The sequence below is a fragment of the Pseudomonas sp. 3MA1 genome (assembly GCF_029237275.1).
Taxonomy (GTDB): Bacteria; Pseudomonadota; Gammaproteobacteria; order Pseudomonadales; family Pseudomonadaceae; genus Aquipseudomonas; species Aquipseudomonas fluorescens_AP.
This window is the reverse complement of the sequence record NZ_JAACFX010000003.1, coordinates 506,133-561,193: the sequence shown is the minus strand read 5'-3', so window position 1 is coordinate 561,193 and position 55,061 is coordinate 506,133. Positions and strand designations below refer to the sequence as shown.

At 61.9% G+C, this 55,061-nt stretch carries 55 protein-coding genes (2 of these 55 cut by a window edge); 29 read left to right on the top strand and 26 right to left on the bottom strand.

Translation table 11 applies throughout. From position 1 onward, the window contains the following. From GWQ44_RS11550 to cysG, 6 genes are all read left to right on the top strand, one after another. Positions 1–1,675 carry the 3' portion of a DNA translocase FtsK gene (locus GWQ44_RS11550; protein WP_060840121.1) on the top strand. It extends 734 nt beyond the left edge of the window, so only the last 1,675 of its 2,409 coding nucleotides appear in the window; its start codon lies off the left edge, out of view; it ends in the stop codon at positions 1,673–1,675. A 68-nt stretch (positions 1,676–1,743) separates the two neighbouring features. Then, complete coding sequence (gene lolA / locus GWQ44_RS11545) at positions 1,744–2,367, top strand: outer membrane lipoprotein chaperone LolA (protein WP_011062167.1); 624 nt, start codon at positions 1,744–1,746, stop codon at positions 2,365–2,367. A gap of 33 nt (positions 2,368–2,400) precedes the next feature. Further along, the gene (locus GWQ44_RS11540; RefSeq protein WP_047305310.1) at positions 2,401–3,726 is read left to right on the top strand and encodes a replication-associated recombination protein A; all 1,326 of its coding nucleotides are present in this window, start codon (positions 2,401–2,403) and stop codon (positions 3,724–3,726) included. Then, positions 3,723–4,097 carry a fluoride efflux transporter CrcB gene (gene crcB / locus GWQ44_RS11535; RefSeq protein ID WP_041119048.1) on the top strand — a complete coding sequence of 125 codons (375 nt, stop codon included), beginning with the start codon at positions 3,723–3,725 and terminating at the stop codon, positions 4,095–4,097. The genes GWQ44_RS11540 and crcB overlap by 4 nt, the downstream gene beginning before the upstream one ends. Positions 4,098–4,113: 16 nt before the next feature. Beyond that, a complete protein-coding gene (serS, locus tag GWQ44_RS11530; protein ID WP_016966952.1) occupies positions 4,114–5,394 on the top strand; it encodes a serine--tRNA ligase in 1,281 nt (426 codons plus the stop codon). Continuing rightward, the gene (gene cysG / locus GWQ44_RS11525; RefSeq protein ID WP_275927378.1) at positions 5,395–6,789 is read left to right on the top strand and encodes a siroheme synthase CysG; all 1,395 of its coding nucleotides are present in this window, start codon (positions 5,395–5,397) and stop codon (positions 6,787–6,789) included. A 67-nt stretch (positions 6,790–6,856) separates the two neighbouring features. Here the strand turns inward: cysG and GWQ44_RS11520 are convergent, their stop codons facing one another. The 6 genes from GWQ44_RS11520 to tusD form a co-directional block, all read right to left on the bottom strand. Then, the gene (locus GWQ44_RS11520; RefSeq protein ID WP_275927377.1) at positions 6,857–7,858 is read right to left on the bottom strand and encodes a glutathione S-transferase family protein; all 1,002 of its coding nucleotides are present in this window, start codon (positions 7,856–7,858) and stop codon (positions 6,857–6,859) included. Between the two features lie 88 nt (positions 7,859–7,946). After that, on the bottom strand, positions 7,947–8,948 hold the full coding sequence (locus GWQ44_RS11515) for a glycosyl transferase family protein (protein WP_275927376.1): 1,002 nt from the start codon (positions 8,946–8,948) through the stop codon (positions 7,947–7,949). Next, positions 8,945–9,280, bottom strand: a complete 336-nt coding sequence (locus GWQ44_RS11510) for a TusE/DsrC/DsvC family sulfur relay protein (RefSeq protein WP_016966956.1) — start codon at positions 9,278–9,280, stop codon at positions 8,945–8,947. The genes GWQ44_RS11515 and GWQ44_RS11510 overlap by 4 nt, the downstream gene beginning before the upstream one ends. Beyond that, complete coding sequence (gene tusB, locus GWQ44_RS11505) at positions 9,277–9,573, bottom strand: sulfurtransferase complex subunit TusB (RefSeq protein WP_275927375.1); 297 nt, start codon at positions 9,571–9,573, stop codon at positions 9,277–9,279. The genes GWQ44_RS11510 and tusB overlap by 4 nt, the downstream gene beginning before the upstream one ends. Continuing rightward, complete coding sequence (gene tusC, locus GWQ44_RS11500; RefSeq protein WP_199010638.1) at positions 9,573–9,935, bottom strand: sulfurtransferase complex subunit TusC; 363 nt, start codon at positions 9,933–9,935, stop codon at positions 9,573–9,575. The genes tusB and tusC overlap by 1 nt, the downstream gene beginning before the upstream one ends. Before the next feature lies 1 nt (position 9,936). Next, positions 9,937–10,329 (bottom strand): sulfurtransferase complex subunit TusD, encoded by a 393-nt coding sequence (gene tusD, locus GWQ44_RS11495; RefSeq protein ID WP_275927374.1) that lies wholly within the window; start codon positions 10,327–10,329, stop codon positions 9,937–9,939. A 186-nt stretch (positions 10,330–10,515) separates the two neighbouring features. Here tusD and GWQ44_RS11490 point away from each other — a divergent pair, with 186 nt between their 5' ends. Next, the gene (locus GWQ44_RS11490) at positions 10,516–11,265 is read left to right on the top strand and encodes an SDR family NAD(P)-dependent oxidoreductase (RefSeq protein WP_016966959.1); all 750 of its coding nucleotides are present in this window, start codon (positions 10,516–10,518) and stop codon (positions 11,263–11,265) included. Positions 11,266–11,277: 12 nt separating this feature from the next. Here GWQ44_RS11490 and GWQ44_RS11485 read toward each other — a convergent pair whose 3' ends face one another. The 4 genes from GWQ44_RS11485 to GWQ44_RS11470 all read right to left on the bottom strand — a co-directional run bounded on the left by GWQ44_RS11485 (position 11,278) and on the right by GWQ44_RS11470 (position 13,908). Further along, the gene (locus tag GWQ44_RS11485) at positions 11,278–11,982 is read right to left on the bottom strand and encodes a YoaK family protein (RefSeq protein ID WP_275927373.1); all 705 of its coding nucleotides are present in this window, start codon (positions 11,980–11,982) and stop codon (positions 11,278–11,280) included. Positions 11,983–12,024: 42 nt separating this feature from the next. Next, a complete protein-coding gene (locus tag GWQ44_RS11480) occupies positions 12,025–12,360 on the bottom strand; it encodes a DUF6388 family protein (RefSeq protein WP_047305301.1) in 336 nt (111 codons plus the stop codon). A gap of 36 nt (positions 12,361–12,396) precedes the next feature. After that, positions 12,397–12,897: an RDD family protein gene (locus GWQ44_RS11475; protein WP_103739757.1), complete on the bottom strand. Its 501-nt coding sequence runs from the start codon at positions 12,895–12,897 to the stop codon at positions 12,397–12,399. A 102-nt stretch (positions 12,898–12,999) separates the two neighbouring features. Then, positions 13,000–13,908: a LysR family transcriptional regulator gene (locus GWQ44_RS11470; RefSeq protein WP_275927372.1), complete on the bottom strand. Its 909-nt coding sequence runs from the start codon at positions 13,906–13,908 to the stop codon at positions 13,000–13,002. Positions 13,909–14,033: 125 nt separating this feature from the next. Here GWQ44_RS11470 and GWQ44_RS11465 point away from each other — a divergent pair, with 125 nt between their 5' ends. From GWQ44_RS11465 to GWQ44_RS11430, 8 genes are all read left to right on the top strand, one after another. Then, the gene (locus tag GWQ44_RS11465) at positions 14,034–15,182 is read left to right on the top strand and encodes a muconate cycloisomerase family protein (RefSeq protein WP_275927371.1); all 1,149 of its coding nucleotides are present in this window, start codon (positions 14,034–14,036) and stop codon (positions 15,180–15,182) included. 10 nt (positions 15,183–15,192) lie between these two features. Further along, positions 15,193–15,483 (top strand): muconolactone Delta-isomerase, encoded by a 291-nt coding sequence (gene catC / locus GWQ44_RS11460; protein WP_016966965.1) that lies wholly within the window; start codon positions 15,193–15,195, stop codon positions 15,481–15,483. Between the two features lie 51 nt (positions 15,484–15,534). Next, positions 15,535–16,464 (top strand): catechol 1,2-dioxygenase, encoded by a 930-nt coding sequence (catA, locus tag GWQ44_RS11455; RefSeq protein WP_275927370.1) that lies wholly within the window; start codon positions 15,535–15,537, stop codon positions 16,462–16,464. 155 nt (positions 16,465–16,619) lie between these two features. After that, positions 16,620–17,576 (top strand): AraC family transcriptional regulator, encoded by a 957-nt coding sequence (locus GWQ44_RS11450; protein ID WP_275927369.1) that lies wholly within the window; start codon positions 16,620–16,622, stop codon positions 17,574–17,576. A 491-nt stretch (positions 17,577–18,067) separates the two neighbouring features. Continuing rightward, entirely contained in the window at positions 18,068–19,432 is a 1,365-nt protein-coding gene (gene benA / locus GWQ44_RS11445) for a benzoate 1,2-dioxygenase large subunit (protein WP_275927368.1), read from the top strand. Continuing rightward, the gene (benB, locus tag GWQ44_RS11440) at positions 19,429–19,917 is read left to right on the top strand and encodes a benzoate 1,2-dioxygenase small subunit (protein ID WP_016966973.1); all 489 of its coding nucleotides are present in this window, start codon (positions 19,429–19,431) and stop codon (positions 19,915–19,917) included. Before benA ends, benB begins: the two co-directional genes overlap by 4 nt. Before the next feature lie 10 nt (positions 19,918–19,927). Continuing rightward, on the top strand, positions 19,928–20,941 hold the full coding sequence (gene benC / locus GWQ44_RS11435; RefSeq protein WP_275927367.1) for a benzoate 1,2-dioxygenase electron transfer component BenC: 1,014 nt from the start codon (positions 19,928–19,930) through the stop codon (positions 20,939–20,941). Positions 20,942–21,083: 142 nt separating this feature from the next. Then, positions 21,084–21,857 carry a 1,6-dihydroxycyclohexa-2,4-diene-1-carboxylate dehydrogenase gene (locus GWQ44_RS11430; protein WP_275927366.1) on the top strand — a complete coding sequence of 258 codons (774 nt, stop codon included), beginning with the start codon at positions 21,084–21,086 and terminating at the stop codon, positions 21,855–21,857. A gap of 34 nt (positions 21,858–21,891) precedes the next feature. Here the strand turns inward: GWQ44_RS11430 and GWQ44_RS11425 are convergent, their stop codons facing one another. Beyond that, complete coding sequence (locus tag GWQ44_RS11425) at positions 21,892–23,274, bottom strand: PLP-dependent aminotransferase family protein (protein ID WP_275927365.1); 1,383 nt, start codon at positions 23,272–23,274, stop codon at positions 21,892–21,894. A gap of 420 nt (positions 23,275–23,694) precedes the next feature. Between GWQ44_RS11425 and GWQ44_RS11420 the strand changes: the two genes are divergently transcribed. Genes GWQ44_RS11420 through GWQ44_RS11410 form a run of 3 tightly spaced genes read left to right on the top strand, consistent with a single transcriptional unit; the run spans position 23,695 to position 26,308 of the window. Further along, positions 23,695–24,720, top strand: coding sequence for a TauD/TfdA family dioxygenase (locus GWQ44_RS11420; RefSeq protein ID WP_179600795.1), 1,026 nt, complete (start codon positions 23,695–23,697; stop codon positions 24,718–24,720). 27 nt (positions 24,721–24,747) lie between these two features. Next, the gene (locus GWQ44_RS11415) at positions 24,748–25,533 is read left to right on the top strand and encodes a TSUP family transporter (RefSeq protein WP_103739747.1); all 786 of its coding nucleotides are present in this window, start codon (positions 24,748–24,750) and stop codon (positions 25,531–25,533) included. 22 nt (positions 25,534–25,555) lie between these two features. Continuing rightward, on the top strand, positions 25,556–26,308 hold the full coding sequence (locus tag GWQ44_RS11410) for an SDR family NAD(P)-dependent oxidoreductase (RefSeq protein ID WP_275927364.1): 753 nt from the start codon (positions 25,556–25,558) through the stop codon (positions 26,306–26,308). Positions 26,309–26,487: 179 nt separating this feature from the next. On the opposite strand, the gene GWQ44_RS11405 is transcribed toward GWQ44_RS11410, so the two are convergent. The 3 genes from GWQ44_RS11405 to GWQ44_RS11395 all read right to left on the bottom strand — a co-directional run bounded on the left by GWQ44_RS11405 (position 26,488) and on the right by GWQ44_RS11395 (position 29,257). After that, a complete protein-coding gene (locus GWQ44_RS11405) occupies positions 26,488–27,030 on the bottom strand; it encodes a hypothetical protein (RefSeq protein WP_275927363.1) in 543 nt (180 codons plus the stop codon). Positions 27,031–27,215: 185 nt separating this feature from the next. Further along, positions 27,216–28,598, bottom strand: coding sequence for an ATP-binding protein (locus GWQ44_RS11400; protein ID WP_275927362.1), 1,383 nt, complete (start codon positions 28,596–28,598; stop codon positions 27,216–27,218). After that, positions 28,595–29,257, bottom strand: coding sequence for a response regulator (locus GWQ44_RS11395; RefSeq protein WP_275927361.1), 663 nt, complete (start codon positions 29,255–29,257; stop codon positions 28,595–28,597). The genes GWQ44_RS11400 and GWQ44_RS11395 overlap by 4 nt, the downstream gene beginning before the upstream one ends. Positions 29,258–29,427: 170 nt before the next feature. Here GWQ44_RS11395 and GWQ44_RS11390 point away from each other — a divergent pair, with 170 nt between their 5' ends. Genes GWQ44_RS11390 through GWQ44_RS11370 form a run of 5 tightly spaced genes read left to right on the top strand, consistent with a single transcriptional unit; the run spans position 29,428 to position 34,272 of the window. Continuing rightward, entirely contained in the window at positions 29,428–29,694 is a 267-nt protein-coding gene (locus GWQ44_RS11390; RefSeq protein ID WP_275927360.1) for a PepSY domain-containing protein, read from the top strand. After that, positions 29,694–30,239 (top strand): cytochrome b/b6 domain-containing protein, encoded by a 546-nt coding sequence (locus GWQ44_RS11385; RefSeq protein WP_275927359.1) that lies wholly within the window; start codon positions 29,694–29,696, stop codon positions 30,237–30,239. Before GWQ44_RS11390 ends, GWQ44_RS11385 begins: the two co-directional genes overlap by 1 nt. A gap of 43 nt (positions 30,240–30,282) precedes the next feature. Further along, positions 30,283–31,578: a sialidase family protein gene (locus GWQ44_RS11380; protein ID WP_275927358.1), complete on the top strand. Its 1,296-nt coding sequence runs from the start codon at positions 30,283–30,285 to the stop codon at positions 31,576–31,578. Further along, positions 31,578–32,189 (top strand): hypothetical protein, encoded by a 612-nt coding sequence (locus GWQ44_RS11375; protein ID WP_248764880.1) that lies wholly within the window; start codon positions 31,578–31,580, stop codon positions 32,187–32,189. Before GWQ44_RS11380 ends, GWQ44_RS11375 begins: the two co-directional genes overlap by 1 nt. Before the next feature lie 49 nt (positions 32,190–32,238). Further along, entirely contained in the window at positions 32,239–34,272 is a 2,034-nt protein-coding gene (locus GWQ44_RS11370; protein WP_275927357.1) for an LTA synthase family protein, read from the top strand. An 83-nt stretch (positions 34,273–34,355) separates the two neighbouring features. Here GWQ44_RS11370 and GWQ44_RS11365 read toward each other — a convergent pair whose 3' ends face one another. From GWQ44_RS11365 to GWQ44_RS11355, 3 genes are read right to left on the bottom strand one after another with little or no spacing between them, the layout of a single operon-like run. Then, positions 34,356–35,444, bottom strand: a complete 1,089-nt coding sequence (locus GWQ44_RS11365; protein WP_275927356.1) for a macro domain-containing protein — start codon at positions 35,442–35,444, stop codon at positions 34,356–34,358. Continuing rightward, complete coding sequence (locus tag GWQ44_RS11360) at positions 35,441–36,085, bottom strand: DUF4433 domain-containing protein (RefSeq protein WP_275927355.1); 645 nt, start codon at positions 36,083–36,085, stop codon at positions 35,441–35,443. Before GWQ44_RS11360 ends, GWQ44_RS11365 begins: the two co-directional genes overlap by 4 nt. Beyond that, positions 36,082–36,654, bottom strand: a complete 573-nt coding sequence (locus GWQ44_RS11355; RefSeq protein WP_275927354.1) for a DarT ssDNA thymidine ADP-ribosyltransferase family protein — start codon at positions 36,652–36,654, stop codon at positions 36,082–36,084. Before GWQ44_RS11355 ends, GWQ44_RS11360 begins: the two co-directional genes overlap by 4 nt. A gap of 378 nt (positions 36,655–37,032) precedes the next feature. Here GWQ44_RS11355 and GWQ44_RS11350 point away from each other — a divergent pair, with 378 nt between their 5' ends. Then, entirely contained in the window at positions 37,033–37,935 is a 903-nt protein-coding gene (locus GWQ44_RS11350; RefSeq protein ID WP_275927353.1) for a helix-turn-helix transcriptional regulator, read from the top strand. Positions 37,936–38,217: 282 nt separating this feature from the next. On the opposite strand, the gene GWQ44_RS11345 is transcribed toward GWQ44_RS11350, so the two are convergent. The 6 genes from GWQ44_RS11345 to GWQ44_RS11320 form a co-directional block, all read right to left on the bottom strand. Next, positions 38,218–38,349, bottom strand: a complete 132-nt coding sequence (locus GWQ44_RS11345) for a hypothetical protein (protein WP_275927352.1) — start codon at positions 38,347–38,349, stop codon at positions 38,218–38,220. Next, the gene (locus GWQ44_RS11340) at positions 38,328–39,128 is read right to left on the bottom strand and encodes a winged helix-turn-helix domain-containing protein (protein ID WP_275927351.1); all 801 of its coding nucleotides are present in this window, start codon (positions 39,126–39,128) and stop codon (positions 38,328–38,330) included. Before GWQ44_RS11340 ends, GWQ44_RS11345 begins: the two co-directional genes overlap by 22 nt. Before the next feature lie 9 nt (positions 39,129–39,137). Then, a complete protein-coding gene (locus GWQ44_RS11335; RefSeq protein WP_275927350.1) occupies positions 39,138–42,335 on the bottom strand; it encodes a DEAD/DEAH box helicase family protein in 3,198 nt (1,065 codons plus the stop codon). After that, positions 42,335–43,693, bottom strand: coding sequence for a restriction endonuclease subunit S (locus tag GWQ44_RS11330; RefSeq protein ID WP_275927349.1), 1,359 nt, complete (start codon positions 43,691–43,693; stop codon positions 42,335–42,337). The genes GWQ44_RS11335 and GWQ44_RS11330 overlap by 1 nt, the downstream gene beginning before the upstream one ends. Then, positions 43,690–45,666, bottom strand: a complete 1,977-nt coding sequence (locus GWQ44_RS11325) for a class I SAM-dependent DNA methyltransferase (protein ID WP_275927348.1) — start codon at positions 45,664–45,666, stop codon at positions 43,690–43,692. The genes GWQ44_RS11330 and GWQ44_RS11325 overlap by 4 nt, the downstream gene beginning before the upstream one ends. Before the next feature lie 316 nt (positions 45,667–45,982). Beyond that, on the bottom strand, positions 45,983–46,264 hold the full coding sequence (locus GWQ44_RS11320) for a hypothetical protein (protein WP_016966805.1): 282 nt from the start codon (positions 46,262–46,264) through the stop codon (positions 45,983–45,985). 311 nt (positions 46,265–46,575) lie between these two features. On the opposite strand from GWQ44_RS11320, the gene GWQ44_RS11315 reads away from it, so the two are divergent. From GWQ44_RS11315 to GWQ44_RS11305, 3 genes are all read left to right on the top strand, one after another. Then, positions 46,576–47,544, top strand: a complete 969-nt coding sequence (locus GWQ44_RS11315; protein WP_275927347.1) for a hypothetical protein — start codon at positions 46,576–46,578, stop codon at positions 47,542–47,544. Beyond that, positions 47,544–48,230: a hypothetical protein gene (locus tag GWQ44_RS11310; RefSeq protein WP_275927346.1), complete on the top strand. Its 687-nt coding sequence runs from the start codon at positions 47,544–47,546 to the stop codon at positions 48,228–48,230. The genes GWQ44_RS11315 and GWQ44_RS11310 overlap by 1 nt, the downstream gene beginning before the upstream one ends. 70 nt (positions 48,231–48,300) lie before the next feature. Further along, positions 48,301–48,783: a DUF4265 domain-containing protein gene (locus GWQ44_RS11305; RefSeq protein WP_275927345.1), complete on the top strand. Its 483-nt coding sequence runs from the start codon at positions 48,301–48,303 to the stop codon at positions 48,781–48,783. A 690-nt stretch (positions 48,784–49,473) separates the two neighbouring features. Here GWQ44_RS11305 and GWQ44_RS11300 read toward each other — a convergent pair. The 3 genes from GWQ44_RS11300 to GWQ44_RS11290 form a co-directional block, all read right to left on the bottom strand. After that, positions 49,474–51,666, bottom strand: a complete 2,193-nt coding sequence (locus GWQ44_RS11300) for a TonB-dependent siderophore receptor (RefSeq protein ID WP_275927344.1) — start codon at positions 51,664–51,666, stop codon at positions 49,474–49,476. A 235-nt stretch (positions 51,667–51,901) separates the two neighbouring features. After that, positions 51,902–52,150, bottom strand: a complete 249-nt coding sequence (locus GWQ44_RS11295; RefSeq protein WP_016966794.1) for an Arc family DNA-binding protein — start codon at positions 52,148–52,150, stop codon at positions 51,902–51,904. Between the two features lie 264 nt (positions 52,151–52,414). After that, on the bottom strand, positions 52,415–53,806 hold the full coding sequence (locus GWQ44_RS11290; protein ID WP_275927343.1) for an aldehyde dehydrogenase family protein: 1,392 nt from the start codon (positions 53,804–53,806) through the stop codon (positions 52,415–52,417). A 101-nt stretch (positions 53,807–53,907) separates the two neighbouring features. Between GWQ44_RS11290 and GWQ44_RS11285 the strand changes: the two genes are divergently transcribed. After that, entirely contained in the window at positions 53,908–54,786 is an 879-nt protein-coding gene (locus GWQ44_RS11285) for a LysR family transcriptional regulator (RefSeq protein ID WP_110652865.1), read from the top strand. Between the two features lie 87 nt (positions 54,787–54,873). Then, on the top strand, positions 54,874–55,061 hold the 5' portion of the coding sequence (locus GWQ44_RS11280) for a hypothetical protein (RefSeq protein WP_103739724.1). Its footprint extends 55 nt past the window's final position; 188 of the gene's 243 nt are visible here — the first part of the coding sequence; it begins with the start codon at positions 54,874–54,876; its stop codon lies beyond the right edge, outside the window.

The following is a 55,061-nucleotide window of genomic DNA, read 5'->3' as shown; positions in this document are numbered from 1 at the left end:
GCAGGCCAAGGTCAAGGAGCGCCTGATCGAGCGCGAGCAGGCTTTGAGCAAGCACATGTCCGAGCGTGAGAAGCAGGTGCCGCCGGTCATCACTCCAGTGGCCGTCAAGCCGCCCGAGCCCAGCAAGCGCGTGCAGAAAGAGAAGCAGGCGCCGCTGTTCGTCGACAGCGCGGTGGAAGGCACTTTGCCGCCGATCTCGATTCTCGATCCGGCAGAAAAGAAACAGCTCAATTATTCGCCGGAATCCCTGGCTGCCGTCGGTCACCTGCTGGAAATCAAGCTCAAGGAATTCGGCGTCGAGGTCGCGGTGGACTCGATCCACCCGGGCCCGGTGATTACCCGTTACGAAATCCAGCCGGCGGCGGGGGTCAAGGTCAGTCGTATCGCCAACCTGGCCAAGGACCTGGCCCGCTCCCTGGCCGTGACCAGCGTGCGGGTGGTGGAAGTGATTCCCGGCAAGACCACCGTGGGCATCGAGATCCCCAACGAAGACCGGCAGATCGTGCGCTTCTCCGAAGTGCTCTCGACCCCGGAATACGACAACTTCAAATCCCCGGTCACCCTGGCCCTGGGTCACGATATCGGCGGCAAGCCGATCATCACCGACCTGGCGAAAATGCCTCACCTGCTGGTGGCCGGTACCACCGGTTCCGGTAAGTCGGTGGGGGTCAACGCGATGATCCTGTCGATCCTGTTCAAGTCCGGCCCGGAAGACGCCAAGCTGATCATGATCGACCCGAAGATGCTCGAACTGTCGATCTACGAAGGCATTCCGCACTTGCTGTGCCCTGTGGTCACCGACATGAAGGACGCGGCCAACGCCCTGCGCTGGAGCGTGGCGGAGATGGAGCGGCGCTACAAGCTCATGGCCAAGATGGGCGTGCGCAACCTTTCGGGCTTCAATGCCAAGGTCAAGGAAGCGATTGACGCCGGTACCCCGCTGGCGGACCCGCTGTACAACCGCGAAAGCATCCACGACGAAGCGCCGCTGCTGACCAAGCTGCCGACCATCGTGGTGGTGGTGGACGAATTCGCCGACATGATGATGATCGTCGGCAAGAAGGTCGAAGAGCTGATCGCGCGTATCGCCCAGAAGGCCCGGGCCGCCGGTATCCACCTGATTCTCGCCACCCAGCGGCCGTCGGTGGACGTGATCACCGGCCTGATCAAGGCCAACATCCCGACCCGCATGGCGTTCCAGGTGTCGAGCAAGATCGACTCGCGGACCATCATCGACCAGGGCGGCGCCGAACAACTGCTGGGCCACGGTGACATGCTCTACATGCCGCCGGGCACCAGCCTGCCGATCCGCGTCCACGGCGCCTTCGTCTCCGACGATGAAGTGCATCGCGTGGTGGAAGCCTGGAAGCTGCGCGGTGCGCCGGAATACAACGACGACATCCTCAACGGTGTCGAAGAGGCGGGTAGCGGTTTCGAAGGCAGCAGCGGCGGTGGCGACGGCGATGATCCGGAAGCCGACGCGCTCTACGACGAAGCCGTGCAGTTCGTCCTGGAAAGCCGCCGGGCCTCGATCTCGGCGGTACAGCGCAAGCTGAAGATTGGCTACAACCGTGCCGCCCGGATGATCGAGGCCATGGAAATGGCCGGGGTGGTGACGGCGATGAACACCAACGGCTCCCGCGAAGTGCTGGCGCCGGGCCCGATGCGCGACTGATCCCTGTTTCGCTTGCAGCGGCGTGATGCTACGCCGCTCGTATACCCATCCAATTAATGAGGAATTCCATGCGCCTGATTCGCATGTTGCTGCTGCCGGTATTGGCTGTGACCACCTTGTCGGCCCACGCCGACCCCAAAGACGTGGCGCGCCTGACCCAGTTGCTGGAAAAGTCCCAGACCCTGACCGCACGTTTCTCCCAGCTGACCCTCGACGGCAGCGGCACCCAGTTGCAGGAAACCGCCGGCGAGATGTCCCTGCAGCGCCCAGGCCTGTTCTACTGGCACACCGATGCGCCGCAAGAGCAATTGATGGTTTCCGACGGCCAGAAAGTCTCCCTGTGGGACCCGGACCTGGAGCAAGTGACCATCAAGAAGCTCGATCAGCGCCTGACCCAGACCCCGGCCCTGTTGCTCTCCGGTGACGTGTCGAAGATCAGCGAAAGCTTCGACATCACCTCCAAGGAGGCCGGTGGCGTGATGGATTTCACCCTCAAGCCGAAAACCCGCGACACCCTGTTCGACAGCCTGCGCCTGTCGTTTCGCAACGGCATGATCAACGACATGCAGTTGATCGACAGCGTCGGCCAGCGCACCAATATCTTGTTCACCGGGGTCAAGGCCAACGAAGCGATCCCGGCGTCCAAGTTCAAGTTCGACATCCCCAAGGGTGCCGATGTGATCCAAGAGTAAGCAGCCGCAACCGCAAGGTTTCGAAGGTAGTCCATGGACCTGTTTCGTAGTGCCCCGATCGCCCAGCCACTGGCCGCCCGCTTGCGTGCCACCAACCTGGACGAATACGTCGGTCAGCAGCACCTGCTGGCACGGGGCAAGCCGCTGCGCGAGGCTCTGGAGCAGGGCGCCCTGCATTCGATGATCTTTTGGGGCCCACCGGGAGTGGGCAAGACCACCCTGGCGCGGCTGCTGGCGGAAGTCTCCGATGCTCACTTTGAAACCGTCTCGGCGGTGCTGGCCGGGGTCAAGGAGATCCGCCAGGCGGTGGAAATCGCCAAGCAGCAGGCTGGGCAATACGGGCGGCGGACCATCCTTTTCGTCGACGAAGTGCACCGCTTCAACAAGTCCCAGCAGGATGCCTTCCTGCCTTATGTGGAAGACGGCACGCTGATCTTTATCGGCGCCACCACGGAAAACCCGTCCTTCGAACTCAACAATGCGCTGCTGTCCCGGGCCCGGGTCTATGTGCTCAAGAGCCTGGATGAAACGGCCCTGGGCACTCTGGTCCAGCGCGCCCTGACTGAAGAGCGTGGGCTGGGCAAGCGCCAGTTGCGCCTGAGCGATGAAGGCTTCCAGATGCTGCTGTCGGCGGCCGATGGCGATGGCCGGCGCATGCTCAACCTGCTGGAAAACGCCTCGGACCTGGCCGAAGACGGCGGCGAGATTGGCGTCGATCTGCTGCAAAGCCTGCTGGGCGACACCCGTCGGCGTTTCGACAAGGGCGGCGAGGCGTTCTATGACCAGATTTCCGCCTTGCACAAGTCGGTGCGCGGCTCCAACCCCGACGGCGCCCTGTACTGGTTTGCACGCATGCTTGATGGCGGTTGCGACCCGCTGTATCTGGCCCGGCGCGTGGTGCGCATGGCCAGCGAAGACATCGGCAACGCCGACCCGCGGGCTTTGAGCCTGTGTCTGGCGGCCTGGGATGTGCAGGAGCGCCTGGGCAGCCCCGAAGGCGAGCTGGCAGTGGCCCAGGCCATCACCTATCTGGCCTGTGCGCCGAAGAGCAACGCGGTGTACATGGGCTTCAAGGCCGCCATGCGCGCCGCTGCCGAGCACGGCTCGCTGGAAGTGCCGATCCACCTGCGCAATGCCCCGACCAAGCTGATGAAGCAACTGGGCTACGGCGACGAATACCGCTACGCCCACGACGAGCCGGATGCCTACGCCGCCGGTGAAGACTATTTCCCCGAAGAACTGGAGCCCTTGCCGCTCTACCAGCCGGTGCCCCGTGGCCTGGAGCTGAAGATCGGCGAGAAGCTCAAGCACCTGGCCGCCCTGGACCGGGCCAGCCCCCTGCAGCGGAGAAAACCTTGATCCCCCTGATCCTTGCAGTCTCCGCCGGCGGCGTGGCCGGCACCCTGTTGCGCTTCACCACCGGCAACTGGATCAACGCCAATTGGCCGCGGCACTTCTATACCGCGACGCTGGCCGTTAATATCGTGGGCTGCCTGCTGATCGGCGTGTTGTACGGACTGTTCCTGGTCCGTCCGGAAGTGCCGATCGAAGTGCGTGCCGGTTTGATAGTGGGCTTCCTCGGTGGCCTGACGACTTTTTCATCCTTTTCACTGGATACCGTGCGTCTGCTGGAAAGCGGACAAGTGGCGCTGGCCCTGGGCTATGCGGCACTGAGCGTATTCGGCGGGCTGCTTGCTACCTGGGCCGGCCTGTCCTTGACCAAACTTTGATAAACGAGAGAACGACATGCTCGATTCCAAACTGTTACGTAGCAACCTTCAGGACGTAGCGGATCGTCTGGCATCCCGCGGCTTTGCCCTGGATGTGGCACGCATCGAAGCGCTGGAAGAACAGCGCAAGACCGTGCAGACCCGCACCGAGCAACTGCAGGCTGAACGTAACGCGCGCTCCAAGTCCATCGGCCAGGCCAAGCAGCGCGGCGAAGACATCGCCCCGCTGATGGCCGACGTTGAGCGCATGGGGAACGAGCTGAGCACCGGCAAGGCCGAGCTGGAAAGCATCCAGAGCGAACTGGATTCGATCCTGTTCGGTATTCCAAACCTGCCTCACGAGTCGGTGCCGGTGGGTGAAGACGAAGACGGCAACGTTGAAGTGCGTCGTTGGGGCACCCCGACCACCTTCGACTTCCCGATCAAGGACCACGTGGCCCTGGGCGAAACCCACGGCTGGCTGGACTTTGAAACCGCCGCCAAGCTCTCCGGCGCGCGCTTTGCCCTGCTGCGCGGCCCGATCGCCCGCCTGCACCGCGCCCTGGCGCAGTTCATGATCAACCTGCACACCAGCGAGCACGGTTACGAAGAAGCCTACACCCCATACCTGGTGCAGGCTCCGGCGCTGATGGGCACCGGCCAGTTGCCGAAGTTCGAGGAAGACCTGTTCAAGATCACTCGCGAAGGCGAGGCCGATCTGTACCTGATCCCGACCGCTGAAGTGTCGCTGACCAACATCGTGGCTGGCGAGATCCTCGATCCGAAGCAGCTGCCGCTGAAGTTCGTCGCTCACACCCCGTGCTTCCGCAGTGAAGCCGGTGCTTCGGGCCGCGACACCCGCGGCATGATCCGCCAGCACCAGTTCGACAAGGTCGAGATGGTCCAGGTGGTCGAGCCGTCGACTTCCATGGAAGCCCTGGAAAGCCTGACCGCCAACGCCGAAAAGGTCCTGCAACTGCTGCAACTGCCGTACCGCGTACTGGCCCTGTGCACCGGCGACATGGGCTTTGGCGCGATCAAGACCTACGACCTGGAGGTCTGGGTGCCGAGCCAGGACAAATACCGCGAGATCTCCTCGTGCTCCAACTGCGGCGACTTCCAGGCCCGGCGCATGCAGGCGCGTTTCCGTAACCCGGAAACCGGCAAGCCGGAGCTGGTGCACACCCTCAACGGTTCCGGCCTGGCCGTGGGCCGTACCCTGGTGGCGGTGCTGGAGAACTACCAGCAGGCCGACGGTTCGATCCGCGTGCCGGACGTGCTGAAGCCTTACATGGGCGGCCTTGAGGTCATCGGCTAAATGGAATATCTGCCGCTGTTTCACAACCTTCGCGGCAGTCGTGTGTTGGTGGTCGGTGGAGGGGAGATTGCCTTGCGCAAATCCCGTCTGCTGGCCGATGCCGGTGCGCAGCTGCGAGTGGTCGCACCTGAAATAGAAGCGCAATTGCAGGAACTGATCGTCGCCAGCGGCGGCGAGTCCCGGCTGCGCGGGTATGTCGAGGCCGATCTCGACGGCTGTACCCTGATCATCGCCGCCACCGACGACGAATCCCTCAATGCCCAGGTTTCCGCCGATGCCCATCGGCGTTGCGTCCCGGTCAACGTGGTGGACGCGCCGGCCCTGTGCAGCGTGATCTTCCCGGCCATCGTCGACCGTTCGCCGCTGGTCATCGCGGTGTCCAGCGGCGGCGATGCGCCGGTGCTGGCGCGGTTGATCCGGGCCAAGCTGGAAACCTGGATTCCTTCCAGCTACGGCCAGTTGGCCGGCTTGGCGGCGCGATTCCGCGCTCAGGTCAAAGGCCTGTTTCCGGATGTGCAGCAGCGCCGGGCGTTTTGGGAAGACGTGTTTCAGGGCCCTATCGCCGATCGCCAACTGGCGGGGCAGGGCGCGGAAGCCGAGCGTCTGTTGCAGGCCAAGATTGCCGGCAAGGCGCCTCAAGCGGCGGGCGAGGTGTATCTGGTGGGCGCGGGCCCGGGTGATCCGGACCTGTTGACCTTCCGCGCCCTGCGCCTGATGCAACAGGCCGACGTGGTGCTCTACGACCGTCTGGTGGCACCGGCGATTCTCGACCTGTGCCGCCGCGATGCCGAGCGCATCTACGTTGGCAAGCGCCGCGCCAATCACGCCGTGCCGCAGGAGCAGATCAACCAGCAACTGGTGAACCTGGCCCGGCAAGGCAAGCGCGTGGTGCGGCTCAAGGGTGGCGATCCGTTCATCTTTGGCCGGGGCGGCGAAGAGATCGAAGAACTGGCGGCCCACGGCATTCCATTCCAGGTGGTGCCGGGGATTACCGCGGCCAGTGGTTGCTCGGCCTATGCCGGGATTCCCCTGACTCACCGCGACTACGCGCAGTCGGTGCGCTTTGTCACCGGGCATCTCAAGGACGGCACCAGCAACCTGCCCTGGAGTGACCTGGTAGCGCCGGCCCAGACCCTGGTGTTCTACATGGGCCTGGTGGGCTTGCCGACCATCTGCGAGCAACTGATCAAGCACGGTCGCAGCGCCGACACGCCGGCGGCGCTGGTTCAGCAGGGCACCACCAGCAACCAGCGAGTCTTCACTGGCACCCTGGCCAACCTGCCGACGCTGGTGGCCGAGCACGAAGTGCACGCGCCGACCCTGGTGATCGTTGGCGAAGTGGTTCAGCTGCGCGAGAAGCTGGCCTGGTTCGAAGGCGCTCAGTCCAAGGTCTGAAAAGCTTCGCCGGCAAGCCGACTCCTACACGATCTGCGTAGGAGCTGGCTTGCCAGCGAAAGCGTCTTCAATCCCTGCACCAAACCCCTTGCCCACTCAACCGCTGCCGGTCATGTGCGCGGCTGAAGTCCTGCTGCGGTCCCTTCGGCACGATCCCGGTCGGATTGATGGTGCTGTGGCTGGCGTAGTAGTGCCCCTTGATATGGGCGAAATCCACCGTCTCGGCAATCCCCGGCCACTGGTACAGCTCCCGCAGCCAGTTCGACAGGTTCGGGTAATCGGCAATCCGCCGCAGGTTGCACTTGAAGTGGCCGTGGTACACCGCATCGAAACGGATCAGCGTGGTGAACAGCCGCACATCGGCTTCGGTCAGGTACTCGCCGGCCAGGTAGCGCTGCTTGTCCAGCAACGCCTCCAGGGCGTCCAGCTCGGCGAAGACATCATCGAACGCCGTCTCATAGGCCTGTTGTGAAGTGGCAAACCCGGCGCGGTACACGCCATTGTTCAGCGCGGGGTAGATGCGTGCGTTGAGTTCATCGATGCGTGCGCGCAATGGCTGCGGATAAAAATCCAGGTCATTGCCGGTCAGGCCGTCAAAGGCGCTGTTGAACATGCGGATGATCTCCGCCGACTCGTTGCTGACGATGCGCTGTTGCTGCTTGTCCCACAGCACCGGCACGGTGACGCGACCGGTGTAGTCGGCGCTGTCGGCGGTATAACGCTGGTGCATGAAATCAAAGTGATCCAGCGCATCACCGCTGGAGCCGAAGGCGCTGTCGAAGGTCCAGCCGTGCTCGCGCATCAGCCAACTGACCACCGAGACGTCGATCAGCGGTTCCAGGCCCTTGAGCTTGCGCAGGATCAGCGTGCGGTGGGCCCAGGGGCAGGCCAGGGAGACATACAGGTGATAGCGCCCGGCCGCGGCGGCAAAGCCGCCTTCGCCACTGGGGCCGGGACTGCCATCGGCGGTGACCCAGTGGCGGCGTTGCGCCTGTTCCCGTTGGAAGGCGCCGTCCTTGCCGCTTTCGTACCACTGGTCATGCCAGCGCCCATCGATCAGCAGTCCCATGGAATGCTCCTCAGCTATTTCGCGTTGGAGTGCAGTCTATGCCCCTGGGTTCGAACAAAAAGCGCAAAGCGTGGGCGGTTTTGATCGATTAAATCGATCTGTCCCTGGCATCCCAGTACTGCTGGGCCAGCGCGAAGGCCTGCTCCCGCGGCGTGCCCAAACCGCGCAAGGCCAGGGCCATGGTCGCCAGCAGGGCCAGTTGCGGGTAACTGTCCTCAACATCACCGCGCCACAGTGCCTTGAGGTGCTCGGGTTCCAGGCTGGCCGGTTTCACATGGCGCTGGGCCGACAGTGCCGGCCACTCTTCATCCCAACTGACGCCGCCGGTGCTGCCGTACAGATGGCTGGTGGTGTCCGGGTTGATCTCGATCTCGCCGCCATCGCCCTTGATCACGATGACGTTGTCCCCCAGCAGGCCGCTGGCATCGCGGTGCACTGCCTGGTAACCGGGGTGGAAGATGCTCTGCAGGCCGCAACGGGCGCCCAGGGGATTGAGCAGGCGCGCCAGGGAGTGGATCGGCGAGCGCAGGCCGAGGATGTTGCGCAAATCGATCATGCGCTGCAGTTGCGGCGCCCAGTCGCCCAGGGGCATGAAGGCCAGGTTGCCCTGGTCCAGGGCATGGCTCACCGCGTGCCAGTCACGGCACAGGGGAATCCCCAGAGGCTCCAGCAATTGTTCGGTGTACAGGCGCCCGGCGGTATGGGCGCCGCCGCCGTGCAGCAGGATGCGCACGCCGTTCTGCGCCAGGCACTTGGCCGCCAGCAGGTACCAGGGCAGGTGGCGCTTCTTGCCGGCGTAGGTCGGCCAGTCGAGGTCCAGGGCGATCTCGGGGGCGTTGAGGCGTTCGCGCAGGGCTTCGGTGAAGCCCGCCAGCTCTTCCGGGCTTTCTTCCTTGTGCCGCAGCAGCATGAGGAAGGCGCCCAGCTGGGTGTCCTCAACCTTGTCGTCCAGCAGCATGCCCATGGCTTCCCGGGCTTCCTCGCGAGTCAGGTTGCGCGCGCCGCGCTTGCCCTTGCCGAGAATCCGCACGAACTGGGCAAAAGGGTGTTCTTCCGGGGTATGGGTGAGCAGAGGGGCGAAATCGTTCATAGGCAATTGGTCGGCTTTGGCAGGCCCGCCAGCTTGGCGGCAAGTTTGGCGGGAGTGCCTTTGAACAGTCGGTTCAGGTGCAGGCTGTTGCCCTTGTCCGGGCCCAGCTTGAGGGCGGTGTACTTGATCAGCGGGCGGGTGGCTGGGGACAGCTGGAACTCTTTATAGAAGCCCTGCAGCAGTTCGAGGATTTCCCAGTGTTCCGCGCTCAGCTCCAGCTCTTCGTTGGCGGCCAGGGCTTGGGCCACGTCGGCGGACCAGTCGTCAAGGTTGACCAGGTAACCGTCCTTGTCCAGTTCGATGGCGCGAGCGCCCACAGTCAGGGTACTCATAGCCAGGTGTTGACCTTGTCATGCTCAATCGACAGTTCGACGAAGCCCGGGTAATCCACGGCGCGGGCCCAGGCCGGCAGCGCCAGGCCCCGGGCTTGCAAGTCCTCTTCCAGCACGTACAGCTTCAGGTCGCTGCGGGCGCCCAGTTCGTTGTAAACCGCCGTGTTGGGTTGCAGGGCGTAGGCGGCGTCGCCGCACAGCAGCAGGCCGTCGGCGCTGCCCAGCAGGCGCAGGCAACTGCTCAGGCGGGTGTCGGTGAAGGGCGAGTGGGACAACACATGCAAGGTCGACATCAGAGGGTAATCACCTGGTCAAAACGGTCGATGATCCCGGCCAGTTCCGGGGCGTTGAGCAGCTGTACCGCGTCAAGGTTCAAGGCCGCCGGGTCGAGGCCGCGAGCCGCGAGGCTGGCGCTGCAGGCAAACAGTTCGTCGACGCCGAACAGCGCCAGCGCCTGGAGGTTGGCGCTCAGGTCTTTCTGGCGCAGCAAGGGAGCCTTTTGCCCCGGCGCCAGTTGCAGCACGCCATCGTCGAGAAACAGCAGGCCGATAGGCAGGTCGAAGGCGCCGCCGGCCAGGACGATGTCCAGGGCCTCCCGGGCACCAGGGCCGGACCAGGGCGCCTGACGGCTGATCAACAACAGGGATTTGGCCATCTCACGCCCCTCCAAAACAGATCAGGCGGTCAGCGGCCTGCACCGCGTCATGCAATTGCCCGAGGCCTGACAGCTCCCACGGCGCCTCGACGCTCACCGCCGTGCGCTGATAGCGCTGGGCTTCGTCAGCATTCAACACACCCCGACGCAGGGCGGCGGCGATGCACACCACGCCATCTAACTGATGCTGCTCGACAAAGTCGCGCCATTCCTGGGGCAGGTTCTGCTCATCCTGGGGCGTGACGATGCTGTTGGCAGCGTTGTACACGCCGTCCTGATAGAAAAACAGCCGGACAATCTCGTGCCCGCCCGCCAGCGCCGCCTGGGCGAACAGCAGGGCGCGGCGCGAGGACGGCGCGTGAGCGGCGGAGAACAGGGCGATGGCGAACTTCATGACGGACTCGATAGATAAAACTGCGGCCATGATAAAGCTTTCTCCGTGGATCGGCTAAACCCGATTCGCCGCCAGGGCTCTGGCTCAGGCAGCCCGGGACATATCGGGTAAAGCTTTGCCCGGGCCCTGAAGCAGCAACCAGGGATAGACTCGCGCCTTCATTCAACCTGGGACAAGGAGCAAGGGATGATGGACTTGAATTCGGCGGTGGTGGTGGTCACGGGGGCCGGTCGTGGTCTGGGCGCGGCACTGGCCATCAGTCTGGCGGATCTGGGCTGCAAGCTGATTCTCTGTGGGCGCAACGCCGAGGCCCTGGCGCAGGTGAGTGCGGCCATCGAGGCGCGCACCGGCCAGGCTGCCGATTGCGTGGTGGTGGATCTGGCCAGCAGCGACAGCGTCAAGGCGGCCCTGGCGGAGATTCATGTGCGCCAGCCCCAGGTGGATATCCTGATCAATAACGGCGCCATGTGGCTGGAGGCCAGCGAGCAGCCCCACAGCGCGGCCGAGGTCACCGGAGTGATCGATGCAGCTCTGACCGGCACCTTCCTCCTGACCCAGGGCCTGATGCCGGCGCTCAAGGCCTCCACGCGTCCGGACATCGTCACCATCGGCTCCATCAGCGGCTTGCCCAATGCACCCCTGCACAGCGTGTCGCTGCCGTTCTACGCGGCCAAGCACGGGCAACTGGCCCTGGCCGACGGCCTGCGCCAGGTGCTCAAGGGCACGCCGGTGCGCTCGCTGTGTGTGCATCCGCCGTATCTGGAAGACATTTCGCCGCTGGACCCGGCCTGGGAGCAGGTTCCGGCACGACAGAAAGGCGAGCAGGGCACCAACCGCGACGTGGTGGAAGCGGTGGTCTTTGCCCTGACCCGGCCGCGGCACATCAGTCTGTCATCGATCGTCATCGATACCGACAGCGGCGGTCTGTTCGACTGAAGGCGGGGCAGGTCAGCGGGTCTTGTAGCCCAGTTGCCAGCGGCGCGGAATCTTCAATGACGCGATGCCCAGCAGAGCGGCAAACAAGCCGCTGACATACAGCGCCTTGAGCCCCAGGTACTGTTGCAGCAAGGCCCCCAGCACCGCTCCGGCGAACATCCCGCTCCACGGCACCAGCTGTACCCGCCAGCCGTTGCGCCGTTCGCCGAGCATCCAGCGTCCCAGTCCGCGACCAAAGCGCGACAGGGCACCGGTGACATAGGTCAGGCCAATGGGCAGGCCGTTCACTTCCTCCACCGCGGCGTTGAGCATGCCCATGGCGATGATGGCCGCCAGCAGGGCCGGCAATTGCTGCTCGAAGGGCCAGGCGGCGGAGGCGCAGAGCAACGCGCCAATGCTCAGCAGCAAGGGCAGGGCGCGGTGCCCGGCCAGGCGGCTGACCACCACGCCCAGGGCGTTACCCACGACAAAGGTCGCCACCAGCAGCACCAGGCGCAGCACCAGGCTCAGCTCGCCATTGCTGATGGCCACCGCCATGCGCGTGGTGTTGCCGCTCATGAAGGACACGAAATCGCCAGTGGCCATGAAGCCGATGGCGTCGGTCATCCCGGCCAGCACCGAAAGGCAAGCCACCAGCCCGAGGCCGACTCGCCCGCGCCATTTCTGCGTGTGCTGCAGGGCGGCGCTGGCCGATTGGGTGGAAGTCGAAGGCAACATCGTCGGTTCTCCTGAACAGGGACTACGGTGGACGGGTGCGGGTCAATGGGCGTTTTCGAGTCCGTGCAGGGCGCAGTACTCGTCCCACGGCATGCCGGCCATTTCCGCCACTTCCTTGTGCACTTCAAGGCGCTGGGCGTGGAATTCCTCGGGGCTGGCAGCGGTCAGTTGCAGGCTCAGTTCCCAGGCGAACAGCCCCAGGCGCTCGGCTTCGGCCTCGAAGGCTTCATGCAGGCGTTCGTTGCGGTACTGCTCGGGCGTCTCGCCCTTGGCCTGGGCCTCCAGCGGATTGAGCTTATCCAGGGCTTCGCGCAGTTCGGGGCGGGCGGCGAGAAATCTTTCCAAGGCTATTTCGTGGTGTAGGGCATCGGCGGGCATCGGGGCTCCTTGAGGGGAACGGGCAGTCTTCAGGCATCAAGCCCGGGACAGGGGATGTGCTGGCATTTCACTGCGTATCTGCTGCAGATCCTTGTGCGGGATCACGTAGGTGCGGGCGAGCATATCGCCTATTCGCTGGCAGCGGCTTGATTCCGCACAGGCCATCAGCGGGACAAAGGCGAACGCGGCCTCCAGATGGCGGGTGGCGCTTCTGATCAGTACCTGGATCAGCGTCGGCGGCGTCCCGGCGGCGTTGATCACCACCAGTCCCAGGGCGCACTTGCCGGGCGTCCGGCCCTTGAAGAAATACTCCCAGGCCACGAAGTACAAGGGCCAGACCAGCATGAACAGCATTGAATGAAGGTAGGGCTCCAGCCCCGTCTGTTGCTCGAGCTCGAGCAACCTTCTGACCGGCTGCAACGCCAGCACCCCGTGCAGGCTCAGCGACAGGAGCACATACACCGCCAGCGCCAGCACCTGGTCGAGCATGAAGGCGGCGGCGCGGCGCAGGATCAGTCGGGTTCTTGAGACTTCCATGATCGATTCCAGAGTTTTTTCCATCACATCGGGCGCAGTGTAATCCCCGCAGGGCGGGGTGTAGCAGTGGTTTTGGCGGGGGCCTACTGCATCCGCACCGAGTCAGCTGACCACAGGCTGCTCGCGACCGATCTCGCTACGCAACTGGGCAATCAGGTGCAGGCAATGGGTGAGCCCCAGCGACGGCTCGCCGACCCGGCGGCTGAGGATGATCGGCGAGGTGGCCTCGGGTTCCTGCAGCGGGCAAAAACCGATGTCGTCGCGATGCAGCACCTGCACCGAGGCCGGCACCAGGGTGATGCCGATGCCGGCGCCCACCAGGCCGATGGCGGTCTGCAATTCGTTGGTCCACTGGGCGATCTTCAGGTTCAGGCCGCGGGCACTGAACAGCGCGATCACATGGTCGGCGTAGCTCGGCCGCGGATTGGCCGGATACAGCACAAAGGGCTCGTTGGCCAGTTGCTCAAGGCTCAGCTCTTGTCCCAGCAAGGGATGGCCAGCGGGCAGGGCGACCACCAGCCGGTCCTCGGTCAGCACCCTTTGCACAATGGCCGGGTCGTCGATATGGATCCGCCCGAAGCCAATATCGATGCGCCCGGCCTTCAAGGCTTCCACCTGTTGCAGGGTGGTCATTTCCGACAGCCCCAGCTCCAGTTCCAGGGTTTCGTTGCTGCGCAGGCGGCGGATCAGTTGCGGCAGCACGCCGTACAGGGTCGAGGGGGCAAAGCCGATGCCCAGCCAGGTCTTGTGCCCCAGGCCAATGCGCCGGGTGTTGTCGCAGACCTTGCCCAACTGCTCCAGCACCCGGTTGGAATGTTCAAAGAAAAACCGCCCGGCGGCGGTCAGGCGCAACGGCCGACCACGCTCCAACAAAAGCACCCCCAACTCGTCCTCCAACTGCTGGATCTGCCGGCTCAACGGCGGCTGGGCGATGTGCAGGCGTTCGGCGGCGCGGGTGAAATTGAGGGTTTCCCCCAGCACCTGGAAGTAGCGCAGATGACGCAATTCCATGACAGCTCCCCTGTAGAGATGTGCATACCTTTAAGGTATCAAGCCAGACCAATTCTATATTGGAACCCCGGAAAAAGCCGGGACAGAATCGAGCGCAGAACTTCAAGAACCTAACGGGTATGGACATGCACGCTTCTGCCATTGAATCGATCGAAACGATCATCGTCGATCTGCCGACCATTCGCCCTCACAAGCTGGCCATGCACACCATGCAGAACCAGACCCTGGTGCTGATCCGCCTGCGTTGCGCCGACGGCATCGAAGGCCTGGGCGAATCCACCACCATCGGCGGCCTGGCCTATGGCAACGAAAGCCCGGACAGCATCAAGACCAATATCGACCGCTTCTTCACCCCGCTGCTGATCGGCCAGGACGCCAGCAACATCAACGCCGCCATGCTGCGCCTGGAGCAGAGCATCCGCGGCAACACCTTCGCCAAGTCCGGGATCGAAAGCGCCTTGCTCGACGCCCAGGGCAAGCGCCTCGGCCTGTCGGTCAGCGAACTACTGGGCGGCCGGGTACGCGATGCACTGCCGGTGGCCTGGACCTTGGCCAGCGGCGACACCGCCAAGGACATCGCCGAAGCCGAGAAAATGCTCGACCTGCGCCGCCACCGCATCTTCAAGCTGAAGATCGGCGCCGGTGAAGTGCACCGCGACCTGGCCCACGTGATCGCCATCAAGAAGGCCCTGGGTGACCGCGCCAGCGTGCGAGTCGACGTCAACCAGGCCTGGGACGAAGCCGTGGCCCTGCGCGCCTGCCGCATCCTCGGCGGCAACGGCATCGATCTGATCGAACAACCCATCTCGCGCAACAACCGCGCCGGCATGGTGCGCCTGAACGCCAGCAGCCCGGCGCCGATCATGGCCGACGAATCCATCGAGTGCGTGGAAGACGCCTTCAACCTGGCCCGGGAAGGCGCGGCCTCGGTGTTCGCCCTGAAGATCGCCAAGAACGGCGGCCCCCGCGCCACCCTGCGCACCGCGGCGATTGCCGAGGCGGCGGGCATCGGCCTGTACGGCGGCACCATGCTCGAAGGCGGCATCGGCACCCTGGCCTCGGCCCACGCCTTCCTGACCTTGAACAAACTGAGCTGGGACACCGAGCTGTTCGGCCCGCTGCTGCTGACCGAGGACATCCTCGCCGAGGCGCCGGTGTACCGGGATTTCCACCTGCATGTCTCGCGGGCACCGGGCCTTGGCCTGAGCCTGGACGAAGAGCGCCTGGCGTTCTTCCGTCGCGACAAAACCACCCCCGTGCTGCATCACACCTGAGGAGGGCTGCATGCTATTCCACGTGAAAATGACCGTGAACCTGCCGGTCGACATGAACCCCGAGCGCGCCGCGCAACTGAAAGCCGAGGAAAAGGCCCTGGCCCAGCGCCTGCAGGCCGAAGGCAAGTGGCGTCACCTGTGGCGCATTGCCGGGCTGTACGCCAACTACAGCGTGTTCGACGTCGACAGCGTGCAGGAACTGCACGACACCCTGATGCAACTGCCGCTGTACCCGTACATGGCCATCGAAGTTAACGCCCTGTGCAGGCATCCTTCGTCCATTCATGAGGATGACCGCTGAGTTCGCACCAGCCCGTTCACCACTCTAATAAATACAAGATGAGGATTAATCATGAACGTCAGAATTTCCCAGACTGCCAGCGCCCAACGCTTTCTCGAAGAAGCCAGCGGCCAGTTCACCGATGGCGGCAACCCCCGGACCAAGGCCATCGTCTACCGCATCCTGCGGGACACCGTGAACATCATCGAAGACCTGAACGTCACCCCGGAAGAGTTCTGGAAAGCCGTCAACTACCTCAACGTCCTCGGCGCTCGCCAGGAAGCCGGGCTGCTGGCCGCGGGCCTGGGCCTGGAGCATTACCTGGACCTGATGATGGACGCCGCCGACGAACAGGCCGGCAAGACCGGCGGCACCCCGCGCACCATCGAAGGCCCGCTGTACGTGGCCGGCGCGCCCCTGAGCCAGGGCGAAGCGCGCCTGGACGACGGTCTCGATCCGGGCGTGGTGCTGTTCATGCAAGGGCAAGTGACCAACACCGCCGGCCAGCCCCTGGCTAGCGCCATCGTCGATGTCTGGCACGCCAACACCGGCGGCACCTATTCCTACTTCGACGGCAGCCAGTCGGAGTTCAACCTGCGCCGGCGCATCGTCACCGATGCCGAGGGCCGCTACCGTTTTCGCAGCATCGTACCGTCCGGCTACGGCTGCCCGCCGGAAGGCCCGACCCAGCAACTGCTGGACCAACTGGGTCGCCACGGCCAGCGCCCGGCGCACATCCACTTCTTCATCTCGGCCGATGACCATCGCCACCTGACCACCCAGATCAACCTGGACGGCGACCCCTACCTGCACGACGACTTTGCCTACGCCACCCGCGACGAGCTGATCGCCAAGATCACCTTCAGCGAAGACCCGGTGCGGGCCAAGGAACTGGGCGTGAGTGGCCGCTTCGCGGAAATTCACTTCGACTTCACCCTGCAGCCTTCGGCCCAGCCGCAAGAACAGCAGCGCCACGAACGGGTGCGTGCCCTGGAGGCCTGACCTTCGACACGGCAAGACCGAGCCACGGACGCCTTGTGCGGCCCGTGGCTTTTGTCGTTGTCGGCCTGGGCTTTTTGACCTTGCGTGATTGCCTGCCAGCGCGGCTTGCCACCGCGCGGTGCGGCCCCAACAAGAACAATCAGAGTGACCCGATTATGCAAATGCATCTGTTGAGTGAACGCAGCCGCGTGTTTGTTCAAGCCGATCCCCATGCCGTGTCCGGTTACGTCAATCAGCACGTGGGCAGCCACTGCATCCGCCTGCCCCGGGCCGGCCAGCCCCAGGCCAGCCTCAACCACCGGACCCTGGCCAGCCTCGACCTGTGCAGCCTCAGCTACGGCGGCAGCGTGCGCGTCACCTCGCCGGCCCTGGAAAGCATCTATCACCTGCAAGTGCTGCTGCGCGGTCACTGCCTGTGGCGGGGGGCGGGCCAGGAACACTGCCTCGCCCCGGGGGAACTGCTGCTGATCAACCCCGACGACCCGGTGGACCTGACCTATTCCGAGGACTGCGAAAAATTCATCATCAAGATTCCCACCCGCCTGCTGGAAACCGCCTGCCAGGAACAGCGCTGGCAGTACCCGGGGCAGGGCGTGCGCTTTCTGCGCCAGCGCTACCAACTGCAGGAGCTTGAAGGCTTCGTGCCCTTGCTCAGCCTGTTGTGCCAGGAGTCCGAAGCCCTGCAGGCCATGCCCAAGGTCCAGGAGCACTACGCGCACATTCTGGTGGGCAAACTGCTGGGCCTGATGCAGACCAACGTTCAGCGCGGCACCCTGAGCGCGTCGGCGGCGACCTTCGAATGCATTGCCGACTACATCGAGCGCAACCTCAAGCAGGACATCGGCTGCGAAGAACTGGCGCAACAGGCGCGCATGAGCCTGCGCTCGCTGTACGCGCTGTTCGAACGCAACGCCCGCACCACGCCGAAGAACTACATCCGCCAGCAGAAACTGCAACGGGTGCACGCCTGCCTCAGCGACCCGCAATGCCCGGTGCGCAACGTCACCGAACTGGCCCTGGATTTTGGCTTTTCGCACCTTGGGCGTTTTGCCCAAAGCTACCGCCAGCAATACGGCGAACTGCCCTCCGACACCCTCAAGCGTCGCCACTGACCGGCCCGCCCCGCTATGGGCATCCGTTCCGACCTGTGCCTGGCGATCACCCGGCAGACCTTCGGCGTCCTCGGGACCCCTGCGTCTCCTGCGGAGCCGTTCGCAGCCTGCGGCAGCGGCTACACGCCCCTGTAGCCGCTGCCGAGCCTGCGAGGCTGCGAAAAGGTCCGCAGGACCTTGCCTGGCGATCTCCAGTCGAACCGCCAGTGGCCTTGAGATCCTCGCGTCCCTTCGGGCCGTTCGCAGCCTGCGGCAGCGGTTACAAGAGATTGTGTGTAGCCGCTGCCGAGCCTGCGAGGCTGCGAAAAGGTCCGCAGGACCTTGCCTGGCGATCGCCAGCCGAACCTCCAGCGGCCTTGAGATCCTGGCGTCCCTTCGGGCCGTTCGCAGCCTGCAGAAAACGGATACAGGTCTGCACGCATCGGCTATTGCCCCGCCGACCCCGGTCCTAGCATGGCCCTGCCTGAATAAAAACAATGGAGGCGGCGGCCATGTCCCTGCGACCCGAATACCTGCATTCCCTGCTTGAAGAAGACCCCGACCAAGGCGTCTACCGCTGCAAGCGGGAGATGTTCACCGACCCCCGGCTGTTCGACCTGGAGATGCAGCACATCTTCGAAGGCAACTGGCTGTACCTGGCCCACGAAAGCCAGATCCCCAACCCCAACGACTACTACAGCACCACCATGGGCCGGCAATCGATCTTCATTGCGCGCAACAAGAACGGTGAACTCAACGCCTTCATCAACGCCTGCAGCCATCGCGGCGCCATGCTCTGCCGGCACAAGACCGGCAACAAGGCGTCCTTCACCTGCCCGTTCCATGGCTGGACCTTCAACAACACCGGCAAGCTGCTCAAGGTCAAGGACCCGGCCGCCGCCGGCTACCCGGCCAGCTTCAACTGCGACGGCTCCCACGACCTGACCCGCGTCGCGCGCTTTGAGTCCTATCGCGGCTTCCTGTTCGGCAGCCTCAACCCCGACGTGCTGCCCCTGGTGGAACACCTGGGCGAGTCGGCGAAGATCATCGACATGATCGTCGACCAGTCCGCCGACGGTCTGGAAGTGCTGCGCGGCTCTTCCAGCTACATCTACGAAGGCAATTGGAAGCTCACCGCCGAGAACGGCGCCGACGGCTACCACGTCAGCTCGGTGCACTGGAACTACGCCGCCACCCAGAACCAGCGCAAGCAGCGCGAGGTCGGGGCAGACATCCGCACCATGAGCGCCGGCAGCTGGGCCAAGCAGGGCGGCGGCTTCTACTCCTTCGACAAGGGCCACATGCTGCTCTGGACCCGTTGGTCCAACCCCGAGGATCGCCCGCTGTACGAACGCCGCGACGAGCTGGCCCGAGACTTCGGCCAGGCCCGGGCCGACTGGATGATCGAGAACTCGCGCAACCTGTGCCTGTATCCGAACCTCTACCTGATGGACCAGTTCAGCTCGCAGATCCGCATCGCCCGGCCGCTCTCCGTGGACCGCACCGAAATCACCATCTACTGCATCGCGCCCAAGGGCGAGAGCGACGAAGCCCGGGCCCGGCGCATCCGCCAGTACGAGGACTTCTTCAACGTCAGCGGCATGGCCACCCCGGACGACCTGGAGGAGTTCCGCTCCTGCCAGCTTGGCTACCAGGGCAGCAGCACGGCCTGGAACGACATGTCTCGCGGCGCCGAGCATTGGGTCCAGGGCGCGGACGACGCGGCGAAAGAAATCGACCTGCAGCCGATCCTTAGCGGCGTGCGTACCGAGGACGAGGGCCTGTTCGTGATGCAGCACAAGTACTGGCAGCAGACCCTGCTGGCAGCCCTGGAGCGTGAAGCCTCACGCCAGATCGACGTGGAGGCCGTGCAATGACTGTTTCCTACGACACCGTGCGCGATTTCCTGTACCGCGAAGCCCGCTACCTGGACGACAAGGACTGGGACAGCTGGCTGGAACTCTACGCCCCGGACGCGACCTTCTGGATGCCCTCCTGGGACGACAGCGACCAGCTGACCGAAGACCCGCAGCGGGAAATCTCGCTGATCTGGTACGGCAACCGCAGCGGCCTGGAAGACCGGGTGTTCCGCATCAAGACCGAGCGTTCCAGCGCCAGCATTCCCGACACCCGCACCTCCCACAACCTGAGCAATATCGAGCTGCTGGAGCAGGGCGACGGCCTGTGCAAGCTGCGCTTCAACTGGCACACCCTGAGCTTTCGCTACAAGACCGTGGACAGCTACTTCGGCTGCAGCTTCTACACCCTGGATGTGCGCGGCGAAAACCCGTTGATCCTGGCCAAGAAAGTCATCCTGAAGAACGACTACGTTCGCCAGGTCGTCGATATCTACCACCTCTGAGGCGACTGCCATGAGCCATCAAATCGCACTCAATTTCGAAGACGGCGTGACCCGTTTCGTCAACGCCAACCCCGGCGAAACCGTGGCCGACGCCGCCTACCGCCAAGGCATCAACATTCCCCTGGACTGCCGCGACGGCGCCTGCGGCACCTGCAAGTGCTTTGCCGAGGCGGGGCGCTACGAGCTGGGCGAGGACTACATCGAAGACGCCCTGAGCGCCGACGAGGCCCAGCAGGGTTTTGTCCTCACCTGCCAGATGCGCGCCTTGAGCGACTGCGTGGTACGGGTGCCGGCTTCGTCCCAGGTCTGCCGCGCCGGGCAGGGGACTTTCCAGGCCCGCATCAGCGCGGTGCGCCAGCTGTCCGACAGCACCATTGCCCTGTCGATCAAGGGCGAAGCCCTGAGCCAGCTGGCGTTCCTGCCGGGGCAATACGTCAACCTCGGGGTACCCGGCAGCGAACAAACCCGGGCCTATTCCTTCAGCTCGCTGCAGCGCGACGGCGAGGTCAGCTTCCTGATCCGCAATGTGCCCGGCGGCCTGATGAGCAGCTTTCTTACCGGGCTGGCCAAAGCCGGTGACAGCATGACCCTGGCCGGCCCCTTGGGCAGCTTCTACCTGCGGGACATCCGCCGGCCCCTGCTGTTGCTGGCCGGCGGCACCGGGCTGGCGCCGTTCACCGCAATGCTGGAGAAGATTGCCGAGCAGGGCAGCGAGCACCCGCTGCATTTGATCTACGGCGTGACCCACGATTTCGACCTGGTGGAGCTGGAGCGCCTGGAAGACTTTGCCGCGCGCATCCCGCAGTTCAGCTTCAGCGCCTGCGTGGCCAACCCCGAGAGCCAGTACCCGCGCAAGGGCTACGTGACCCAGCACATCGAACCGGCGCACCTCAACCAGGGCGATGTGGACATCTACCTGTGCGGACCGCCGCCGATGGTCGAGGCGGTGAGCCAGTTTATCCGCGAACAGGGCATTACCCCGGCGAACTTCTACTACGAGAAGTTCGCCGCCAGCGCCGCCTGAAGGGCACTTCCCCGCTGTAGGAGCTGGCTTGCCAGCGAAGACGTCCACAAGAGCGCTGCTAGGCTCAAGGGCCCCTTCGCCGGCAAGCCGGCTCCTACGTCGGGTGGCGTTCTCTCCATCTTTTTGTGTTCACGAGGTTTCCATGAACCGTTTCCACAACCAAGTCGCCCTGGTCACCGGCGCCGCCCAAGGCATCGGCCGTCGCGTTGCCGAGCGCCTGGCCGAAGAGGGTGCCCGCGTGGTGCTGGTGGACCGCTCCGAGCTGGTCTTCGAACTGGCCGCCGAACTCAGCCCCCGCTACCCAATCCTGGCTCTGACCGCCGATCTGGAGCAGTACAGCGAGTGCAGCCGGATCATGGCCGCGGCCATCGCCCATTTCGGCCGCCTCGATGTGCTGGTCAACAACGTCGGCGGCACCATCTGGGCCAAGCCTTTCGAACACTACGAGCCCGCGCAGATCGAAGCCGAAGTGCGCCGCTCGCTGTTCCCCACTTTGTGGTGCTGCCACGCCGCCTTGCCGCCGATGCTGGAGCAGGGCAGTGGCGCGATCGTCAACGTCTCGTCCATCGCCACCCGCAGTCTCAACCGCGTGCCCTACGGCGCGGCCAAGGGCGGGATCAACGCGCTGACTGCCTGCCTGGCCTTTGAAACCGCCGGTCGTGGCGTGCGGGTCAATGCCACCGCCCCGGGGGGCACCGAAGCACCGCCGCGGCGTATCCCGCGCAACAGCGCCGAGCCAAGCGCCGAGGAACAGGTCTGGTATCAGCAGATCGTCGATCAGACCCTGGATAGCAGCCTGATGAAACGCTACGGCACCATCGACGAGCAGGCCGCGGCGATCCTGTTCCTCGCCTCCGCCGAAGCGTCCTATATCACCGGCACGGTGCTGCCGGTGGGCGGTGGCGACCAGGGCTGAAGCCCGGCGGCCTCAGGCTCTGCTGCCGGGGCGGTCAGTAGAACAGGCGCGGCTCGGGTGAGGCGAGCAAGCTGGCCAGCTTGGTCAGGGCAAAGCTCAGTTCGGCGCGGCTTGGCGACATCAAGGCAATGCGCACGCCGCGGCTGGCCGTGGTGCGCTGGGCCAGGAACTGGCTGCCGCTGACCACGGTGACGCCCTGGGCGCGGGCCAGGTTGGCAAACTCGTCGCAGTTCCAGGGCTGCGGCAGCACCAGCCAGATGTGAAAACTGTTGGGCTGGCTGCTGATTTGATAGTTGCCGAGAATCTCCCGCGCCATTTGCTGGCGCACGGCCGCCTCTTGCTGCTGCACCTTGATCAGTTGCTCGCCGGTGCCGCTGTTGATCAGGTTGCTGGCCAGTTGCGCCATCATCGGCGAGGGCATCCACACGCTGCTGCGGACCATGGACGACAGGCGCGAGAGGGTTTCGGGCGGGGCGTACAGGTAACCGATGCGCAGCGCCGGCAGGATGCTTTTCGACAGGCTGGTCAGGTAGACCGAGCGCTCGGGGGCGTAGGCCGAGATCGGCTTGTGCACGTTGTGGGTTTCCAGAAAGCCGTAGATGTCATCGTCAATGATGAACACATCGTATTCGCGGGCGATCTGGGCAATGGCTTCGCGGCGCTCCGGCGGCATGATCGAGTTGGTCGGGTTCTGGTGCGTGGTCACGCACACCAGCAGGGCCGGGCGGTGCTCCTGGCACGCCGCGCGGAAGGCCTCGGGCACCAGCCCGTATTCATCGATCTGCACGCCCATCAGGCGCCTGTCCAGGCTGTGGGCCAGGGAGATGATCCCGGGGTAGCAATGCTCTTCGCAGAGAATCAGATCGTTGGTGTTGGACAGGCTGTTGATGGCCACCAGCAAGCCGTGCTGCGCGCCGCTGGTGAGCACGATCTGCTGCCAGCGCGCCTCGGGCAGGCTGCGCTGCACCCAGCGGGCGCCGGCCTGCTTGTGCACGGCGTGTCCGCCATCGGTGGCGTAGTCCAGCACCCGGTTCAGGTCCGCCGACTGGGCCAGCTCGCCGATGGAATCGCGCAGCCACATCCCGACGTTGGCGTCATTGGGCTTGATGATCGACAGATCGATCTGCGCGCTGTGGCTATCGGTACTGGTTTGCGCCGCGGCAGGCGCCGTCCTGGTCTTGGCCGGCAGGACAAAAGTCCCGCGTCCGACTTCCCCCACCACCAGCCCGCGCTTGGCCGCTTCGTCATAGGCACGGCCCACGGTGCCGGGGGTGACTTTCAAGGCCTCGGCCAACTCCTTGAGGGTGGGCAGCCGATCTTCAGGGCTCAGGCGCCCGGAGCGGATGTCTTGCTCCAGGGCGTCGGCAATCATTAGGTAAACCGGCTGCGCGTGGCCGCTGTATTGAGGAACCCACATAGGTAAAGCACCAAAGTCTGCACGAGCACGCAAGCCTAACATGAACCCGCGAAGGGGCGTAATCCTGTGGTAATCGAGGCTATTGCACCGAATTGATGCGATTTAATTCTGTCGGGTAAGCCAGGTTTTTCGTTGGCTTTACCGTGCTGAAATTTTATTCCATGAGAAATTTCAATAAATTCAATGACTTTAAAGCCGTATTCACGGGCTGCAGGCCAGATCGGCAGAAATAAATTGAATCGAGTCTATTTGTGTAATTACAATGATTGCGTCGATGTTGTTTCGAGATGTTATCGAGGCATTGGCTGGTTTGTCCCGGCATTACACGGGTGTCGTGTGAGCTGAATCACAAAAATACAACAGGTTGTGCCGCCTCCCGGGTCAGGCGCAACGCGCATCGAACTATGGAATTCAACTGAAATGGAAAGCGCACAGCACAAGCAGGCAGTCGAGGCCGTGGCAACGTTGGAAATCCGCTTGCCGTGGGTTATTTCCAGCGCCTGGCAAACCGTCTTGAGTCAGACGCCTCTGGAATTCGAGGCCACCAAGGACATTTATTTTCAGCTCAAGGAACAGGCCCAGGATGTACTGGGGGCGGCCCTGACGCGACAGATCCGGACCTTTGTCGAAGACCCCGACCTCACCTCGATGGTGATTCGCAACTGCCCGCGAGACCGGGACATTCCACCGACGCCTTACTCCGGCGTGCTGAGCCCCAAGAGCACGCCCATCGCCTGCCTGGTCAGCCTCTCGCTGCAAAGCCTGCTGGGTATCCATCCGGTGGTGTATGAAGGGGAGAATGACGGCCGCCTGTTCCGCCATGTGATTCCTTCTCGTACCTCCTCCAGCCAGAAAAGCTCGCACGGATCGCGCCTGCGCTTTTCCTACCACGTCGACAACCCGGACTTGCCGCTGTCATCCGAAGCGCTCGGCGAGCTCTCCTGCTGCCCGGAATACCTGTCGTTCTTCGGCATGCGTTGCGATCCGCGGATCAACACCACGCTGGTCAATCTGGACGACGTGATCGACCAACTGCCGGCGGCCACCGTGCGCGAACTGAGCCTGCCGCAGTTCGAAGTGCGCCGCCCGGACTCGTTCGCCAGCCAGCGCCGTTCAACGCCCAACCTGGCGGTGCTGGTGCGCGGCGCGGCCAACGAGTGGCTGTGCCGCTTCGACAGCGAAAACACCTATGGCATGAACGCCAGCGCTGAGCTCGCGCTCAACACCCTGCGCGCGCTGCTGGAAAGCCGCCGCTTCGATGAGCCGCACCTGCTGCTGCCCGGGGATTTCATGATCTTCAAGAACCAGCGGGTGCTTCACGCCCGCGACGGTTTCGAGCCGCAAAACGACGGCGCCGACCGCTGGCTCTTGCGCGTGTTCGCGGTCAATGACCTGAACCGCGTGCGCTTTGCGCGAGCCGACCATCTGTATGAAGTCCTTTCCTGATTCTTTTTGTCTTTGTGGGGTAACGCTATGGAACTGTTAGGAGCCTATTGGGCTGAACACTGGGTATTGGCGATTCTGCTGCTGGGCGCCATCGCCTTCGTCGCCGGTTTTGTCGACAGCATTGCCGGCGGGGGCGGGCTGTTCCTGGTGCCCGGATTCCTGCTGGTGGGCCTGCCCCCGCAGGTGGCGCTGGGCCAGGAAAAACTGGTCAGCACCCTGGGCACCCTGGCGGCCATCAGGAACTTTCTGGTCAACAGCAAGATGGTCTGGAAGGTGGCGCTGGTCGGCGTGCCTTTTTCCCTGCTCGGTGCCTACCTGGGGGCGCATCTGATCGTGTCGATCTCCCAGGAAACCGTGGGCAAGATTATCCTCGCCTTGATCCCCTTCGGCATCCTGATTTTCCTCACCCCCAAGGACCGGCCGGTGCGGGAACACGTGCTGTCCGATGCCATGCTGTTTACCGTGGTGCCCCTGACCTGCCTGGTCATCGGCTTCTACGACGGCTTCTTCGGCCCGGGCACCGGCAGCATGTTCATCATCGCCTTTCACTACCTGTTGAAAATGGACCTGGTTTCCAGCTCGGCCAACTCCAAGACCTTCAACTTCGCCTCCAACATCGGCGCCCTGGTGGCGTTCATCATGGCCGGCAAGGTGATCTACCTGCTGGCCCTGCCCTTGGTGGCCTGCAACATTTTGGGCAACCACCTGGGCAGCGCCCTGGCCATCCGCAAGGGCAACGATGTGGTGCGCAAGGTGCTGGTGCTCTCGATGATGTGCCTGTTCGCCAGCCTCGGCGTGAAATACCTGGCCTGATCGCCTGACCAAGGAGAAACCCATGAAAACCGCATTTGTGACCGGCGCCTCGGCCGGCTTTGGCCAAGCGATCTGTCGCCGACTGGTCGCCGAAGGCTATCGCGTGATCGGTGGCGCACGGCGCATGGACAAGCTGCAGCGCCTGGAACAGGAGCTGGGTGAAAACTTCATCGCCCTGGAGCTGGATGTCACCGACAAGACCTCCCTGGAACGGGCGGTGGAACAGATCCATGAGGCGTCCCTGGCCATCGACCTGCTGGTCAACAACGCCGGGCTGGCGCTGGGCATCGAACGCGCCCAGCACAGCAACGCGCAGAACTGGGAACGCATGATCGCCACCAACATCACCGGCCTGGCGCTGATTACCCAGCGCGTCCTGCCACGCATGGTCGAAGCCAACAGCGGGCTGATCATCAACATCGGCTCGATTGCCGGCACCTATCCCTACCCGGGCGGCAACGTCTATGGCGCCAGCAAGGCCTTCGTCAAACAGTTCAGCCTGAACCTGCGCGCAGACCTGGCCGGCACCCGGGTACGGGTGACCAACATCGAACCGGGCCTGTGTTCCGGCACCGACTTCTCGGTGGTGCGGCTCAACGGCGACATGGAAGCGGTGCAAGCCTTGTACAAGGACGTTGACGCCATCCGCCCCGAGGACATCGCCAACACCGTGTGCTGGATCGCCCAGCAGCCGGAGCACCTGAACATCAACTCCATCGAAATCATGCCGGTGGCGCAGAGCAGCGCGGCGCTGAACGTTGTGCGCAACCTTTGAGGGCAGGGGGCGGTGCTCAGTGCGCCGCTCACGCAACCCTGTAGCCGCTGCCGCAGGCTGCGCACGGGCGCAAAGCGCTCGCTAAACCAGACGCTGCGATACCCCGGTGACACTTCACCGGGCCGGTTTCTGATGGCTGGGCAATCCTTCGCTCTTAGCGGCGAGCGTCTCCGTCGCCGCTAAGGGTTTGCAGGCATGGGGTAGGGCAAGTCGATCGGCGGGGCGTCCGGCAACTGCCGCGAGGATTTGCCCATCAGATAGCCGATGATCTGCGGCGCAGTCATGTCCACCTGCAGCATGTCCGGCTCGCCAAACCACTCGTTGGGCCAGAAGATCAGGTCCGAGGCATTGGCCTCGGGGAAGTTGGTTTCCAGCAGGCTCAAGGCGTAGTCCATATCAGACTCCGTGCCCTCGCATTTACAGATGAAACCCGCCAGGGCACACGCTTCGTCGAAGCTCAGGTCGTCAACGTAGCGCTCTTGATGAAAGGCCGTGCGCAGAAAGTTCGCCGCACTGGTATGGCTGTGCATGTCGCGAAATTCGTGGAACTCGAAGGGCCGGCCGGCGTGGCTGTTCCACTGCTCGATCAGCGCACTGATCACGGGGCTTTCACGTTCCTGGTTGTCCCAGATCTGATCGAGGATCTGCTTGAGCAAATCCTTCATCAACGCACGTATTTTCGGCGTCGCGGGTGTTGGTTTCAGCCGTTCCGGCATGGCCATGGGTGTCTCCCTGATTGTCATTGCATATGGCTGGAGAAGGGGGGGCGCGAGATCGCCTTCGCTGGCAAGCCCGCTCTTACGAGGGATGGTGCCTGCCTGTGTAGGAGCTGGCTTGCCAGCGAAGACGCCCGCCAGACCACCCCCATTCCCGAGCGGCGCACAGGATAGTCCCTCTGCGCTGCCGACTAAAGCACCGGCCCCAGCTGCAACAACGCACACAACCCGCCCTCAGGCCGATTGCGCAACTCCAGGCGACCACCGATCTTGCTGACGATCATCTGCACGATGGCCAGCCCCAGCCCGGCGCCATGGGCGTTGCCCTGGCTGTAGAAGCGCTCCAGCAAACGCCCGCGCTCCTGTTCATTGATGCCGGGCCCGGCGTCCTCCACACACAGGTGCATCGCGCCATCGGCCTGGGGTCGTAGGCCGACCCGCACCTCGCTGCCCGCGGGGGCAAAGTTCAGGGCGTTGGTCACCAGGTTTTGCAGGGCAATGGCCAAAGCCACCGGGTCGGTATCAATCAGGCAGCCTTCGTCGCCTTCCAGCACCAGTTCGACCTCTTTCTCCAGGGCCAAAGGCGTCAGTTCCGCCAGCTCTTCGCGCACCAGGGCGCTGAGGTCGACCCGGCTCAAACGCGGGCTGTTCAGCTGCGGCTCGATGCGCGCCATGGTCAGCAGCTGGCTGGCGATACGGGTGGCGCGGTCGACGCCGCTCACCAGAAAATCCAGGGCTTCCTGGCGTTGCTCCGGGCTGCCGGCACTCTGGGCGTTCTGCGCATGAATCCGCAGGATCGCCAGGGGCGTGCGCAGTTCATGGGCGGCGTCGGCGATAAAGCGCCGCTCGCGTTCCAGCAGGCTGTCGATCTGGGCCAACAACTGGTTGAGGGCGGTCTGCATCGGTTCCAGGTCCTGGGGCAGGGGCTTGAGCCCGAGCGGCTGCAAGGTGTCGCTGCTGCGCCCGCGAATGGCCCGGGCCATGGCCCGCAGCGGCGCCAGGCCCCAGCCGATGGTCAGCCAGATCAGCAGCGCCAGCAGCGGCACGCCGATCAGGGTCGGCCACAGGGTATGGCGCACGATGCGCTGGATCAGGTCCTGGCGAATGTCATCGCGCTCGCCAACCCAGATCAGCAAGCCCTGCTGCGGGTCGGCCAGCAGAAAGGCGCACCAGTCCTTGCCGTTTTCCAGAATGTCATGGGCGCCCAGTGTGGTGGGCGGCGCCTCCAGCAGCGGGGCCTCGGCGGAGCGCATCAGCAACTGGCCGTCGTCGCGCCAGACCTGGAACGTCAGGCGGGTTTCATAGGGGTGAGCGGCGCCGTCCACGCCGACCCGGCTCATGGCCTGGTCGAAGGCCTGGTGCAGGCGCTCCCAGTCCGCCGCGTCCGGCTTTTGAGCCGGGTCGCGCTGGCGCAGCACCCCTTGCAGCAGGCGCGCGCTCTGGGCCAGCTGGGCGTCGTAGACTTCTTCGATTTCATGGTGGCTGTCGCGCAGCACCAGCCAGCTGATCAGCAAATCCCCCAGCAGCACCAGGACCAGGACCGGCAACAGAATCCGCGTGCGCACCGAGTTCATGGCTTGAGCGCCAGCACGTAACCGACGCCGCGCACGGTGCGGATCAGCTCGCTGCAGAGCTTCTTGCGCAGGTTGTGGATCAGCACTTCCAGGGTGTTGCTCTCGACCCGGTCCTGCCAGCCGTACAGCGCCCGGGACAGGCGCTCGCGGGTCACCACCTTGCCCGGGCGTACCATCAGCTGGTGCAGCAACTGGTATTCCATGGGTGTGAGCACCACTTCGTTGTCTTGGTAGTGCACCTGCTGGTTGGCCGGGTCGAGGCGGATGCCGGCGTGTTCCAGCAGCGGCTGGGCACGACCCTGGCTGCGGCGCAGCAGGGCGCGGACCCGGGCCTTGAATTCATCGACGTCGAAGGGCTTGACCAGGTAGTCGTCGGCCCCGGCATCCAGCCCGGCGATGCGCTCGGCGGTGCCGTCGCGGGCGGTGAGAATCAGCACCGGCAGGTCCTGCTGGGCGGCGCGCAATTGCTGCAACAATTCCAGGCCGTCGAGCCGCGGCAGGCCCAGGTCCAACAGCAACAGGTCGAAGCTTTCGGTGCGCAGGGCGTGCAGGGCGCTGGCGCCGTCCTGCAGCCAGTCCAGGGTGTAGCCTTCGGCGCTCAGGGCCACGCGGATGCCCTGGCCGAGGGCACGATCATCTTCGACAAGCAGCAGGCGCATGGGTGGTTCTCGGTCGGGCGAGGGGGCAGGGAAGGGGCGCATGATGACGCCGGCCAAGCTTGGCCGGCAGGGGTTTTTGGTGGGGAAAATGTTACCGCGCGTTGCCAACTAAGCTTTCACTAAGCTTGGTTTTGCACAGTGGAATCTCCCCCATCACCGGAGCGTTTTCCATGCGCAAGATCCTCCTGCTGTCCCTGACCATCGCCAGCCCCCTGGCCCTCGCCGGCCCGCAATGCACCACCGCCGAACGCTCGCAATGGCAGGATCAGAAGGCCTTCCAGGAACAGCTCAAGGCCCAGGGCTACCAGATCAGCAAGTTCAAGGTCACCGACGGCAATTGCTACGAGATCTACGGCTTCGACAAGGACCAGCGCAAGGTCGAGATCTACCACGACCCGGTGACCGGCAAGGCGGTGAAGACCGAGATCAAAGGCTGATGCCGCACGCGTCCCTGCGGCTGTGGGACCCGCTGGTGCGACTGTTTCACCTGTCCATCGCCGGGGTCTTTATCGGCAACTACTTCTTCAATGAAGCCGGTGACGACTGGCACGTCTGGCTCGGCTACTACGCCATGGCCTGGCTGCTGCTGCGCACGCTTTGGGGATTTGTCGGGCCGCGCAGTGCGCGCTGGTCCGACTTCTGGCCGACCCGGGCCCGGCTGGCGCGGCATCTGCGCTCGCTGTGGGCCGGGCGCCCCGAGCACCGCTTGGGGCATTCACCCCTCGGGGCTTTGGTGATGCTGCTGATGCTGCTGGCCCTGGTGCTGATCGGCGTCAGCGGTTTCTTGATGGAGGAGGTCGATGCCCTGTGGGGCGCCGACTGGCCGCTGCAAGTGCACGAAACCAGCGCCGATGTGCTGCTGGGCCTGGTGCTGCTGCATGTGTGCGCGGCGATTTTTGAAAGCCTGCAGGTGCGCGACAACCTGCCGTTGTCGATGCTCACCGGCCGCCGCCGACCCTTGCCGGGTCCTGAGCGGCGCTGACGTTTTCCCTTGTTCCCAACCGGCACTTGCCACGGGCTCCTTTATGCGTGCGCTGTCCTTTCGCCTGAGCTTCATCTGCAGCAGTCTGCTCTTGGCCGCCGTCTTTATCGCCGCCTGGCGCAGCCATCCGCCTCACCAACTGGCGCCGTTCGCCCAGGCGGCCGTGAACAGCGACGCGGCCACGGCCAGCAGCACGCCGCAATACACCAGCCGCTTCGTCTCCTCGGACCTGGATGACTTCGTGCATTCGTCCTCGGTGACCGCCTTGCCCGGCGGCGACCTGATGGCCGTGTGGTTCGCCGGCTCCCGGGAAGGCGCCGCCGATGTGCAAGTGCGCAGCGCACGCTTTGACGCCAAGACTGGCGAGTGGGGTGCCGAGCAGGTGCTGGCCACCCGCGAATCGACCCGTGACGGCACCGGGCGCTACATCCGCAAGCTCGGCAACCCGGTGATCGCCCTGGGCCCGGATCAGCGCCTGTGGCTGTTTTACGTTTCGGTGTCGGTGGGCGGTTGGGCCACCAGCGCCATCAACCTGATGGTTTCCGACGACCTGGGGCGCAGCTGGTCGGCGCCGCGGCAGCTGGTGACCTCGCCGTTCTTCAACATCAGCACCCTGGTGCGCGCCGCGCCGGTGTTCCATGCCGACGGCGCGATCGGCCTGCCGGTGTACCACGAGTTCATGGGCAAGTTCGCCGAGTACCTGTACCTGAGCGCCGACGGCGCGGTGATCGACAAATTCCGCATCAGCCGTGGCAAGCACTCCCTGCAACCGACCATCGTGCCCCTGGACGAACGCCGCGCCGTGGCCATGCTGCGCTACGCCGGCGACACCCACCACAAGGTCCTGGCCAGCCGCACCGAAGACGCCGGGCGGACCTGGAGCGAGCCCTATCCGCTGCAACCGTCCAACCCCAACTCGTCCCTGGCGGCGGTGGGCACCGACGACCAGGGCCTGCTGGTGGCCCTCAATGACCTGCAGGACGGGCGCTTCAAACTCAGCCTGTACGGCACTGACGCCGGCCTTAGCCAATGGCGCCCGCTGGTGGAACTGGACCAGTCCCCCGACCCCCTGGGCCAGCCGTTTTCCCACGAGGCCTACAAGGACATCATCGGTGAAGGCTTTCGCGCCTCCAGCGGCGCCCGGCGCCTGCCCCTGGAACAGCGCTTCTTGAGCAACCTCGACTACCGGGTGTGCAAGCCCCAGGGCTGCGACTTCGAGTACGAATACCCCTACTTCAGCCGCGGGACGGACGGCCTGTACCACCTGGTCTATTCCTGGAACAACACCTTTATCAAGCACGTCAGCTTCAACGCGGCGTGGCTGGCGGAGCGCTTGTGATGCTGTCGCTATGGCAAGCCCATCTGAGTTTTATCCTCCTGGGCTTTGTGCTGCTTGGCAGCCTGCGCCTGACCGCGCCCTGGCGGCCCTGGCTGCTGCCCGTGCTGGCCCTGGTCAGCTTTATTCCGCTGAACCAGTTGCCGCTGGCGGCCTATGTGCGCAGCTTCACCGATGATCTGGCCATCAGCACCCTGGTGCTGCTGGGCTGGGTCAGCCTGCGGCACTTGGGGGTGATGACGCCCTTGCCAGCCAAACACCGGGTGCAGGTCCTGCTGCTGTTTATCGGCCTGACCCTGAGCCTATACCCCGCGACCCTGGGCCTGACTTACCTCGACCCCTACCGCTGGGGCTACAACCCACGGCCGATGATCGTGCTGATGGGCCTGACGGCGCTGGTGCTGCTGTGGCAGCGCAACCTGCTGGGGGTACTGATGCTGGCAGCCGGGACCCTGGCCTTTGCCCTGCGCCTCAAGCCCTCGGAAAACTATTGGGACTACCTGCTGGACCCGCTGCTGGCGGGCTACTGCTTGATCGCCGGCAGCGGCGCGCTGCTGCTATGGCTGTGGCGCCGCGTCACCCAGCGCCGCCGCGGGCAGCCCCTTGCCGGCTAAACCAACCGGCCGCGCCGCGGCCTTCGACAACACCACACAGAGGTCAATGATGGGCGGGTTGCAATCACGCCGCCTGCGCTACGGCGTGGGCGCAATCGGGCTGGTATTCGGCTTGCTGGCACTGCTGCGGCTGCTGTTCGCCGTGGGTTTTTCCGGGGTGGACCTGAGCGCCGCCGACCAGCGCGAGGCCATCCTCCAGACCCTCGGCATCGGCCTGCGCTTCGACCTGCGCCTGACCCTGCTGCTACTGCTGCCCCTGGCCCTGCTGGCCTGGCTGCCGCGCTGGAACCTGCTGCGCCTGCCAACTTTGCGCTGGCTGGCCCGGGCCTACCTGCTGCTGATGCTGGGCGGGGTAGGGCTGCTGTACATCATCGACTTCGGCCACTACGCCTACCTGGGCGTGCGCATCAACGCCACGGTGCTGCGCTACCTGGACGACGCACAGATCTCCCGGCAAATGCTCTGGGAAAGCTACCCGGTGCTGTGGATCGTCCTCGCCTGGGGCAGCGCCCTGAGCCTGTGGTGCTACGCCTTGCTGCGCCTGGAACGCCTGACCCTCGACCGCCCGGCACAAACTCTGGGCCGCTGGTCCCTGGCCAGCGTCAGCGCCCTGGGCATCGCCGCCGTGTTCCTCGGCCTGCTGGGCCGGGTAGAAAACCTCAACCTGGAAAACCCCGTGCCCCTGCGCTGGAGCGACGCCTACTTCTCCGGCAACAGCCAGATCACCGCCCTGGGCCTGAACCCCGTGCTGTTCTTCTACGACACCCTCAAGGCCGGCCAGGCCCAGTACGACGAAGCCCAAGTGCGCCAACACTACCCGGCCCTGGCCCGCTACCTCGGCGTCGACCACCCGGACCCGCAGCGCCTGAACTTCACCCGCCAACAAGACGTGCAGCCGTATCGCATCGACCGCCCCCGGCCGCCCAACGTCATCTTCGTCATGCTCGAATCCCTCGGCACCAGCGCCGTGGGCGCCTACGGCAACCCGCTCAACCCCACCCCCAACCTCGACCGCCTGGCCCGCCAGAGCTGGTTCTTCAAACACTTCTACGTCCCGGTCACCGGCACCGCCAAGACCGTGTGGGCCAGCATCACCGGCGTACCCGACGTCACCCGCCAAGAGACCGCCACCCGCCAGCCCCTGATCACTCGGCAACACAGCCTGATCAACGCCTTCAGCGACTACCACAAGCTCTACCTGATCGGCGGCAACGCCGGCTGGGCCAACATCAACGGCCTGATCCGCCAGAGCATCGACAACGTGCGCCTGTACGACGAAAGCCACTGGCAATCGCCCCTGGTGGACGTCTGGGGCATCTCCGACCTTGACCTGTTCAAGGAAAGCGACCGCCTGCTGCGCGCCATCCCCCAGGACCAACCGTTCTTCGCCTACCTGCAAACCTCCGGCAACCACCGCCCGTTCACCATCCCCAAGGACAACGACGGCTTCCAAACTCAGGACCTGCCCCTGGAACAAGTCCAGGCCGCCGGTTCCCGCAGCCTGGAGCAATACAACGCCGTGCGCCTCCTGGACTTCAACATCGGCCGCCTGACGGACATCGCCAAAGCGGGCGGCTACTACGACAACACGATTTTCGTGTTCTTCGGCGACCACAACACCCGCATCAGCCAGATCCCCCACATGGCCCCCGCGTTTGAACAGCTAGGGCTGGAAAGCAACAACGTACCGCTGCTGATTCATGCACCGGGGATGTTGCAGCCCAGAGTGATCGAAGAAGCCGTCGGCCTCGCCGACCTGCTGCCCACCGTGGCCGGCATGGCCGGGATGCCCTTCACCAATGGCGCCATGGGGCGGGACATTCAGCAGCCTGCACCGGAAGGGGAGCGCGTGGTGCCGCTGGTATTGAGGGAAGGGACCTTTCCGGTGATTGGCGGCGTGACCAAGGATTTTTTGTTGCAGATGCAGCACGACGGCAGTGGCGCGACCTTGCATGATTTGGCGTCGAATACCCCGCGAGAGGATGTGGCGCAGGAGCATCCGCAGGAGTTTGCGCGGTTGCTGGAGTTGACGCGGGGGATGCATGAGGGGGCGCGGTTGATGTTGTATCGCAACGTTCGCTGACACCGCACAGCCATCGGTTGACGCCAGCCCGTGTAGGAGCTGGCTTGCCAGCGAAGGCGGCCGCAAGATCGCCTGAGCTCTATTTAATAGGTAACCAGTTCAAGGCTGAAGCTGCTGGTGGTTAGGCGTTTGAGTGCTATATCAAGCGCCTGATCGTCGAACAGCCTGTTCTTGCGAGCGGCGGAGCCGGCCCCGCCGTCCCAATGCTTCAATGCTTCTCGCACGGCGGGCACAGTTGGAGAAATCCCTTCTCGGTAAAGTAACCAATCGACCGTTGCCAGCAGTTCCATACCAAAGGGGGATTCAAAACCGTCGATCAGCTCAGCCGTGCGTTCCAGTGCTTGGGCGTACTCTTTGGCTTCGGTTTTGAGATAAGTCTGCAGAAAAGTCTTGCGCACATCGTCGAACCAGATCACATCATTAATATCGGCGTCACTGATTCGCTTGTTGCAGTGCAGATAGCTGCCATCCAAATTATTCAGCAAATGCTCCAGGCGGTTGGCGTATGGCCCAAATTTGTGAGCAACAAATTTAAGGTCAAGAGGGTTTTCTGTGTTTGGCAGTTTTTCTATGGCTCGCTCAAGAAACCAAGCGAGTTTCTGAATTTCCAGCAGACTGCACTCCATGCCCAAAACCCAATAACGCCTAACCAGTTCTGCAATCAGCGCGCGAGCGGGGGTGAGTTTCTCCACTCCGTTTCGTTTGGCGACGTTCAGATACTGTTTAGAAGGCTCAAACACTAAAATGTCGACATCCAGATCGCTAAGTATCGAAACGATCTGCTCTCGAACCTCAGGCCATTTCAAGCCACCGTTACCGGCACCCAGCGGAGGCACTGCTACGGACTTCACCTGGTTTTCGAGTAAGAAACGTCGCAGGTCATATAACCCTTCAGTTATCCAAACCATCTGAGAGGGTGAACGCCAGTGGCGCTTAGTAGGGAAGTTCACGATCCAGCGTGGTCCATCCAACTCGTTGACAGCGGTGACATGCATTTTGCCTGTCTCCACTGCGCCAGCCTTGCAGGCTGCCGAGTACAGACGGTAATTCTCGCTAAAGCGCTCTTTGAACATCAGAGCGATTCCTTTGCCCATCACGCCCACGGTATTCACCGTGTTGACCAGGGCTTCGGTTTTGGCCTCCAGAAGGTTGCCTTGGGTAAAACGGATCATTGGAAATACCATCCTGGGCGCGCATGAACAGACAGAGCCAAACCTCGGGCCACCAAGTCCTGTTCTATGCGTTTTTTCATTGCATCGCTGTAGCACATGATGCCAAGGAGTCCTGTAATCGGTAGGTGATTGTGAATCAGCGCTTCAGCCTGATAACGCTCCATTTTTCTAGGGTCATCGGGGTCGCGTTTGAAGTCGCGTCGCTGAAGGATAGCCCAGTCGATCTGGCTGAGATTCGCCAGATCGCTGTAATAGTCTGTCCAATACGGATAGGCATGTGCATTTGTAAAGACGAACGGTATTCCTAACTGTGCGACGCGGTACAGGCTTGAGACCAGAATCACAATCTCATCATTGGCGCGCGGTTGAACACTCCGGCCTGAGTGAATGTTTTTCATCATCACAGAGAAAGGGGTGAAGTAGAAGGGCACGTAATCAGCGAGCATACCGCCAGGAGCAATGGGGACATGACGTGACCGGCGCTTGTCGATTAGCTCCGCGTTGCCGATGTTCACGTATTGTGGGGCCTGTATTTCCGAGCTAGCACAATGCAGACCGTTGTCCAGAATCCAAGGCAGGTTGTCGCGATGGACGATACGCCAAATCAGAGCCTTCTCTGGATTCAGTCTGCTGTAATTCATCGACGAAACATTCCGGGATTCACTCCAATCTGCACAGAAACACCAGCCTCGCGCATTTTAGCCCCGCAATGCTCCTCAACCTGCGAATTAGCGACAAAAATCTTGAAAAAATCATTAGCAGAAACAACGGTGGGAGACAGGCATTCTGCCATGCAGACGCTTTTGCAGTGAGGGTCGTGATAGTCCCTTTGGTTCATCGCATCCCAGTCAATGGCCTCGAAGCCTGCCTTGTAGTCAAGCAATTGAATGGTGTCATTAGCCAATGGGTGTCGAGGAATGACCTTCCAATCCTTTTCAATTGCGAAGGATCGGCGAATAGATATGACTACAAATTGGGTGTCGCGTTTATTGCCCTGAACGCTTCCGTCAAATGGATTCGCGGCAAACCAATGAAAGGGGACGTAGTTTTCGAGTCCCAGCGCTTGTCGTTTTTTAAGTATTTCAGCATCAGCTACGTCTTTGAACCCTTTGAGCTGCGCGCGTGGCCTGAGGCCGTTCTGAAAGATACTGCTCAAATTTTCAAGGGCGGTGAGGTGATAAAGCAGTTTTTGTTCCTTGATATCTACCATGTCGGTCTCCTTGACCTATGCAATTGCTGAGTGGTTTCAGCCCTGCTACTTCTTCCGTGCGGACAACAACCTTAAATAAATACTCACACGCTGGTGCGATTTAGCAGGGTGCTGATAGTGATTCTATTGCGCCATTACGTTGAGCTACAAGTTCAATCTAGGCTTCGCCATCTGACCGGTATCTTTCTAGTGGATGCGGGCTTTCATTGCTGTCAATCAGCCGGTTTTCCCCTTTCTCAAGGTGATCAGTGAAATCAGAAGGCCCCTTCAGAGGGCGTAGATATTGAGCCAGTATCGATGAGGAGGGCTGGAGGTATTGAATTTATACTCGTTTTTAGTGTAAAAACTCATAATATGTGTTTTTTGTTGGGGTGGCTTATGGAACGACTGAAAGAGTTACGGAAGGTTTTGGGGTTGACGCAGGCTGCTTTAGCAAGCCAGTTGAGTGTTTCACAACAAACCGTTGCTAGATGGGAGCGAGGAGATGCTGAACCCAGCTTCGCGACTTTGAGGGATATCGCTACCTTATTGGGAACGAGTGTTGATGATCTGCTGGAGTACTCAGTAGGGCGGGCCAAAATTTCTTCACAGCACTGGAGGCTCCAAGATGAAAGCATTGATGGATTCTGGGGGCATATTGGGCTTCTTCTCCCCGGAAAGTTGAAGAGCCAGTGGTATCCGATTACTGAAAACGAATGTGGAAGAATCCATCATATTTTGTCGGAACGGCACACCTCCTCTGGTTGGCTATTGCTTAGCACGCTTAATAACAAAGCCTTGATCGTAAATCCTGATCTGATGCAAAGAATTCGGCTCCTGGATGATGCTGCTGATCAGCCTTCTGATGACGATTGGGAGCTTTCTATTGACGGTTATCAAGGTTGGGGAGCGGAAATCTATCGTGGAATAAGTGAGTTTTTCTGGGATGAGGATGAGTTTGAGTCAAAAAACTCTAAGGCCCTAAAAAAGGTTATTACTGATCTCATAGAGGAACATAAGCTAGATGAGGAAGCTGTTTCTGAGTTTATAGAACATACGAAAATTCATTTAAAAAACGGGTCTTTAATTAGCTTCAAAGCTGACCGGTCTGATACGTATGAGCTTGCTGTCGATGCTGATTGTGCAACCCCATCCACAATTTCCCTAAAGAATGATCACACTGGCGAGTTGAATTATTTTAATCCCATGCATGTTGCTTTAGTGGAGATACCATTAACGGAATATCTCGAGGCTGCGAGAGAGATGATGGAGGAGTTAGAGGGGGAAGGGGCGTCGCAATAATGAGGCCTCTAGAGTAGACAATATTCAGACACCTGGCGGCTGGGCTCTTTTCAAGACAAAAGAGATCGGCTTCACCGCCAACCGCTCGCAATCCAATTCGGGCTGCGCAAGTTAATCCACGATCATATGGGGAAAAGGCTCTATGAGACCTTCACGGCTGTACGCCTCAAGCGAATTCGCGCCCTCAGCATCGAACATAGGCTATGGAAACCGAAGAAATGCACCTGCAGTGATTTTTGCAAACTTGGACCAATTGAGTGGAGCCTGTTATCCCGTCGTAACTCACTCCTCCGCAAAATAATCACTGTCGAGCTGCTTCACCTCGTACACCTGCTTCACGCTCACCCCGAGGTTGTGCTCGACCATTAACCGAGCAAGTTCGACGCCATCAATCAACACCACTTTGATATCCAAGCCCAGCGCGCGTCCCTTGCGCCCATGGAGAAATCCGAGGTGGTGATAAACACACCTTTGCGCGCCCGCTGGCGGGTCAGGGCGCCGATGAATTTGTCGATCTCGGGGCGATGTACGGTGTTGCTCCAACGCTTGGCTTGCAGGTAGATCACGTCCAGGCCGAGTTTGTCTTCCTTGATGATGCCGTCGATGCCACCGTCATTCGTGAGTTGGGTGGCTTTGCCGGCTTCTTTCCGTGAGCCGCCGTAACCCATGGCTAGCATCAGGTCGACCACCACCTGTTCGAAGAAACTCGGCGTTGCGGCCCGTACTTGAGCAAGCAGTTCATCCGCCAGTGATTGCACCAGTGCCTGGTGAGCCTCGGCTAGTTGTTCGTCGGGAGTGGTTTCCGATGGGGCGATATCCAGCGCAGGGGGGATGTCTGCCGTTTGTGGCTTGGCGGTATGAAAGTCAGCGAACTCGGGGAATTGTTTCAGCCAGCTCACGGTGATGCGTGCGGGTCCATTGGCCAAGGCGTCAAGGCCACGCGGGGTGATTTGCACCATGCCTTTGGCGGGAATGGTCAGCAGCCCTGCTTTGTTGAGATACGTTCGGGCCCAGCCTACGCGGTTATTGATGACCGTCTGATTCCCAGAGGGCAGGTATTCTTTGCGCTCCTCCTCGGTCAGTTGGAACTGATCGGCAATGCGCTCGCGCAGTTCTCTGAGTGGCAGCGGCGCGCCGTTCTGTACGGTGGTCAGCACCGGCCGCATGACACTTTGAAAGTCCGGAATTGCCATGGTCACTCCTTAACCCAGTTGATCGCTCTCAGCGAGGCCTGCCGCTGCCTTGAGCATTTTCAAAATCACCAGCGCAAAGGCTCGGCTCTTGGTTTCGTTGTCCAGCACTTCCAACGACAATTTCTCGTTGTCAGTGATGGCGTCGAGTACGGTGTCCACCACGCGTTTTGGCAGCAGGCCATGCATCACCTGGTCCACCGAGTGGCTGTTGACTTGAGCCATCAAGTCATCCTGGCGCAACAGGCGTTGGGTGATGCCTGTAGCAAAATGCAGTTGGTCATCATCTTGCGTTTCGGCACCAAAAATATCGTTCAGCGCGTCGATGATTTCCGACAGACGCTTTTTCTCTGGGTCATGGGGCTTGCCGCTGCCCACATCACTGCCAGGTTTGAGGGTGTATTCGCCTTTTTCTTCGCTCAGGCGCAACTGGTGTTCAGCACGCTTGCTCAGGCGGTAGTGGCTCAATTGCAGCTCGCCCACATCGACGTCGTCTTGTTGCAGGCGATCCGAGCGCAGCAGCGGGTGAAGGTGCTTGGCGTACACGCAGAGCTGCTCCAGCTCGCGATCCTCATAAGGGATGATCTGCGAGAGGAACTCATACAGGCGCACAAAGCTCTGTAGGTTTTTGCGGAACAGGTCGAGCTGATCGATCTGTTCGCCGGCTTCTTTCAATGCATGTTCGGCTTTTTTCAAGCCAGCGCTGTCGCCGTTGGCTTCGGCGGTGCGTTTGTAATCAAGTGCCTGCTGGTGCGACTCCAGCGAAAAGGCGTAGCGCTTGGCAAAGCGCTCCCTGGCGGGTGTGCAGTAATAGCTGAGCTTGCTGGCGGCCGCTTTGGGGTCGAAGAAGGCCATGGCGAATGCTTCGACCTCCTGCCAGTGATAGATGCCCTCGGCATCCAGCCTCTTCTGCAGGTCATAGATGATCTGCGGGTCAGTGACGTCGGTCAGCTCGGCCTTAGTGTAGTAAGGCAAGAAGGCATCGAGAATGTCCTGCGGCTCGTTGAAGAAGTCGAGGATGAAGGTTTCCTTGCTGTCACCAAAAGTGCGGTTCAGCCGCGACAGGGTCTGCACGCAGTCCACGCCTTGCAGCTTCTTGTCCACGTACATGGCGCACAGCTTGGGCTGATCGAAACCCGTCTGGTACTTGTTGGCCGCAATCATCACGTTGAAGTCTTGGGTGTCGAAGGCCACTGCCAAGTCACGGCCATGCAGGCCGGGGTTAAGTAGGTGGCTGTTTTCCGTGACCTCTTCGGGGATCACTTCATCCGCGAGCACGCTGCCGGAGAACGCCACCAACGGGTGCACATCCTTGTAGCCCATCTGTTGTACGTAGGCCCGCACCGCCAGCTGGTAGCGCACTGCTTCCTGGCGGCTGCTGGTGACCACCATGGCCTTGGCCTGACCATTGAGTAGCTTGCGGATATTGGCGCGGAAGTGCTCGACGATCACTTCCACCTTTTGGCTGATGTTGTACGGGTGCAAACGCACCCAGCGCGCCAGCTTGATGCGCGCTTTTTTGCTGTCCACCTCGTCGTCTTCGCCCTCCGGGTGGGCGATCTTCCAGGCGGTGCTGTAGGTGGTGTAGTTGCGCAGCACGTCGAGGATGAAGCCTTCCTCAATGGCCTGGCGCATGGAGTACAGGTGAAATGCCTCCGGCTTGTTGTTGGCACTGCGCGGTAACGTCGGGTCAGGCTCACGACCAAATAGCTCAAGCGTTTTGGGCTTGGGCGTAGCAGTGAAGGCGTAGTAGCTGATGCGCTCGTTGGGTTGGCGCGCCTGCACGGCTGCGTCCAGCAGCTCTTCGGCGCTGATTTCCTCACCATCCAGTGCATCGCTGCCAAGAATCTGTTTCAGCTTGCTGGCCGACGAACCGGTCTGCGAGGAGTGCGCCTCATCGGCAATCACCGCATAGCGCCCGCTGGCAAGCTTGGGGTACTTGTCCAGGGCATCGAACAGGGCAGGGAAGGTCTGGATAGTGACGATGATGATGCGCGTTTGCTCAGCCAGCGCCTCGGCCAGTTGTTCGGATTTGCTCTGATTGCCGAGGTCTCGGCTGATGGGTTTGACCACGCCCTGGGCGTGTTCGAATTGGTAGATGGTGTTTTGCAGTTGGCTGTCCAGCACCGTGCGGTCGGTGACCACGATCACCGAGTTGAACAACCGCTGGCCGGCATCATCGTACAGCGAGGCCAGTTGATGGGCCGTCCAGGCGATGGAGTTGGACTTGCCCGAGCCGGCGCTGTGCTGGATTAAATAGCGCTTGCCTGGCCCTTCGGTGCGGGTGGTGTTGACCAGCTTGTTGACCACTTCCCATTGGTGGTAACGCGGGAAGATCATCGTTTCCTTGGTGGCCAGCGTGCCGTCGAAGCCTTCGCTGGTTTTTTTGTCCAGGTGCAGAAAGCGCCCCAGCACCTTGAGCCAAGCATCGGGCTGCAACAGGCGTTGCCAGAGGTAGCTGGTGGCGTATTGGCTGTCGTCGACGGGCATTGGGTTGCCGGCGCCGCCTTCCTCAGTGCCGAGGTTAAAGGGCAGGAAGAAGGTGTCCTTGCCCGCTAACTGGGTGGTCATCGCCACTTCGTTCTGGCCCACGGCAAAGTGCACCAGCGCGCCACGCTTGAAGGTCAGCAGCGGTTCGGGCTTGCGTGTTAGCGGGTCTTTTACCGGGCGGTCGTAGCGGTATTGGCGCTTGGCGTTTTCCACTGACTGCTTGAACTCGCTTTTCAGTTCTAGCGTAGCGGTGGGGATGCCGTTGACGAACAGCACCAAGTCCAGCCGAGGGTTGTAGCTTTGCCCACTGCCACCCGCTTCGCGGGCGTGTGGCGAGTAAGACACCTCTGGCACCACCCGCAGGCGATTGTGCTGGTAGCGCTTGAGAGTGTCCGGGTTCATGCCGTGGTCGGGCTGGAAGCTGCACAGCTCTACTTTTACCGCAGGCAGCTTGAAGCCATGACGCAACACATCCAAGGTGCCGCTCTGCTCCAGCTCGCGCACCAGCTTCTGAATCAGTACATCTTCAGGGGCATTGGGGTTGGCCTTGGTGAACTTATCCCAACGTTCCGGCCAGGCATTCTTGAAGTAGCCCAGCGCATCTTCGGTGTACAACGCCGTGCGACGGTCATAGCCACTGGCCGTGCCGACTAGCCAGCCTTGGGCGGATAGGGCCTCGATGATGTCCTGCTGAAACTGAGCTTCCTTGCTATCCGCCATTACATGGCCTCTTGTGCTAATTCAGGGAATGTTGCACTGGCTGGGGGCTGCCAGCTGCGTACATCGATTTTGCCGGTGACGGCGGCGGAGATAAGGGCGGAACGGCGTTCTTGGAGCAGAGCGATACCGTTTTCACCCTCGCTAATCAAGCGACTAATAAGGTCACGCTTAGAGTTCACTTCTGCGACAATTTCCGCCTGCTCGGTCAACGGAGGAACTGTTGTTGTAAGCTTCCTGACATCCGGCATACCGATGGTTTTTAAGGTGGCGCCAAACGTAAATCGACCAAGCTCTTCTTCCATTGCGTAGAAAACAAGCAGCAGATATTCGGGAAGCATTAAAGTTTCAATGCATATCCAAGCAATGAGATGCTGTGAAACACACATTTTTCGCGTAGTAATAGCCGCCAAGCCAATTGTTGCATCCCGGGTAAACACTACAGCACGTGCAGGAAGCAGCCTTGCTGACGAGTTGTTCATGCCCAAAGCAGTAATCATGTACTGAGTTTCATTTATGTAATCGACAACCTTTAACTGCTTGCTGTCGTTGAGTGAAACCCAAGGTATATCACCACCCTCCCAATACTCGGGATATTCCTTGCTTGGTGTATGACCGCTTTCAAGTTTGGCTATATTTTTCACCCTGGCCACATCCCAATGTGTCGGCACTTCGCCCAGCCACTCCACGCCGGAGTCTTTCATCGGAACTGTGGGATCGAGACCTTTTGTGACCGCATGGGAGATCACAGCCTGGCGCTTTTCCTTGAGCAGTTCGATCAGGCGCTGCTGCTCTTCGATCAGCGCGTCGATGCGGGCGGTTTCGTGGTCGAGGAAGCGGGCTATTTGGGTTTGTTCAGGGGCAGAAGGAAAAGCACCTTGAAATTTCACAATGTCAGTCGGATTGACTCGTTGATGGCTACGAGTGGCGGACTCAACCAATGACTCAAGACGCTTTCTGAAGTTCTCAGATCCAACAAGATAATAAAGCCATTTATAGTCAATGATATCTGACTGCAAGGGAACGAATTCACCTGAGCAGATAGTAAGAACATTATGCGGCTTTGCCAAGCAAACAGTGTTTTTCCTCGGGTTAAGCTTGGATATCAGAACTAGAGGTTGATCAACTAAGAATTTTGAGCTGTCGATCTCACTTCCATTTTCAAACTGCCCATTACCTGATGCCTGAACAACAGGTATTGAGTAGTGAAAGACCTCTTTGTCGTTTAAGGTTTCAGCGTTCACAACTTTTGTTAGTGAGCTAATATATGCATCCCCACGAGTGAGTGTCCATTGCTCAGGAACATCACCAAGCCACTCCACGCCCGAGTCCTTATAAGCCGGATATGTTGGAAAAGTCATGCCGACAGCCCTTCAATCATTTGCTTGATGCGGTCGGTGCAGGCTTTCAGATCGCGGTCGATCTCGGCCAGCGGGCGCGGTGGCTGGAACACATAGAAGTGGCGGTTAAAGGGAATCTCGAAACCGACGATGCCGACTTCGCCGTCCTGCGCATCGGTTTTGCTTTCGTCGATCCAGGCATCCGGCACGTGGGGGATGACTTCGCGCTGGAAGTAGTCGTACACCGACTCGCCCAGCGGTACGTTCTCATTGTCACGCAGGCCGGCGTCTGCTTCGGGCTGGCCCTTGCTCATGCAGATATCCGCTTCGGGGTCACGTTCGCTCAAGGCATTGAGCAACGCTTTTAGCTCTGGCGTGCTGAGGCTGATGCCGTGCGCGGTGAGGGCTTTTTTCAGCAGCTTGCTGAACTGCTCGCGGTTGCGGTGCAGTTGACTGGCGTCCATGGATTGCAGAGCTGTCATCAGTTGCTGTTGCGCGGTGCTGTCCAGTTTCTGGATGGCTTTTTCTTCCATCACTTTGGCGACGCGCTCGGCGGTGGTCTGGAAGTTCAGGCGCAGCGGACGTTCGACGGTAATGCGTCGATAGCCAAAGGCGTCGATGGGGAAGATTTTGCTCTGTGCGTTGTTCTCGAAGCTGCCATACAGGCGCACCAGTTCGTTGATTTGCTCTTCGGTGATGTACTGACGCTTGCTGCCTAGCGACTTGCGCATTTTGGCGTAGTGCTGGCTGCCATCAATCAACTGGACCTTGCCCTGGCGCGCAGGAGCCTTGTGGTTGCTGAGTATCCACACATAGGTGGCGATGCCGGTGTTGTAGAACATGTCCGTGGGTAGCGCGACGATGGCTTCGACCAGATCGTTTTGCAGCAGGTAGCGACGAATCTCCGACTCACCCGAGCCCGCGCCACCGGTAAACAGCGGCGAGCCGTTAAGGATGATGCCGATGCGCGAGCCGCCGTCACGTGGGTCACGCATTTTGCTGACTAGATGCAGGAGGAACAGCAGTGAGCCGTCGGACACTCGTGGCAGGCCCGGGCCAAAACGACCGTCGAAGCCTTTGTGGTTGTGCTCCTCGGTGATCTGCTTTTGCACCTTCTTCCATTCCACGCCAAACGGCGGGTTGCTGAGCATAAAGTCGAAGCGCTTGTCGGCCAGTTGGTCATTGGACAGGGTGTTGCCGAGCTTGATGCTGGCCACGTCCTGGCCCTTGATCAGCATGTCCGCTTTGCAGATGGCGTAGGACTCGGGATTCAGCTCTTGGCCGTGTAGAGAAACGCTGACCTTTTCGCTGATGGACTGAATGTATTCATCACCCTCAGACAGAAAACCGCCCGTACCTGCGGTTGGGTCGTAGATGGTGACGATGCTATTGGGTGCCAGCTTGTGGTCTTGATTGGTGATCACCAGCGAAGTGGTGAGGTGCACGATATCCCGCGGGGTGAAGTGCTCCCCGGCGGTTTCGTTGGAGCTTTCAGCAAACTTACGGATCAGCTCTTCGAAGATAATGCCCATGCCGAAGTTGCTGATGTGCTCGGGGCTCAGGTCGGTGGCTGCAAAGCGTTGCACCACCTGATAGAGCAGGTTGGCGCTGGCCAGTTGCTGAACGAAGTCCTCGAAGTGGAAATGTTCGAAGATCTCGCGGGCGTCTTTGCTGAAGGCTTGTATGTAGCTCATCAGGTCAGCGGCGGTCTGAGTATCCGACAGGGTTTCCAGGGTCAGTGGCGAAGCATTGAAAAATTGTTGACCCGCTGTTCGCAGCAGAATTATCTCGCGTACGGTATCTGGGCGGCCTTCCTGAGCGAAGGTCTGTTTGATGACTTCGGTCTTAGTCGGTGCCAGCACGCACTCCATACGCCGCAGCAGGGTAAAGGGCAGGATGATGCGGCCGTACTGGGATTGCTTGAAATCACCACGCAGCAGGTCGGCAATCGACCAGAGAAAGGCGGCCGTCTGGGAATGATTTTCCGTGTTCACGCGAGAATTCCTTGGGGTATAGGCAAAGCGGCAAGTCTAACCTGTCGAACAGCCTATCTGTAGCGGCCCATGTAGAAATGGCGTTTATGGGTAGTGGCAGGAGCTAACGCTCCGGTTTGGGTTCTATTCCCGTTGATCAAAGATGAGGCCGCACGCGAACATGCCGCCAGCAACGATATGCATGCTGCAAAGTGCTGATAGTTTGGATATGGGCCCAGGTAAGGAGGGGAACTATGTATTTTCACTACTGGCGTTCTTTTACAAACGCTTGAGGCATAAAAAAGCCGGCTCGTAGCCGGCTTCCTTGGCGCCTAAATCACTTGCTAAATGCCCTTGTTTGAATCGCAGCCAACACATCCCGTACATCCTGAAGTAATAACCGGGCTGTATTGGTCACAGTACCAATGTCCTTGTCGCTCGCGTCTCTCAACGTGGCGCAGGTCATCAGATTCAGATAATCAAGCGCAGTCACTAACCGCTCACTCGCACACGCATGCAGATCCACCAATGGCGCCTGGCTGTCGATAAACAACACTGGGCCATCGCTAGCAATTGGGGTGAGCGGGATAAAGCGTTCGGACGGGTCAATATTGCTCATGGTGTCGTTCCTTCCAAGAGTGAAAAGTCGCCACCTGTTGCTGCGAATCAACCGGGGTGTAGTTTGTTCCTTTCGACGGAGCTCTGAAGTGCTGCTGACCAGAATCGAGGGTCTGAAAAACTATAGGAGTGCCAGGAATTAGGGGCAACAGGTGTGCTGTAGGAACGGTCTCCATACCGGGTAGGGACAGGCTGAGTTTCCTGAAGATTTCATATCCGCTGCATTAGAGGCGAGCCGCATCAGCAATACCCTCTGTCTCCCAGCGATTTTGCTATCCTGCGCCCCTTTTCCCCACCGCAAGGAACGCAGGCATGACCCAGCCCATTGGCAGCAGTTCACAAACAAGGGCTGGCCAACAGCGTCACCTGCCACACCTCCTGTTCCGCCTGACCGCAGCACTCTTGCTCGGCCTCGGGCTCATCACCCCCACCGCCCAAGCCAACCCCACCACCACCTACCGCGGCACCCTCGGCGACACCCCGGTTGAACTGGCGCTCACCTACGACTCCCAATACGGCGGCGGCATGTCCGGCTATTGGTTTTCCGAATCCGAGCGCTTGCCCATGGTGTTGGAATCCACGCCTTTCCATTCCGGCTCCGCGCTCTTGATCAACATCATGGACAACCCGACCCTGCCGGCGACGGCGGTGTCGTTGCAGCCGTTCGCCGAGGGGGCAGAGGCGCTGCAGGGCAGTCTGGTGGATTTGCGCACAGGCACGCAGCAGCCGTTGCAGTTGCAGCGGGTGACGCGCTTTGGCGGCAGTCAGCGGGAGGCGTTTGAGGGGGAGTTGCTGCAGCCGGTGTTCGATCGGGATTTCTATTTCAGTGTGCATGCCGCGCGCAAGGCCGGGGAGGAGGTGGCGCAGGTGGACAGTATCCGGGTGATCAGCCGGGCCACCGGTAAGCGGGTGCAGGAGATTAGCGGGCAGTGGTGTCTGTCGTCCGTGGGCACCAGGACGCTGACCTTCGGGCATTTTCATGCCGAGGCGCGGATGGATTTTCAGGTCCAGGGCTATCGCGTGGGGGAGGCGGATGGCCGGGTGTGGTGCTCGCCCACGCAGTACTACCTGTACAGCCGGGATCTGCGGACCTATGGGCGTCATCCGCAGTTGGAGCAGTTTGCGGTGGAGGGTGATCTGCGCTTTTCCCCCAGTGGGCAGATGGAGTTCAGCAAGCAGGACTTTATCAATTACGACAAGCGCACTCGGCGTTGGGATTATTACCGGGTGATCACCCCTGAGCGTTTGGAATATCTGTCGTCGGGCGAGGAGCGTTTCTGATGCGTGGGCTTGATTTTGCTCGGGGGCTGGTGGTGCTGGTGTTGGCGCTGTGGCTGTTGCCGGCGCAGGCGTCCCATGGGGTGTATGAGGGGACCTTGGGCAAGCAGGCGATTGTCTTGACCCTGGGTAGCCAGAATGCGGTCTACCAGGGCACCTATGCCTATCAGCGCTATCGCACGCCGATCCGCCTCAAGCCGACCTTCAGCTACAGCAACAAGGTGCTGGCCATGGATGAGCTGGACGAGCAGGGCTTGCCGGTGGCGCGTTTGCAGTTCAATGACTTGCTGAACTCTCGCCAGCAGGAGCAGGTGCGCGGCACCTGGACCAGTTATCGCACGGGCAAGTCCTTGCCCATTGCGCTGAAGCTGGTGGGCCTGGTGGATTCGGATCGCTCGTGGCCGCAGCCGGTCACCACGCTGTTGCAGAGTGCTTCCACCAAACGCTGGTATTTCCAGGTGCCGATGCCGGGCAATGATCAGCGAATCACGACGGTGGAGGTGATGGACAAGGCCAGTGGCAAGTTGCTGCAGAGCCTGGCGGTTGCGGCGCCGGGGTGTCGCAACCTGGGGGTGGATACCTTGCAGGTGCAGGCTGAGGGGGAGCAACTGCGGATTGGCTTTCAGGACTGCAAGTTGCCGGGGTTTGCGTGGAATGCGGGCAGTGGGCGCTTTGAGCCGTTGCCTTGAGGCAGGGGATGGAAGCCTTGGGTAGCAGAACAAGGATCAGGTGTTGAACGTGGAAACTGTGGAGCCCCGTATGGACGACAAGCAATCCCCTGTGCTGATTCAGGTGTACATGGCCGATGACGATGGCGCCGTTCGCGAGGAGTTGTTGGCACGGCAGATCGATGAGGATACCTACGAGTTGCTGTCCTCGCCGGGGCTGGCGCAGAACCTGGCGCGGGGCGATATCGTTTCAATCCGCAATCCCGATGCGCCGGCGCAAGTGCTGAAGCGGGGCGGGAATTTCTGCATTCAGATCTATGCCGATGACATTGATCCGACGGTGATCAGTGCGCTTGAAAACGAGGTCGCTGGTGAGCTGGGCGGAACCCTGGATGGGCTGTTCGAGGGGAACCTGTCATTCGCTGTTCCCGCGAGGAATGGCATGGACCGTATCAATGCGGTGTTCGATCGCTTCCGCGAACAAACCGGGATCGAGTGGTACTACGCCAATGTCTATAAAAACCTCGATGACGATGAGGACGAGACGCTGTTGAACTGGTGGTTGGACTGCTGATTTTCCCCCGGGGCCTGGGCATGCCGACAAACAAACCGACCAAGTAGCGACCAAGTAAGCGACCAAGTCAGCATCCGGTAGTGCTACAGCGGCCGTTCTGTGGTGTGGGCCTGCATGGGCGCAGGGGAGCGCTAATCGTCCAACAGCGTGTTGGACGATTGAGACGTTTACACCGGCATTGGAAAGAGGCGGGCCGACCTTTTGTTTGCTCAATCGTTGGGTGTGCTTTTTACCGGCGAGGGCGTGCTTGAAGACGCCTTCGCCGGCAAGCCGGCTTCTGCGGTGGATGTAGGAAGGGTCTGTCTTTTCTGTAAGGCAGGCTGGAGGCGCTGATTGCGGTGCTGTTCTGTGGGATAACCATCAGCGCAACCCTGGACGTCCTGATCGATACCAGGGCGTATCCCACGCAGAGAGGTCGTGGCCATGGGCCAGGAAATGCGGCTGTTTCAGGAGGACTTGCTCAAGGCGGTTGCCGATATGAGCGCCGGTCAGGCTGTGCGTTCAGTGACACTGTTCATGGCGACTCGTCGTCAAGGATGGGCGGGAGCCGCGCAAGGTGTGTTTGTCGAGATTTTGCTGGCTGGCCTGTGCCGGCGCTGCCGTTTTTCCGGCAAGCCACAACGCCCGGGATTTCGTGGGCGTTGTAGCCGCTGCCGCAGGCTGCGATCGGCCCCGTAGGGGCCGTCTGCCTTAGAAGTTCACCGAAGCACTCAACCGTGCCGTCAGCGGCGCGCCCTGGAACAGGTAGTTGTCGCCCATGTATTCCCCGGCATCGCGCCAGTAGCGTTTGTCGAACAGGTTGTCCACGGTCAGGCGGAACACGGTGTCGTAGCCATCGATGCGGGTGCTATAGCGGCTGCCGATATTGAAGATGGCGTAGGCGCCGGTGGCGACGTTGCCCTGGCGGTCGGCGTATTTGCTGCCGCTGTATTGCATGCCGCCCAGCAGGGCCAGGCCGTCGAGCCAGGGCAGGGCGTAGTCGCCTTGGAGGCTGGCCCGCAGGCGTGGGACGTTGAGGGTTTGATGGCCTTCGTAGGCCGGGGTGCCGGTGCCCTCGACCCGGGAGCGGATCGCCGCGACGCTGGCGGCAATCTGCAGGCGCTGGGTGGCCCAACCGTTGGCCGCAAGCTCCAGGCCGGTGTTCTTTTGCTGGCCCTGCTGGACGTAGGTGAAACCGCCATCAGCATCCGGGCGTGAGTACTGGTAGGCCTGGCGCATCTGGAACAGGGCGGCGGTAAAGCTCATGCGCTGCCAGTCGTACTTGATGCCGCTTTCGATCTGGCGCGAGACGGTGGGGGCTAGGGTGTTGTAGGCGTTGCTGGCGAACCACGGTGCCTGGCCACCCAGGCTCAGGCCCTTGCTGTATTGGGTGTACAGCGAAATGTTGTTGATCGGTTTGTAGATCAGCGCGGCCTGGGGCAGGAACACATAGCGCTGGGTGTGACGCTGGGTGCCGTCCTGACTCTTGAAGGCTTTTTCATCCAGGCGCACTTCACGCCCGCCGAGAACTGTCTGCCACTGTTCGTTGAAGCTGATGCGGTCGCTGAGGAACAGGCCGTATTGGCGGCTGTCCAGGCGTCGATGAGAGTCGCCGAGTGGGCCGTCGTAGGGGGCAAAGTGCTCGGGTTCACTGTCGATATTGCCACTGCCGTTGCCGTTGTCGACGCGGTGCATGACCTGATCGCGATTGTCCACCACTCGGCGGAACGCGCTGCTCCCCACACTCACTTCATGCCCCAGGCCTGCGGTGTCGAAACGACCATTGAGCACCGCCTGCACTTCATCGTTGCGCCGGGTGTCGTCGGGGCTGCGGAAGTCGTAGATGTCGTAGTTGCCTTCCGGGCTGAAGTAGTTGCCGTTGGCATTGATGCAGCCGGTGGTACAGCCGCCCCAGGCAAACGAGCTGTAGTCATCGATCACCACCTTGCTGCGCGACGCACTGAGGTTGCCCTTCCAGTCGTCGTTGAAGCGGTATTCGAAACTGCCGCCGATGTTCAGCGATTCATTGGTCACCGGCTTTGACCCGCTCTGGTGCCCCAGGAGTCTTTTCGGCGAGGCGTGATGGGGCAGGCTGGAACCGCCCAGCAGTTGATAGCCCGGGGCCGAGCGCTGCTGCTTGTTCTGGTATTCGATGTCCAGTTGCAGCAGGGCATCGGGACTGATGTTCCAGTCCAGGGCCAGGGAGGCGAAGTCGCGCTGGCCATTGGTGTGTTCGACATAGGAGTGCAGGTCTTCATGGGCCAGGTTGGCGCGCAGGCCGAACTGCTGTTCGCTGCCGAACCAGCCGCCGACATCGGTGGCCAGGTAGCCGCTGCCGCGATCGTCGGTGGCGACGGTCACCGAGCGGATATCCGTGGGCCGCTTGGTCACGTAGTTGACCAGGCCACCCGGTTCGCTGACCCCGCTTTGCAGGCCGGAAAGGCCCTTGAGCAGTTCCACCCGCTGCTTGTTTTCCAGGGCGACGTTCTGCTCGCCGGTGATGGTGCGGTTGTTGATCTTGTAGCTGCTGGCCGCGTTCAGCGAGAGGCCGCGCACCTCGAAGTTTTCGTAGTAGCCCACCGGCGCGTAGCTCTGGCCCACCGAGGCGTCGTTCTTCAGTACATCGCTGAGCAGCCGGGCCTGCTGATCGAGGATCAGCTCTTCGTTGATCACGCTGATGGCGGCCGGGGTATCCAGCAATGGCGTCTCGCTGAAGCCGCCCACCGAGGCGCTGTCGGCTTGGTAGCCGGACGGCGCTTGTGTGCTGATGGTCTGGGTCGGCAGTTCGGTGGCGGCGTTGGTCACGGCGTGGCTGCCGGCCAGCAGCAGGCCCAGGGTCAGGCGATGGCGCGGCAAGCCGGTGCTGAGGGCGGGGGAGCGGGACGTCGAGTGATTGGGGAGCATGAACATTCCTTGAGGGCGATGCGGTCTGAAGCGCAGGCCTGGGCCGGCCTTTGCAGCAGCGGCTGACTGGCGTGGAGCGTATCGAGGCCGTGCGGCGGGCATCCGGCTTTCACGGGGTGGTTGCAGCTGTGTGCTGTCGGGCGGGCGCCATCATACAAGCTGCGGCGAGGGGGTAAAGGCACACAGGCACAGGGCCGGTGGGCGCTTGCCGGCCCTGTCGGAGGGAAGGCAGGGGTTATGGGTTGGGCTCAGGAGGATTCACTTGCAGGGATTCGATCTGCTGTTCCAGGGTTGCAATCTTGCCCAGCAGGATAGTGATGAGTTTCTTGTCGTGGCTTCGGGCTTCGGAGGCGACCAGGGATTTTTCCAGGCGGTCGACGATTTCATTGTTCATGCTGCGGTTTTCCTGCTTGGCGATGCGCTTGACTTGGGTGTGAAGCTCACCAGGCAGGCGAACGATGAACTTTTGAGCGGGGGCGCACATGCCGGACCTCGGGTGATATCAAAAAGAAACATCATAGAAAGGTCGGGCCAGGCAGGGCTTCAAGAAAATTCTGAAAAAACAGCAGGATCGGGCTTAGTTTCGCTGAGCGGCATGGGCGACTCGCTGAGCCGAATCCGGGCATTGCGCCGCATAAATCCAGGCCGCTCAATCAAGGGCAGGAGGCGAGGGCGCCAGCCCCCTCGCCAGCGCTGGATGTGCGATTGCATCAGGGCCCGGCCGATGGCTCGAGCCCCGTGCCCGACCTCAACGCCGATCCAGCCACACCGTCTGCGCATTGCAGAACTCGCGCACGCCGAAGTGCGACAGCTCGCGACCGAAGCCGCTTTTCTTCACCCCGCCGAAGGTCACCCGAGGGTCGCTGGCGCTGTAGCCGTTGATGAACACGCCGCCGGTTTCCAGCTCGTCGGTCATCTGCCGGGCCCGTTCCAGGTCCTGGGTGAAGATCGTCGCGGTGAGGCCGAACTCGCTGTCGTTGGCCAGCTCCAGGGCGTGCTCGGCATCGCGGGCGCTGATGATGGCGGCCACCGGGCCGAACAGTTCCTGCCTGAAGGCGGTCATCTGCTCGGTGACGTCGGCCAGCACCGTGGGTTGGTAATAGTTGCCGGCGCCTTCGACCTTGTCGCCGCCCAGCAGCAGGGTGGCGCCTTCGGCCAGGGTCGCCTGGACTTGCTGGTGCAGTTCGTCACGCAGGTCGAAGCGGGCCATGGGGCCGATGTAGGTGTCGCTGGCCAGCGGGTCGCCCATCACCAGGGCACGGGTGGCTTCGACGAATTTGCGGGTGAACTCCGCGACCACCCCTTGCTCGATGATCAGGCGCTTGGCGGCGGCGCAGACCTGGCCGGTGTTCTGGTAGCGGCCGATCACCGCGGCCTTGACCGCTTCGTCCAGATCGGCGTCGTTGAGCACGATAAAGGGATCGGAGCCGCCCAGTTCCAGCACGCATTTTTTCAGCGCGGCGCCGGCCTGGGCGCCGATGGCGATGCCGGCGCGCACGCTGCCGGTCAGGGTCACGGCAGCGATGCGGCGGTCGGCGATGGCGCGGGACACGCCGTCCGGGGTGACGTTGAGCAGCTCGAACACGCCTTCAGGGAAACCGGCGCGCTGCATGACGTCCAGCAGCAGGTAAGCGCTGCCCATGACGTTCGGCGCGTGCTTGAGCACGTAGGTGTTGCCTGCCAGCAGCGCCGGCACCGCGCCGCGCAGCACCTGCCAGATCGGGAAGTTCCACGGCATCACCGCCAGCAGCGGGCCCAGCGGGCGGTACTCGATGCGCGCCTTGTTGTTTTCCACCAGGGTCGCTTCCGGGACCAGCATGGCTGGGCCGTGCTCGGCGTACCACAGGCACAACTGCGCGCATTTTTCGATTTCGCCCCGGGCCTGGGGCAAGGGCTTGCCCATTTCCAGGCTGATCATGCGCGCCATGGCCTCGCTGTTGTCCCGCAGGGCCTGGGCCAGGGCCGTCAAGCGAGTGGCGCGTGCGGCGACGCTCTGGCGTTTCCACAGGGCGAAACCGCGGGCGGCGCGCTCCAGGGTGGCGTCGGTTTCAGCCTCGGACTGGTAGGGGTAGGCGCCGATCTGCTCGCCGGTGGCGGGGTTGATCGACAAGGCGTGGGTGTGGCTGGAAACAAGGCTCATGGCACCGTCCTGCTCGGGTGGGAATGGCAGCAGGTTACGGCGCTGGTTGTTTGCTGAAAACTGAATAATATTAAGCGAGTCGTTCACGTTTGGAGAATGCTGTGGATCTGGTCCAGCTGGAAATTTTCAAGGCCGTTGCCGAGCAGGGCAGCATCAGCGCCGCCGCGCAACTGATCCACCGGGTGCCGTCGAACCTGACCACGCGGATCAAGCAACTGGAGCAGGACCTGGGGGTGGAGCTGTTTATCCGCGAGAAGAGCCGCCTGCGCCTGTCGCCCGCCGGGTGGAACTTCCTCGACTACGCCCGGCGTATTCTCGATCTGGTGGCCGAGGCGCGTTTGACCGTGGCCGGCGAAGAGCCCCAGGGTCCGTTCGCCCTGGGTTCCCTGGAAAGCACGGCGGCGGTGCGCATTCCGGCCTTGCTCGCGGCCTACAACCAGCAATACGCCAAGGTCGAGCTGGACCTGTCCACCGGCCCCTCGGGGACCATGATCGAAGGCGTGTTGTCCGGGCGTCTGGTGGCGGCCTTCGTCGACGGCCCGGTGCGCCACCCGGCCCTGGAAGGGCTGCCGGTGTTCGAGGAAGAGATGGTGCTGATCGCGCCACTGGGGCACGCGCCGATTACCCGAGCGCGGGAAGTCAACGGCGAAAGCATCTACGCCTTTCGCGCCAACTGTTCCTACCGTCATCACTTTGAAAGCTGGTTTACCCAGGACGCCGCGGTGCCGGGCAAGATCCACGAAATGGAGTCCTACCACGGCATGCTGGCTTGCGTCAGCGCCGGTGCCGGGCTGGCGCTGATGCCCCGCAGCATGCTGGAAAGCATGCCCGGCTGCGCCACGGTCAGCGTCTGGCCGCTGTCGCCGCGCTTTCGCTTCCTGCGCACCTGGCTGGTCTGGCGGCGCGGCACCGTGTCCCAGAGTTTGAGCAGTTTTGTGAAGCTGCTGGAGGAGCGGGGCGCGGTGCTAGCCGAGGGGTGAATGGGCCATGTCCGGCCGCGCTCGATGGCTGTATGGGGGCGATGTGTGTAGGCTTTCCGGCCTTTGCCCCACACTTGGAAGTGAGCCATGACCGATCAGCTTTGCCTTGTATTCGTCCCCGCGTTGGTGGCGTTGCTGCTGAATGCCGAGAACACCAAGGGCACGCCCCTGACCGAGGCGGAAGTGCTGGAAATTCGTGATAGCGCCGCCTGTATCGCGTTACCCGCGGCGGTTGCGCTGAGCATGGAAAACGAGCGCGGCTATCGCGATCTGGT

What these genes read in the sequence shown, in the direction of transcription:
- lolA (WP_011062167.1), top strand. Translation starts at nt 1,744, where the DNA reads ATGCGCCTGATTCGCATGTTGCTGCTGCCGGTATTGGCTGTGACCACC.
- GWQ44_RS11540 (WP_047305310.1), top strand. Translation starts at nt 2,401, where the DNA reads ATGGACCTGTTTCGTAGTGCCCCGATCGCCCAGCCACTGGCCGCCCGC.
- serS (WP_016966952.1), top strand. Translation starts at nt 4,114, where the DNA reads ATGCTCGATTCCAAACTGTTACGTAGCAACCTTCAGGACGTAGCGGAT.
- cysG (WP_275927378.1), top strand. Translation starts at nt 5,395, where the DNA reads ATGGAATATCTGCCGCTGTTTCACAACCTTCGCGGCAGTCGTGTGTTG.
- GWQ44_RS11520 (WP_275927377.1), bottom strand. Translation starts at nt 7,858, where the DNA reads ATGGGACTGCTGATCGATGGGCGCTGGCATGACCAGTGGTACGAAAGC.
- GWQ44_RS11515 (WP_275927376.1), bottom strand. Translation starts at nt 8,948, where the DNA reads ATGAACGATTTCGCCCCTCTGCTCACCCATACCCCGGAAGAACACCCT.
- GWQ44_RS11510 (WP_016966956.1), bottom strand. Translation starts at nt 9,280, where the DNA reads ATGAGTACCCTGACTGTGGGCGCTCGCGCCATCGAACTGGACAAGGAC.
- tusB (WP_275927375.1), bottom strand. Translation starts at nt 9,573, where the DNA reads ATGTCGACCTTGCATGTGTTGTCCCACTCGCCCTTCACCGACACCCGC.
- tusC (WP_199010638.1), bottom strand. Translation starts at nt 9,935, where the DNA reads ATGGCCAAATCCCTGTTGTTGATCAGCCGTCAGGCGCCCTGGTCCGGC.
- tusD (WP_275927374.1), bottom strand. Translation starts at nt 10,329, where the DNA reads ATGAAGTTCGCCATCGCCCTGTTCTCCGCCGCTCACGCGCCGTCCTCG.
- GWQ44_RS11490 (WP_016966959.1), top strand. Translation starts at nt 10,516, where the DNA reads ATGATGGACTTGAATTCGGCGGTGGTGGTGGTCACGGGGGCCGGTCGT.
- GWQ44_RS11485 (WP_275927373.1), bottom strand. Translation starts at nt 11,982, where the DNA reads ATGTTGCCTTCGACTTCCACCCAATCGGCCAGCGCCGCCCTGCAGCAC.
- GWQ44_RS11480 (WP_047305301.1), bottom strand. Translation starts at nt 12,360, where the DNA reads ATGCCCGCCGATGCCCTACACCACGAAATAGCCTTGGAAAGATTTCTC.
- GWQ44_RS11475 (WP_103739757.1), bottom strand. Translation starts at nt 12,897, where the DNA reads ATGGAAGTCTCAAGAACCCGACTGATCCTGCGCCGCGCCGCCGCCTTC.
- GWQ44_RS11470 (WP_275927372.1), bottom strand. Translation starts at nt 13,908, where the DNA reads ATGGAATTGCGTCATCTGCGCTACTTCCAGGTGCTGGGGGAAACCCTC.
- GWQ44_RS11465 (WP_275927371.1), top strand. Translation starts at nt 14,034, where the DNA reads ATGCACGCTTCTGCCATTGAATCGATCGAAACGATCATCGTCGATCTG.
- catC (WP_016966965.1), top strand. Translation starts at nt 15,193, where the DNA reads ATGCTATTCCACGTGAAAATGACCGTGAACCTGCCGGTCGACATGAAC.
- catA (WP_275927370.1), top strand. Translation starts at nt 15,535, where the DNA reads ATGAACGTCAGAATTTCCCAGACTGCCAGCGCCCAACGCTTTCTCGAA.
- GWQ44_RS11450 (WP_275927369.1), top strand. Translation starts at nt 16,620, where the DNA reads ATGCAAATGCATCTGTTGAGTGAACGCAGCCGCGTGTTTGTTCAAGCC.
- benA (WP_275927368.1), top strand. Translation starts at nt 18,068, where the DNA reads ATGTCCCTGCGACCCGAATACCTGCATTCCCTGCTTGAAGAAGACCCC.
- benB (WP_016966973.1), top strand. Translation starts at nt 19,429, where the DNA reads ATGACTGTTTCCTACGACACCGTGCGCGATTTCCTGTACCGCGAAGCC.
- benC (WP_275927367.1), top strand. Translation starts at nt 19,928, where the DNA reads ATGAGCCATCAAATCGCACTCAATTTCGAAGACGGCGTGACCCGTTTC.
- GWQ44_RS11430 (WP_275927366.1), top strand. Translation starts at nt 21,084, where the DNA reads ATGAACCGTTTCCACAACCAAGTCGCCCTGGTCACCGGCGCCGCCCAA.
- GWQ44_RS11425 (WP_275927365.1), bottom strand. Translation starts at nt 23,274, where the DNA reads ATGTGGGTTCCTCAATACAGCGGCCACGCGCAGCCGGTTTACCTAATG.
- GWQ44_RS11420 (WP_179600795.1), top strand. Translation starts at nt 23,695, where the DNA reads ATGGAAAGCGCACAGCACAAGCAGGCAGTCGAGGCCGTGGCAACGTTG.
- GWQ44_RS11415 (WP_103739747.1), top strand. Translation starts at nt 24,748, where the DNA reads ATGGAACTGTTAGGAGCCTATTGGGCTGAACACTGGGTATTGGCGATT.
- GWQ44_RS11410 (WP_275927364.1), top strand. Translation starts at nt 25,556, where the DNA reads ATGAAAACCGCATTTGTGACCGGCGCCTCGGCCGGCTTTGGCCAAGCG.
- GWQ44_RS11405 (WP_275927363.1), bottom strand. Translation starts at nt 27,030, where the DNA reads ATGGCCATGCCGGAACGGCTGAAACCAACACCCGCGACGCCGAAAATA.
- GWQ44_RS11400 (WP_275927362.1), bottom strand. Translation starts at nt 28,598, where the DNA reads ATGAACTCGGTGCGCACGCGGATTCTGTTGCCGGTCCTGGTCCTGGTG.
- GWQ44_RS11395 (WP_275927361.1), bottom strand. Translation starts at nt 29,257, where the DNA reads ATGCGCCTGCTGCTTGTCGAAGATGATCGTGCCCTCGGCCAGGGCATC.
- GWQ44_RS11390 (WP_275927360.1), top strand. Translation starts at nt 29,428, where the DNA reads ATGCGCAAGATCCTCCTGCTGTCCCTGACCATCGCCAGCCCCCTGGCC.
- GWQ44_RS11385 (WP_275927359.1), top strand. Translation starts at nt 29,694, where the DNA reads ATGCCGCACGCGTCCCTGCGGCTGTGGGACCCGCTGGTGCGACTGTTT.
- GWQ44_RS11380 (WP_275927358.1), top strand. Translation starts at nt 30,283, where the DNA reads ATGCGTGCGCTGTCCTTTCGCCTGAGCTTCATCTGCAGCAGTCTGCTC.
- GWQ44_RS11375 (WP_248764880.1), top strand. Translation starts at nt 31,578, where the DNA reads ATGCTGTCGCTATGGCAAGCCCATCTGAGTTTTATCCTCCTGGGCTTT.
- GWQ44_RS11370 (WP_275927357.1), top strand. Translation starts at nt 32,239, where the DNA reads ATGGGCGGGTTGCAATCACGCCGCCTGCGCTACGGCGTGGGCGCAATC.
- GWQ44_RS11365 (WP_275927356.1), bottom strand. Translation starts at nt 35,444, where the DNA reads ATGATCCGTTTTACCCAAGGCAACCTTCTGGAGGCCAAAACCGAAGCC.
- GWQ44_RS11360 (WP_275927355.1), bottom strand. Translation starts at nt 36,085, where the DNA reads ATGAATTACAGCAGACTGAATCCAGAGAAGGCTCTGATTTGGCGTATC.
- GWQ44_RS11355 (WP_275927354.1), bottom strand. Translation starts at nt 36,654, where the DNA reads ATGGTAGATATCAAGGAACAAAAACTGCTTTATCACCTCACCGCCCTT.
- GWQ44_RS11350 (WP_275927353.1), top strand. Translation starts at nt 37,033, where the DNA reads ATGGAACGACTGAAAGAGTTACGGAAGGTTTTGGGGTTGACGCAGGCT.
- GWQ44_RS11340 (WP_275927351.1), bottom strand. Translation starts at nt 39,128, where the DNA reads ATGGCAATTCCGGACTTTCAAAGTGTCATGCGGCCGGTGCTGACCACC.
- GWQ44_RS11335 (WP_275927350.1), bottom strand. Translation starts at nt 42,335, where the DNA reads ATGGCGGATAGCAAGGAAGCTCAGTTTCAGCAGGACATCATCGAGGCC.
- GWQ44_RS11330 (WP_275927349.1), bottom strand. Translation starts at nt 43,693, where the DNA reads ATGACTTTTCCAACATATCCGGCTTATAAGGACTCGGGCGTGGAGTGG.
- GWQ44_RS11320 (WP_016966805.1), bottom strand. Translation starts at nt 46,264, where the DNA reads ATGAGCAATATTGACCCGTCCGAACGCTTTATCCCGCTCACCCCAATT.
- GWQ44_RS11315 (WP_275927347.1), top strand. Translation starts at nt 46,576, where the DNA reads ATGACCCAGCCCATTGGCAGCAGTTCACAAACAAGGGCTGGCCAACAG.
- GWQ44_RS11310 (WP_275927346.1), top strand. Translation starts at nt 47,544, where the DNA reads ATGCGTGGGCTTGATTTTGCTCGGGGGCTGGTGGTGCTGGTGTTGGCG.
- GWQ44_RS11305 (WP_275927345.1), top strand. Translation starts at nt 48,301, where the DNA reads ATGGACGACAAGCAATCCCCTGTGCTGATTCAGGTGTACATGGCCGAT.
- GWQ44_RS11300 (WP_275927344.1), bottom strand. Translation starts at nt 51,666, where the DNA reads ATGCTCCCCAATCACTCGACGTCCCGCTCCCCCGCCCTCAGCACCGGC.
- GWQ44_RS11295 (WP_016966794.1), bottom strand. Translation starts at nt 52,150, where the DNA reads ATGTGCGCCCCCGCTCAAAAGTTCATCGTTCGCCTGCCTGGTGAGCTT.
- GWQ44_RS11290 (WP_275927343.1), bottom strand. Translation starts at nt 53,806, where the DNA reads ATGAGCCTTGTTTCCAGCCACACCCACGCCTTGTCGATCAACCCCGCC.